The sequence below is a fragment of the Paenarthrobacter sp. A20 genome, assembly GCF_024168825.1.
In the GTDB taxonomy this organism is placed as follows: Bacteria; Actinomycetota; Actinomycetes; order Actinomycetales; family Micrococcaceae; genus Arthrobacter.
Window position 1 is genome coordinate 57,209 of record NZ_JALJWH010000003.1, and the last position, 56,293, is coordinate 113,501.

General features: G+C 63.0%; 54 protein-coding genes, 1 pseudogene and 1 riboswitch (1 of these 56 only partly in view). Of the genes and pseudogenes, 28 read left to right on the forward strand and 27 right to left on the reverse strand.

Annotation, left to right across the window (positions count from 1 at the left end; genetic code table 11):
- Positions 1-3,522: the 5' portion of a DUF4082 domain-containing protein gene (locus J3D46_RS24420; protein WP_231339890.1), read on the reverse strand. 1,386 nt of this gene lie to the left of the window's left edge; the window shows 3,522 of its 4,908 coding nt (coding positions 1-3,522); the start codon lies at positions 3,520-3,522; its stop codon lies off the left edge, out of view.
- Positions 3,523-4,039: 517 nt separating this feature from the next.
- Between J3D46_RS24420 and J3D46_RS24425 the strand changes: the two genes are divergently transcribed.
- The gene (locus J3D46_RS24425) at positions 4,040-4,489 is read left to right on the forward strand and encodes a hypothetical protein (RefSeq protein ID WP_253469860.1); all 450 of its coding nucleotides are present in this window, start codon (positions 4,040-4,042) and stop codon (positions 4,487-4,489) included.
- 74 nt (positions 4,490-4,563) lie between these two features.
- Here J3D46_RS24425 and J3D46_RS24430 read toward each other — a convergent pair whose 3' ends face one another.
- From J3D46_RS24430 to J3D46_RS24455, 6 genes are all read right to left on the reverse strand, one after another.
- On the reverse strand, positions 4,564-5,175 hold the full coding sequence (locus J3D46_RS24430) for a copper resistance CopC family protein (RefSeq protein ID WP_231339888.1): 612 nt from the start codon (positions 5,173-5,175) through the stop codon (positions 4,564-4,566).
- Between the two features lie 72 nt (positions 5,176-5,247).
- Positions 5,248-5,856 (reverse strand): hypothetical protein, encoded by a 609-nt coding sequence (locus J3D46_RS24435; RefSeq protein ID WP_231339887.1) that lies wholly within the window; start codon positions 5,854-5,856, stop codon positions 5,248-5,250.
- A gap of 95 nt (positions 5,857-5,951) precedes the next feature.
- Complete coding sequence (locus J3D46_RS24440; protein ID WP_231339886.1) at positions 5,952-6,647, reverse strand: thioredoxin domain-containing protein; 696 nt, start codon at positions 6,645-6,647, stop codon at positions 5,952-5,954.
- Positions 6,647-7,564 carry a cation diffusion facilitator family transporter gene (locus tag J3D46_RS24445; RefSeq protein ID WP_231339885.1) on the reverse strand — a complete coding sequence of 306 codons (918 nt, stop codon included), beginning with the start codon at positions 7,562-7,564 and terminating at the stop codon, positions 6,647-6,649. The genes J3D46_RS24440 and J3D46_RS24445 overlap by 1 nt, the downstream gene beginning before the upstream one ends.
- Positions 7,561-7,935 carry a helix-turn-helix transcriptional regulator gene (locus J3D46_RS24450; RefSeq protein ID WP_231339884.1) on the reverse strand — a complete coding sequence of 125 codons (375 nt, stop codon included), beginning with the start codon at positions 7,933-7,935 and terminating at the stop codon, positions 7,561-7,563. The genes J3D46_RS24445 and J3D46_RS24450 overlap by 4 nt, the downstream gene beginning before the upstream one ends.
- 70 nt (positions 7,936-8,005) lie before the next feature.
- Entirely contained in the window at positions 8,006-10,114 is a 2,109-nt protein-coding gene (locus J3D46_RS24455; protein ID WP_231339883.1) for a cytochrome c oxidase assembly protein, read from the reverse strand.
- 221 nt (positions 10,115-10,335) lie between these two features.
- Between J3D46_RS24455 and J3D46_RS24460 the strand changes: the two genes are divergently transcribed.
- From J3D46_RS24460 to J3D46_RS24480, 5 genes are all read left to right on the forward strand, one after another.
- On the forward strand, positions 10,336-10,758 hold the full coding sequence (locus tag J3D46_RS24460) for a helix-turn-helix transcriptional regulator (protein WP_269215627.1): 423 nt from the start codon (positions 10,336-10,338) through the stop codon (positions 10,756-10,758).
- 45 nt (positions 10,759-10,803) lie between these two features.
- On the forward strand, positions 10,804-11,772 hold the full coding sequence (locus J3D46_RS24465) for a cytochrome c oxidase assembly protein (RefSeq protein WP_231339882.1): 969 nt from the start codon (positions 10,804-10,806) through the stop codon (positions 11,770-11,772).
- The gene (locus J3D46_RS24470; protein ID WP_231339881.1) at positions 11,769-13,397 is read left to right on the forward strand and encodes a cytochrome c biogenesis protein ResB; all 1,629 of its coding nucleotides are present in this window, start codon (positions 11,769-11,771) and stop codon (positions 13,395-13,397) included. The genes J3D46_RS24465 and J3D46_RS24470 overlap by 4 nt, the downstream gene beginning before the upstream one ends.
- Positions 13,387-14,244: an SURF1 family protein gene (locus tag J3D46_RS24475; RefSeq protein ID WP_231339880.1), complete on the forward strand. Its 858-nt coding sequence runs from the start codon at positions 13,387-13,389 to the stop codon at positions 14,242-14,244. Before J3D46_RS24470 ends, J3D46_RS24475 begins: the two co-directional genes overlap by 11 nt.
- A 291-nt stretch (positions 14,245-14,535) precedes the next feature.
- A riboswitch (cyclic di-AMP (ydaO/yuaA leader) is annotated at positions 14,536-14,710 on the forward strand.
- Between the two features lie 3 nt (positions 14,711-14,713).
- Positions 14,714-15,526 carry a M23 family metallopeptidase gene (locus J3D46_RS24480; RefSeq protein ID WP_253469863.1) on the forward strand — a complete coding sequence of 271 codons (813 nt, stop codon included), beginning with the start codon at positions 14,714-14,716 and terminating at the stop codon, positions 15,524-15,526.
- A 28-nt stretch (positions 15,527-15,554) separates the two neighbouring features.
- Here the strand turns inward: J3D46_RS24480 and J3D46_RS24485 are convergent, their stop codons facing one another.
- The 6 genes from J3D46_RS24485 to J3D46_RS24510 all read right to left on the reverse strand — a co-directional run bounded on the left by J3D46_RS24485 (position 15,555) and on the right by J3D46_RS24510 (position 20,548).
- Positions 15,555-16,232, reverse strand: coding sequence for a vitamin K epoxide reductase family protein (locus tag J3D46_RS24485; protein ID WP_231339878.1), 678 nt, complete (start codon positions 16,230-16,232; stop codon positions 15,555-15,557).
- Positions 16,233-16,272: 40 nt separating this feature from the next.
- Positions 16,273-16,884 carry a TlpA disulfide reductase family protein gene (locus tag J3D46_RS24490; RefSeq protein WP_253469866.1) on the reverse strand — a complete coding sequence of 204 codons (612 nt, stop codon included), beginning with the start codon at positions 16,882-16,884 and terminating at the stop codon, positions 16,273-16,275.
- A 71-nt stretch (positions 16,885-16,955) separates the two neighbouring features.
- Positions 16,956-17,705 (reverse strand): cytochrome c biogenesis CcdA family protein, encoded by a 750-nt coding sequence (locus J3D46_RS24495; protein WP_231339876.1) that lies wholly within the window; start codon positions 17,703-17,705, stop codon positions 16,956-16,958.
- 4 nt (positions 17,706-17,709) lie between these two features.
- On the reverse strand, positions 17,710-18,201 hold the full coding sequence (lspA, locus tag J3D46_RS24500) for a signal peptidase II (protein WP_231339875.1): 492 nt from the start codon (positions 18,199-18,201) through the stop codon (positions 17,710-17,712).
- A complete protein-coding gene (locus tag J3D46_RS24505) occupies positions 18,198-20,153 on the reverse strand; it encodes a cation-translocating P-type ATPase (RefSeq protein ID WP_231339874.1) in 1,956 nt (651 codons plus the stop codon). Before J3D46_RS24505 ends, lspA begins: the two co-directional genes overlap by 4 nt.
- Positions 20,150-20,548: a helix-turn-helix transcriptional regulator gene (locus J3D46_RS24510; RefSeq protein ID WP_231339873.1), complete on the reverse strand. Its 399-nt coding sequence runs from the start codon at positions 20,546-20,548 to the stop codon at positions 20,150-20,152. The genes J3D46_RS24505 and J3D46_RS24510 overlap by 4 nt, the downstream gene beginning before the upstream one ends.
- A 555-nt stretch (positions 20,549-21,103) precedes the next feature.
- Between J3D46_RS24510 and J3D46_RS24515 the strand changes: the two genes are divergently transcribed.
- The gene (locus J3D46_RS24515; RefSeq protein WP_054809172.1) at positions 21,104-21,415 is read left to right on the forward strand and encodes a hypothetical protein; all 312 of its coding nucleotides are present in this window, start codon (positions 21,104-21,106) and stop codon (positions 21,413-21,415) included.
- A gap of 181 nt (positions 21,416-21,596) precedes the next feature.
- A complete protein-coding gene (locus J3D46_RS24520; RefSeq protein WP_253469869.1) occupies positions 21,597-22,319 on the forward strand; it encodes a metal-dependent transcriptional regulator in 723 nt (240 codons plus the stop codon).
- 27 nt (positions 22,320-22,346) lie between these two features.
- Here J3D46_RS24520 and J3D46_RS24525 read toward each other — a convergent pair whose 3' ends face one another.
- The 7 genes and pseudogenes from J3D46_RS24525 to J3D46_RS24555 all read right to left on the reverse strand — a co-directional run bounded on the left by J3D46_RS24525 (position 22,347) and on the right by J3D46_RS24555 (position 29,347).
- Complete coding sequence (locus tag J3D46_RS24525; protein WP_231339931.1) at positions 22,347-23,597, reverse strand: Nramp family divalent metal transporter; 1,251 nt, start codon at positions 23,595-23,597, stop codon at positions 22,347-22,349.
- Between the two features lie 386 nt (positions 23,598-23,983).
- Positions 23,984-24,359, reverse strand: a pseudogene (locus tag J3D46_RS24530) (four-helix bundle copper-binding protein); the annotation flags it as partial.
- Positions 24,360-24,499: 140 nt separating this feature from the next.
- Positions 24,500-25,378: a F510_1955 family glycosylhydrolase gene (locus J3D46_RS24535; protein WP_231339871.1), complete on the reverse strand. Its 879-nt coding sequence runs from the start codon at positions 25,376-25,378 to the stop codon at positions 24,500-24,502.
- Between the two features lie 87 nt (positions 25,379-25,465).
- Complete coding sequence (locus J3D46_RS24540; RefSeq protein WP_231339870.1) at positions 25,466-26,080, reverse strand: DUF305 domain-containing protein; 615 nt, start codon at positions 26,078-26,080, stop codon at positions 25,466-25,468.
- A gap of 160 nt (positions 26,081-26,240) precedes the next feature.
- Positions 26,241-26,723 carry a DUF6153 family protein gene (locus J3D46_RS24545; RefSeq protein ID WP_231339869.1) on the reverse strand — a complete coding sequence of 161 codons (483 nt, stop codon included), beginning with the start codon at positions 26,721-26,723 and terminating at the stop codon, positions 26,241-26,243.
- 99 nt (positions 26,724-26,822) lie between these two features.
- Positions 26,823-28,973 carry a copper-translocating P-type ATPase gene (locus J3D46_RS24550; RefSeq protein ID WP_231339868.1) on the reverse strand — a complete coding sequence of 717 codons (2,151 nt, stop codon included), beginning with the start codon at positions 28,971-28,973 and terminating at the stop codon, positions 26,823-26,825.
- A 65-nt stretch (positions 28,974-29,038) separates the two neighbouring features.
- Positions 29,039-29,347 carry a heavy-metal-associated domain-containing protein gene (locus tag J3D46_RS24555; protein WP_231339867.1) on the reverse strand — a complete coding sequence of 103 codons (309 nt, stop codon included), beginning with the start codon at positions 29,345-29,347 and terminating at the stop codon, positions 29,039-29,041.
- 210 nt (positions 29,348-29,557) lie between these two features.
- Between J3D46_RS24555 and J3D46_RS24560 the strand changes: the two genes are divergently transcribed.
- Positions 29,558-29,935, forward strand: coding sequence for a metalloregulator ArsR/SmtB family transcription factor (locus tag J3D46_RS24560; RefSeq protein ID WP_231339866.1), 378 nt, complete (start codon positions 29,558-29,560; stop codon positions 29,933-29,935).
- Positions 29,932-30,990, forward strand: a complete 1,059-nt coding sequence (locus tag J3D46_RS24565; RefSeq protein ID WP_231339865.1) for a cation diffusion facilitator family transporter — start codon at positions 29,932-29,934, stop codon at positions 30,988-30,990. The genes J3D46_RS24560 and J3D46_RS24565 overlap by 4 nt, the downstream gene beginning before the upstream one ends.
- Positions 30,991-31,676: 686 nt before the next feature.
- On the opposite strand, the gene J3D46_RS24570 is transcribed toward J3D46_RS24565, so the two are convergent.
- Positions 31,677-32,000, reverse strand: coding sequence for a hypothetical protein (locus J3D46_RS24570; protein ID WP_014923431.1), 324 nt, complete (start codon positions 31,998-32,000; stop codon positions 31,677-31,679).
- Positions 32,001-32,025: 25 nt separating this feature from the next.
- Positions 32,026-32,220 (reverse strand): hypothetical protein, encoded by a 195-nt coding sequence (locus J3D46_RS24575; protein ID WP_231339864.1) that lies wholly within the window; start codon positions 32,218-32,220, stop codon positions 32,026-32,028.
- Between the two features lie 679 nt (positions 32,221-32,899).
- Between J3D46_RS24575 and J3D46_RS24580 the strand changes: the two genes are divergently transcribed.
- Positions 32,900-33,979 (forward strand): IS110 family transposase, encoded by a 1,080-nt coding sequence (locus J3D46_RS24580; RefSeq protein WP_253470009.1) that lies wholly within the window; start codon positions 32,900-32,902, stop codon positions 33,977-33,979.
- Between the two features lie 1,238 nt (positions 33,980-35,217).
- Here the strand turns inward: J3D46_RS24580 and J3D46_RS24585 are convergent.
- The gene (locus J3D46_RS24585) at positions 35,218-35,484 is read right to left on the reverse strand and encodes a hypothetical protein (protein WP_054809165.1); all 267 of its coding nucleotides are present in this window, start codon (positions 35,482-35,484) and stop codon (positions 35,218-35,220) included.
- A 505-nt stretch (positions 35,485-35,989) separates the two neighbouring features.
- Between J3D46_RS24585 and J3D46_RS24590 the strand changes: the two genes are divergently transcribed.
- The 6 genes from J3D46_RS24590 to J3D46_RS24615 all read left to right on the forward strand — a co-directional run bounded on the left by J3D46_RS24590 (position 35,990) and on the right by J3D46_RS24615 (position 39,528).
- Positions 35,990-36,427, forward strand: a complete 438-nt coding sequence (locus J3D46_RS24590; RefSeq protein ID WP_231339863.1) for a hypothetical protein — start codon at positions 35,990-35,992, stop codon at positions 36,425-36,427.
- 71 nt (positions 36,428-36,498) lie between these two features.
- Positions 36,499-36,774, forward strand: a complete 276-nt coding sequence (locus tag J3D46_RS24595; RefSeq protein ID WP_231339862.1) for a hypothetical protein — start codon at positions 36,499-36,501, stop codon at positions 36,772-36,774.
- A 74-nt stretch (positions 36,775-36,848) separates the two neighbouring features.
- Positions 36,849-37,199 carry a hypothetical protein gene (locus J3D46_RS24600; protein ID WP_231339861.1) on the forward strand — a complete coding sequence of 117 codons (351 nt, stop codon included), beginning with the start codon at positions 36,849-36,851 and terminating at the stop codon, positions 37,197-37,199.
- A 584-nt stretch (positions 37,200-37,783) separates the two neighbouring features.
- The gene (locus tag J3D46_RS24605) at positions 37,784-38,134 is read left to right on the forward strand and encodes a hypothetical protein (RefSeq protein ID WP_054809016.1); all 351 of its coding nucleotides are present in this window, start codon (positions 37,784-37,786) and stop codon (positions 38,132-38,134) included.
- 78 nt (positions 38,135-38,212) lie between these two features.
- Entirely contained in the window at positions 38,213-39,196 is a 984-nt protein-coding gene (locus tag J3D46_RS24610; RefSeq protein ID WP_231339859.1) for a DUF4192 family protein, read from the forward strand.
- A gap of 182 nt (positions 39,197-39,378) precedes the next feature.
- Entirely contained in the window at positions 39,379-39,528 is a 150-nt protein-coding gene (locus J3D46_RS24615) for a hypothetical protein (RefSeq protein WP_231339858.1), read from the forward strand.
- A gap of 113 nt (positions 39,529-39,641) precedes the next feature.
- On the opposite strand, the gene J3D46_RS24620 is transcribed toward J3D46_RS24615, so the two are convergent.
- A complete protein-coding gene (locus J3D46_RS24620) occupies positions 39,642-39,842 on the reverse strand; it encodes a hypothetical protein (RefSeq protein ID WP_231339930.1) in 201 nt (66 codons plus the stop codon).
- 500 nt (positions 39,843-40,342) lie between these two features.
- Between J3D46_RS24620 and J3D46_RS24625 the strand changes: the two genes are divergently transcribed.
- On the forward strand, positions 40,343-41,701 hold the full coding sequence (locus J3D46_RS24625) for a ParB/RepB/Spo0J family partition protein (RefSeq protein ID WP_231339929.1): 1,359 nt from the start codon (positions 40,343-40,345) through the stop codon (positions 41,699-41,701).
- 274 nt (positions 41,702-41,975) lie between these two features.
- Positions 41,976-42,332 carry a hypothetical protein gene (locus J3D46_RS24630; RefSeq protein WP_231339928.1) on the forward strand — a complete coding sequence of 119 codons (357 nt, stop codon included), beginning with the start codon at positions 41,976-41,978 and terminating at the stop codon, positions 42,330-42,332.
- A 308-nt stretch (positions 42,333-42,640) separates the two neighbouring features.
- Here the strand turns inward: J3D46_RS24630 and J3D46_RS24635 are convergent, their stop codons facing one another.
- Positions 42,641-43,144: a hypothetical protein gene (locus tag J3D46_RS24635; protein ID WP_054809020.1), complete on the reverse strand. Its 504-nt coding sequence runs from the start codon at positions 43,142-43,144 to the stop codon at positions 42,641-42,643.
- Between the two features lie 246 nt (positions 43,145-43,390).
- Between J3D46_RS24635 and J3D46_RS24640 the strand changes: the two genes are divergently transcribed.
- From J3D46_RS24640 to J3D46_RS24670, 7 genes are all read left to right on the forward strand, one after another.
- The gene (locus J3D46_RS24640) at positions 43,391-43,657 is read left to right on the forward strand and encodes a glutaredoxin family protein (RefSeq protein ID WP_253469872.1); all 267 of its coding nucleotides are present in this window, start codon (positions 43,391-43,393) and stop codon (positions 43,655-43,657) included.
- 5 nt (positions 43,658-43,662) lie between these two features.
- On the forward strand, positions 43,663-44,517 hold the full coding sequence (locus J3D46_RS24645; protein WP_253469875.1) for a single-stranded DNA-binding protein: 855 nt from the start codon (positions 43,663-43,665) through the stop codon (positions 44,515-44,517).
- A gap of 73 nt (positions 44,518-44,590) precedes the next feature.
- Positions 44,591-45,043, forward strand: a complete 453-nt coding sequence (locus tag J3D46_RS24650) for a hypothetical protein (RefSeq protein ID WP_231339926.1) — start codon at positions 44,591-44,593, stop codon at positions 45,041-45,043.
- Complete coding sequence (locus J3D46_RS24655) at positions 45,027-45,287, forward strand: hypothetical protein (RefSeq protein WP_231339925.1); 261 nt, start codon at positions 45,027-45,029, stop codon at positions 45,285-45,287. The genes J3D46_RS24650 and J3D46_RS24655 overlap by 17 nt, the downstream gene beginning before the upstream one ends.
- Complete coding sequence (locus J3D46_RS24660; protein ID WP_253469877.1) at positions 45,284-45,874, forward strand: thermonuclease family protein; 591 nt, start codon at positions 45,284-45,286, stop codon at positions 45,872-45,874. Before J3D46_RS24655 ends, J3D46_RS24660 begins: the two co-directional genes overlap by 4 nt.
- 40 nt (positions 45,875-45,914) lie before the next feature.
- Complete coding sequence (locus J3D46_RS24665) at positions 45,915-46,175, forward strand: hypothetical protein (protein ID WP_054809024.1); 261 nt, start codon at positions 45,915-45,917, stop codon at positions 46,173-46,175.
- 13 nt (positions 46,176-46,188) lie between these two features.
- On the forward strand, positions 46,189-46,665 hold the full coding sequence (locus J3D46_RS24670) for a hypothetical protein (protein ID WP_253469880.1): 477 nt from the start codon (positions 46,189-46,191) through the stop codon (positions 46,663-46,665).
- Here J3D46_RS24670 and J3D46_RS24675 read toward each other — a convergent pair.
- Positions 46,609-47,043: a hypothetical protein gene (locus J3D46_RS24675; RefSeq protein ID WP_231339923.1), complete on the reverse strand. Its 435-nt coding sequence runs from the start codon at positions 47,041-47,043 to the stop codon at positions 46,609-46,611. The genes J3D46_RS24670 and J3D46_RS24675 overlap by 57 nt on opposite strands.
- A 403-nt stretch (positions 47,044-47,446) precedes the next feature.
- Here J3D46_RS24675 and mobF point away from each other — a divergent pair, with 403 nt between their 5' ends.
- Both mobF and J3D46_RS24685 read left to right on the forward strand, forming a co-directional pair.
- Positions 47,447-51,862, forward strand: a complete 4,416-nt coding sequence (gene mobF / locus J3D46_RS24680) for a MobF family relaxase (protein ID WP_253469883.1) — start codon at positions 47,447-47,449, stop codon at positions 51,860-51,862.
- Positions 51,863-52,543 carry a hypothetical protein gene (locus J3D46_RS24685; protein WP_253469886.1) on the forward strand — a complete coding sequence of 227 codons (681 nt, stop codon included), beginning with the start codon at positions 51,863-51,865 and terminating at the stop codon, positions 52,541-52,543.
- A gap of 41 nt (positions 52,544-52,584) precedes the next feature.
- On the opposite strand, the gene J3D46_RS24690 is transcribed toward J3D46_RS24685, so the two are convergent.
- Positions 52,585-55,995: an HNH endonuclease gene (locus tag J3D46_RS24690; protein ID WP_253469889.1), complete on the reverse strand. Its 3,411-nt coding sequence runs from the start codon at positions 55,993-55,995 to the stop codon at positions 52,585-52,587.
- Positions 55,996-56,293: the final 298 nt, after the last annotated feature.

Below are 56,293 nucleotides of genomic sequence, written 5' to 3' on the forward strand. Positions count from 1 at the left end.
GACGGTGGGCGATACGGAGTCCTGATACAGCGTGCAGGGGCACGTCCCGGGCGTCCTCGGGGCAGGGACTGTGGCAAACGTCCAGGAAGCGTTGCTCAGTGGTTGCCGGGACACAGCGGTTGCCGTGACGGTGGCTGTGTACGACGTCCCGGCCGCCAGCGGCGCCGCCGGGCTGAACGTGACCTTCCTCGTCTGAGGGTCGTAGCTGGTGGACCCGGGAACGGTTGTACCGGTAGCGGCTTTTACCGTCAGGTTGACGCTGGATGCCTCAGCCGGTTCGGACAGTACCGCACTGACCTGGCTGTCCAGCGGAACGCTGGACGCGCCCGGATGCGGGGACTGGCCCGTCGGGGTGAAGGCCGGTGGTGGGACCATCACGATGACATCGACCAGGTAGCTTGCTGTTGATCGTGATCCCGGAAAGTCGCCGCTGTACGTGTAGGCGCCCGCATCCGGGCCAGCCCGCAACGGACCAACGCTCATGCCCGAACCGAATCCATTGGCCGTAGCAGAATAGGCGCCGGTCAGTGACTTGTAGGACACGATGTAGTCCGTGTTCGCAGCCATCTGGACCGGTTGGCTGAACATCGCTGTCTGCCACCCCGAGGCGCTCTCATTGGTGAACGCCACCGTGGCCAGTTGCTGCCCGGCCGCCGTGTAGAGGGCACCGTTGTGGGTGCCGGTGTTTCCGGCCGATTTGTAGAAGCGCATGCCTACTACTTCACCGGCGGAAACGCTGGAGAACCGTACGCCCAGCGTCAAGGGAACGCCGTCCTGAATCTGAGCGATGCCCGGCGTGACGGAGTCGTCAAAGAGGCTGCACGGGCAAGATCCCGGAACGGGCACTGTTGCCCCTGTTGTGAATGCCCAGGTCCCGCCTGCTGTCACCGGACCACCGAGGGTGTCTGTTCCGGCGAGCGTTGCGGTGTACTGGGTGCTGAACGTCAGTGCGTTGTTCGGGGTGAAGGTTGCCCGCCGGGTGGGTGGATCGTATGCCGTCGTGCCGCTGACAGGGCCGTCGGGGGACTGCAGGGCAAGCTGGACGCTGGAGGCGGTGACGGGTTTGGAAAACACGGCACTGACCTTGGTGTCCACCGAAACGCTGGACGAGGACGGGAACGGCGTGTGCCCGGAGACCGTCATGGGGCTGCTGTCCACCGTGCTGAACAGGGCATCGGTGAAGTAGTTGCCGCCGTTATAGCTCGACGTCGGGAATCCGGATGAGGTGGTATAGACACCGGCCGGCTCGGCCCCGAAACCCCCGGCCACCTTCAACGGGGCGTCCGTGGCGCCAAAGCTCGCCCACTGGAAATTCTGGATCGAGTACCGGCCGTTCGGCGCCCAGTAGGACACCGTATACTTCTGGCCCGCTGCGACGGGAACGGCCTGGCTGAACAGCACGGACTGCCACCCGGAGGGGGTCTCGTTCGTGAACGTCGCCGTGGCCAGACGCTCCCCGGTGGAGCTCCACAGGGACCCGGTGTGGATACCGGTGTTGGCCGCGCTCTTGTAGAAGCGGACACCGGTGATGAACCCGTCCACCGACGGCGTGAAGCGCATCCCCATCTCGTACGCGCCGCCGTCGCCCGAGTCCGCGACAGCGGGAACGGTTTGACCGAAGACGCTGTAAGGGCCGCTGAGGGCCAGGTTCCTGGTGGCGGCCGCGCCGATGTTGGCGCTGTCATCAATGGCCCGGGCCTGGATGGTTGCCGTAGCCAGACCCTTCTGGATGTACGTGTACGTCCAGTTCTGCTTGCCTTGGGCGGGGTGCCACGTGGCGCCGCCGTCGGTGGAGACCTCGACGCCCGCCACAACACCGCCGGTGTCGGCCGCGGTTCCGGTGACGGTGATGCTGGTCCCGTGCGGCACGGTCGCCCCGTCGGCGGGGGCCGTGATCGCTGCGGTGGGCGCGGTCCTGTCCGTGCTCGGGACGGCGGCAACCAGCCCGGCGGCCCGGGTGGCGGGTTGGGCGCCCATGTCGGCCAAGAGGTTGACCTGGGCCTGCCGCATCCTCGGGTCGGCTGGTGCGCCGTCGCCGTCGTGCACCTCGTCCAGGCCCCAGGTCCACTGGACGCTGCCGGCAGAGAACACCAGCGCGCCGCTGGCGGCACGGTAAAGGGTCACATGATGGGTTGTGGTCCCGGGAAGGACGGTGTTGCCGAAGTCCTGAAGGTACTGGGGCACCTCCCCGACGGTGGTGGACAACCGGACCAGACCCGGTGGGCGGAACCCGTTGTCGAGGTCTTCGTCGGACTCATATCCGACCGTGTGCGGCGCCAGCGCCGCCGAGGAACCGGCCGGCAGCGAGGCCAGAGACGTGTTCCGCCACAGCCTGGTCTTGCCTTCCTGCGAATCGACGGTCACCGGCAAATCGGAGTAGTTGGACATGTAAATGGTTCCGGTCAGCCCGTTTTCGGGCAGCCCGCCGCCGTTGGCCTGGGCAGCGAAGCGCGGGTCACGCCAGGTGCCGGTCCATTCGGGGCTGGGGTCGATCTTTTCGTTGGCCCAGGTTTCCTTGTAGGAGGTCAGGGTCCGGCCAGCCGTACCGTCCACGGGGGAAGGCTCGAAGCGGGTGCGCCAGTACCCCTCATTACCTGAAAGGAACTGCAGGTTCACCCCGGCATCGCGGGCGGCGGTGATGTTCGCCCGTTGCTGGCCCGACCAGTATTCGTCATGCCCGACCGAGAGGAAGACCCTGTGGTTGAGCAACTGGGCCCCGCTCCGGTCGGTGTCGAGGCCGCTGATGTAGCTGACGTCATAGCCGTTCTGTTCCAGGAACCGCACCATCGGGTATTCGTTGGCGAAGAAGAAATCCCGGCCGTCCGGCCCGCCCCGGGTTGCCACCGGGCGGTTGTAGCTGACCTTGTACGCCCGGCCGTTCACGCCCTGATAAAAGTCCGAGCCCCCGTAGGAGTTATACGCCTGCCAGGACGGATCCGAAGTCTGGAAAACAACGTCCGAACGGCTGCCGTCAGCGCGCACAATGAAGGTGATGTGGCTTTGCCCGCCCGTGTCCGGCCTGGTCAGGAGCGCGACGTAGACACCGGAGACGGCCGTGGCCGGCACCTGCCACGTAGCCGACACCGCCCACGTGCCGCAGTCATACAATCCCGTGCTGAGGTCGTTCAGGCACTGGGGCTGGTTTTGGCGTAAGGCAGACGGGGTCACGTCGGCAACCTTGCGGGCACCGTCGCCGCCGTACCAGCCGGTGCGGTAGATCGCGATGGTGTAGCTGGGTGCGGGTGTGTCGATCTTGAAACGGACCGGCTGCCCGGCGTTGACGCTGATCTCGGTGGAGAACCCCTGGATGCTGTCATCGCCCGGGCCGGAAATGTCCCACTCCGAGGCCGGGTTGCCGGGCTTGGAGTTCTCGCACACCACCGGATTGACCACAGGATCACACGGACCTGCCGCGAAAGCCGCCGGAACCGTGAACGGAAGCAAAGCGGCAACCAGCATCAGGACCAAGGGCACGACCAAACGCTTCAGGACTGGCTGCGGGGTGGCTGAAGGACCGGACATAGGAACTCCTGGAGTGGACACGCCTGTTGCGAGATGAGGCCGCACTGTCCGCGCGGTCCCTGCTTGCCGCTCCCCAGCCAGGGTCAAACCAAGATCTTCAGTTATGAACACTCAGGTACTGTGCTTGGCTCGTCGTTCCGGAAGAACTGGACCGGATCCGACGTCAGAGCTAATCCAAGCCCAACGACGGATCATCGGAGCGAATCCGCCAAGTAACCCTTGGGACGCAGTGTAAAGGTCCGCCCGGCCGCCTCACAAGGCCTCCCCGAACAAACCCACACGCTGAGGTACTCCCAGGCCCGGCATCCGAGTCGAAACCGGCCATGACTCCACCCAACCATCGTCCTTTGCCACTCGCGGGGGAGCGAACCATCCGCGGGGCATTTCGTGCAGATCTTCCGGTTTTCTCGCTGCTGCCGCGACCCGGGGATCACCCGCCAGAACATATGAAAGTATGTTCATATATTGTTTTGCGGTTGAACCGCAGCACCCATTCTCTGAGGAGCCACGTAACCTGATGATTTCCCATACCGACTCGAGCCTGCCCGCGGCACCGGCGGAGGCCGCCAGGATGCCGATTGGAGCCCGTCGCCTCGTGCTCATCGGAGGGCTCTGCATTCCCGTAGGTCTGGTTGCCGGCCCGTACCTTTTCGGACTGCAGCTGGTGGCAGTTGCGGGGGCCGTCGCGGTGGCTGTGGCCTTGTCCTATCGGCGGGGGCCGGTATGGTTTTCCCGCTGGTCCTGGCTGGCAGCGGCAGCCGGTGCGCTCTGGGTGATCGCCACGGTCGGGTACTGGCTGAGCATCATGGCTGCCGTGGACGGTACCTCGGCGCCGTCCAGCCTACCGACGGTGTTGTTCTATGTAGGTTTGGCAGCCCTGGGAGTCATGGCTGTGGGTACCATCGCGGGCTGGATCTCACGCTTCCTGGCCGATCGGCACGCCCACGCCCCGGCCGCAGGGCAGTAGCACATCCGCCCCTGGGCCCGGGGATCAGTTCCCCGGAGCCCAGAGACGGGTGTCCTCAGATTTCGTGCGGTTCGCTAAGCTCCCGCGCCCTTATCCCTGCGCCTGCGGATGATGAAGAAGGCAGCGGCGACAACCGCAAGGATGGCCGCGGCAATGCCTACGGCTACGGGAGCGTTGCTGTCGTCGGGTTTGATCTGCTCCGGTGCCGTTTGGGCCGCCGGCGCAGGGGTGCTGGTGGCCGTTTCCGCGGCCGTGGTCGGCGCCGTCGATGGTGTGGCGGCAACGGCCTGGGCAGGATCCTGGACGGTGAAGGAGTAGTTGCCTTCGATGGGGTGCCCATCGGAGGAAACCGTGCGCCAGAGGACCTTGTAGACGCCATTGGCTCCTGCAGTGATGGCTGTGGAAATGGTCGGGCCCTCCACGGTGACCTTGCCGTCACTGAGGGTCTTGCCCGTCTCATCGGTGACGGTGATGACGCTCAGGTTCAGCTGCTCTGTGTCCAGAGGAGGCTCCGAGAGCGTCAGGGACACGCTGCCGGGGGCTGCGGTGACCGTGGTGTCCTTCGCCGGCACGGTGGATTCCAAGGCGTCGTGGGCCAGCGCCGGCGTGGCGGCGAAAGCCGGGATGAGGAAGGCAGCGGCGATAGCCAGCCGGAGGCGGAGGCGTCGGGGATTATGGGGTTTCATGATGGATTCTGCAATTCTGCTGGAGCTAAAAAAGGGGACCGGGCAGTGGCCGGGACGTCCTGAAACACATGCTCAGTACGTGCCGGCGAACGCGCACAGCGGAGGTCCCCGCACGGGCGGTCGGAGCAGAACCTTCCACCGCAGAGAGAGGGTCTCGGCCGCAATGAGCGGAACATAACGGCACCCCGGGATTGCAGACGGTTCAAGCGTTTCCACCAAGGGCCGCAGCCAGCCCGCCAAGGCCCACAGTGCGGATTCCCCCCGCGCCATCAGAACAGCGGTAACGAGAACCGCGGCCACGTGCATGCCGAGCATTCCGAGGCTGGCATCTGCGCTCAGGTGGTCATGCGGCGCCCCCGCGGCGACGCTTCCCGTGCCGCCGGGCAATCCACCGTGGTGGGCGACGGCGGGTGTGGGCGTCCCGGGTCCGGACAACGCCGAGAAGGCCAGGTGCAGCGTCGCCTGACCAATGCCAAGATATGCGGCCAGGGCGGGGGCCGTCATTTTCCGGCCCGCCAACATTACTGCCGACAGCGCAACGACAGCTGCCAGAGCGGTCATCACCGGAAAGGCCGGGAGTTCACCGCCGGCCAGGACATGCGCTGCGACCGCCAATGTCAGGACCGTCACCGCAACCGCAGTGGCTCTGGGGATGCGGAATGGTGCACGCGCAGAAGTCATCGCGCACCACTCCTTTCGGGGAAACTATTTGTTCTACGTTATGTAGAATGCCGATGTTGGGGCAATAATGCCCGGTACACCTGTGCTGCTGGCCTCTATTTTGCGGCGTCTGCGAGCAGCTGCCGGAATTGTTCTTCGGTTTGCAAGGTCAACATTTCGCCGTTGAGGAAGAACGTCGGAGTTCCCTTGACCCCGAGAGCGGTGCCGTCGGCGATGTCTTTCTTGATCCGTTCCTTGGTCTTGTCATCGGCCACGGCGGCGTCATAGGCTGCCAGGTCCAGTCCGAGATCCTGGGCGAAGGTGCGGAACAGCGGCGCCTGGGACTCGGTCTTCTCGCCCCACTGCGGCTGGGTTTCGAACATCTTGGCATACATTTGCTCGTATTTGCCCTGCTGGGCGGCGGCTTCCACAGCGAGGGCTGCGGTGGCTGAGTTACGGTGCGCCGGCAAGGGGAAGTAGCGGTTGACGAAGGTGATCCGGTCACCGAATTCCTTCTTCAGTTCCTCCACCAACGGCTGTGCGGCAAGGCACGCTTCGCATTCGAAGTCCAGGAATTCCACCAGCTGGGCTTTTTCCGTGGTTGGAGAGGTGACGCGGTGGCTGTCGTCGCGGACCAGTTGGGCTTCTGCGGCGGCAGCCGGCGTCTGGGCGGCCGGGGCGGGCTTGTTCAGCGTGAACACTGTGTACCAGATCACCCCGACGGCGACGAGGACGGCCAGCAGGACCCAGATGAAGACCCTGGCTTTCTTGGCGGTGTCCATGGGAGGGGGAGGGGTTTTGGTTTGTGTCATCAGTGGTGGATGCTTTCCTGGTCGCGGTGGGAGGCGGGTTCGATCTGGAAGGTGGAGTGTTCGACGCTGATGTCGAAGTGCTGGGCCACGCAGTCCTGCAGGTCCGCCAGAATGCTGGCGGCATGCCCGTCGGTCATGCAGTTGTCCTCGACGGTGACGTGGGCGGACAGGACCGGGGTTCCGGAGGCCACGAGGGAGGCATGAAGGTCGTGTACGTCGATGACGTGGGGCAGGGCCAGGATGTGCTCCCGCACCTTGGCCAGGTCCAGGCCTTTGGGCGTGGATTCCATGAGCACGTTCACGGTGTCGCGGAGAAGTTTGAGGGTGCGCGGGATGATCAGCACGCCGATCAGCAAGGACACCAGGGCGTCAGCCTGAAGCCATCCGGTCAGAGCAATGATGATGGCGGCGGCGATGACGGCGACGGACCCGAGGGCGTCGTTGAGGACCTCCAGGAAGGCTGCCTTCATGTTGAAGTTGTGGTTCCGCCCGGAGGCCAGGATTATCAGGCCGATGGCATTGCCGGCCAGACCGATGATGCCGAACCAGAGCATGGTGGATTCGCCGATTTCCGGGGGCTCGAAGAGCCGTCGGATGCCTTCGACGATGACGAAACCGCCGACAGCCAGCAGCAGCGCGGCCTGCCCGGCGGCGGCAATGATTTCGGCGCGCTTGTAACCCCAGGTGCGCTTCAGTGTGGCCGGTTTCAACGCCAGGGACGCGGCAATGAGGGCGATCAGCAGCCCGGCCGAGTCGGTGAACATGTGGCCGGCGTCGGCCAGCAGCGCCAGGCTGCCGGTCAGCGCGGAGCCGATGATCTCGGCAATCATCACCGTGAAGGTGATGGCAAAAACGGCGATGAGTTTGCCGCGCCGGGAGGTTGCCTCGGCGGCGTGGTCGTGCTCGTGACCGCTCATGAGTGGACCTCCAGAACGTCGGCGGAAACGGGGCCGGTGGTGGTGTCCTGGTCGCATTCGGGTTCGGCGCAGCCGCAGATGGTGTCCACGGTCAGGATGGTGCCCAGCAGGTCATCCAGCGCGTGGGCCAGTTTCGCGTCGGCGAGTTCGTAGCGGACCCGGCGCCCTGCCGGCTCCGCGGCGACCAGGCCGCAGTCCCGCAGGCAGGCCAGATGGTTGGAGAGGATCTGGCGGCTGACCCCGATGCTCTCAGCCAGATCCGAGGGGAACGCCGGACCGTCCTTGAGCTGCAGCAGGACCGCGGCCCTGGTCGGGTCCGCGAGGGCTTTCCCGAACCGGGCCAACACGTCAATCGTGGAAAGTATGCGCATACCCGTTATGTTACAGAATTTCTTGGATTCAGGAAGTTCTGTACTGATTCTTTTCCACGCTTTGCCCTGACTAGCCGTTGCTGTCATGGCCCCGGTTCCTGGTGTCGCGTTCCTCCAGTTGGGCGAGCATGGCATTGTAGGCGTCCAGGTCCGCATCGTTGGTGCGGATAGCCGCCCTGTCACTGCGCCGCATTTCGCGGGCGTCCGAACGTGACCACATGACGGCCACGCCAATGGCAATCAGCAAGGTCGGGACTTCGCCGATGCCCCAGGTAATCGCACCGGCCATCTGCTGGTCCTCCAAGGGCGGGGCGCCCCATTCACGGCCCAATTCGGTGAACCACTCGGGTTGGATCAGGGTGGTTGACCCCATCAGCGTGACGCCGAAGAAGGCGTGGAAGGCCATCGTGGCCAGCAGCAGCAGCAGCCGGAGCGGGTAGGGTGCGCGGCGCGGGACGGGGTCGGTGCCGATCATCGACAGGACGAACAGGTAGCCGGTAATCACGAAGTGGACCGTCATGAGTTCGTGCCCGACGTGCTCCCTAAGTGCGAAGCCGAAGGCGTCGGAGTAGTAGAACAGGACGATGGATCCGGCGAAATTGGCGGCGACGAACAAGGGGTGGGTCACGATGGCCGCCACCCGGGAATGGATCAGGGCCATGAGCCACTCGCGTGGTCCGCGGGACCCGTCGCGGCGGGGTGTCAGTGTCCGCAGTGCCAGGGTGACCGGGGCTCCGAGGACGAGGAAGACCGGAACGACCATGGTCAGGGCCATGTGGTCGAGCATGTGGGCGCTGAACAGGATCCGCCCATACACGGACGGCCCGCCCGAGGTGAAGAACACCAGCGCTGCCAGGCCCACGAGCCAGGCTACGCTGCGGATCCACGGCCAGCTGTCTCCGCGGCGGCGCAGACGCTGCGCCGCGCGCAGATAGAGGTACGCGGCGAACACGGCGAAGGCGATCCAGAGCCAGTCCGGCCGCCAGATGGTGAACCAGCGTTCGGGTGTCAGTTCCGGTGGCAGGAGGTATCCGGTGAGAATCTCCGCGGGCGTCAGGGCCGGCCGGATGTCTTCCCCGGCCGGTGGCGGGGTCCGGCTCAGGGCGGCGGCGAGCCCGCTGACGGCGCCCATGATCAGCAGTTCCACCACAATGAAGCGCCACAGCAACCGGTTGGCTTGGCCGGTCCGGTTCTTCACGCTGAGGGCGGGAATAAGCCTTTTCCGGTGCAGGTATCCGATGGCCCCCAAGGCGATGGCCGCCGTCGTCTTCGCGATGAGCAGAACCCCGTAGGGGGAGGCAATGCCGGCCGGCAGCTCGATGCGGATGGCGGCATTGATGATTCCCGAAGCCACGACGAGGACAAAGGCGAAGCCGGCCAGGGTGGAAAACCGTTTGAGGACTTCTGCGGTGTCTTTGCCGAAGGCCGTCCCGCCCACGGCCAGTGCGATCAGGCCGCCCAGCCATAGGCACACCCCGACCAGGTGCAGACCCAAGGAGTTGATGGCCTGCTCGTGATCGTTGCCGCCGGCGGCGTGGCCGATCAGCACCACCGGCACCAGACCGCCCACCGCGAGCAGGGCTGCGGCGGCCAGCCCGGCGCTGGAGCGCACGCCAAAGGTCAGGGTGGCAACGACCGCGGCGATGATGACGACCCACAGCCAGGCCGCGCCGTTGGGAAGCTCAGTGATGTAGGAGACGATCTGGGCCGCGAACTCGCGGCTGCCCGAAACCGGCACCCCGGCAATATCGGCGAAGCTGAACACCAGCACCGCCCCGGCCGAAAGAGTCCAGACCAGGCTCGCCACCGAGGCCAGCACCATGATCCGGCTGAACGCCGGATGCTCATCAGCGGCCGCGATCTCCGCCGCGGATAGGTCCGCCGTGCGGGACCCGGATCCGCGGCCCTTGCGGCCCCGCAGTACCGGCGGCACGATGAAGGCCGCGAAGAACAGGGCGCCGATGGTGGCCGCAGCTGCTACGTTCTGCACTGTCTGGGCCACGCCGTAGCCCCACCGGACCAAAGCGCCGGGATCCCGGGTTTCCGCCGGCAAGGTCCCCCTGCCGTAGGCCGTCGCCACCAGGACCACGATCACGGCGATCACGCCGGCCGCGGCCAGCCACCGCAATTTCGGCGAGGTGGTTGGGCTGCCGCTGGCAGCGGGGGCTTTCAAAGCCACAATGGTTCCTTAACGCTGGTCCCGTACCTGCCCCTCCATGGCCTGGGAGTCAGGCGGCGCCGATGCAGTCCGGCGCCATTCAAGATTATCTGTAGAGTTGTTCAGACGTTAATCGGTGGCCGACGGACACCTTCCGATCCAGGCAGTACGGCCTGGTCAGGCACGGACCGCACGTCAGAAGGCAAATGCGACGCATTAGCAGGTAGAGGTAGTCTTAATGAATGACCGGAACAGCACAGGCAACGCCGACGCCCAGCCAGCCGGGCAGCGACTGCGCCGTTCGGCTGGTCGATGCCGAAAAGGTCGAGGCCGTCCGGTCCCGAATGCCAGCGGACACGGACGTGACGGATCTCGCGGTGATTTTCGGGCTGCTCTCGGACCCGGGACGGGTCAGGATCCTCATCGCGCTGCTCGAAGGGGAGATGTGTGTGTGCGATTTGGCCGCCACCACAGGGTTGAGCGAATCCGGTGTTTCCCATGCGCTGCGCCTGCTGCGCGGCCCGCGGGTGGTGCAGGTCCGTCGGGCCGGCCGGATGGCCTACTATTCATTGGCCGACTCGCACGTGCGCATGCTGCTCGATCTAGGTCTCACGCACGTCGGACACGCCGGTCTGGACCGCCTGAAAATGGTCAGCAACAACTAACTTACGCCCCTGACCAGGCCGCCGTGGCCGGACGGGGTCACTGATATGGGTGAGCCTGGAGTAGAGGGCCCGGTATGGCTCCCCTCGTTGCCGCCTTCGCTGGGGGAGTATCTCGCACCGAACCTGCAGCCTGTTCCCCTGATCCCTGCCCTGACACTGCTGGCCGCGGTCCTCTACCTCGCCGGCGCGATCAGTCTCTGGCGGCAGGGCCGGCACTGGTCCCCGATACGCACCGCCTCGTTCCTGTTCGGCTGCCTGGCCATCATCGTCGTCATGGGAGCCGGAATTGAAGGGTACGGGCTGCGGATGTTCTCCATTTTCATGTTCCAGCAGCTGACCCTGATGATGGCTGTCCCGCCCCTGCTGGTCATAGGATCCCCCGGTACCTTGCTGCTGAGGGCGACCCCGCACAACCTGCTGGGCCGGCCGGTCCTAAAGCTTGCCCTCTGGGGCCTTCGGTCGCGTGCGGGCCGGTGGGCCATTCACCCGGCCTTCATGGTGCCGCTGTTCCTGCTCAGCTTCTACGGGGTCTATTTTTCCGGGCTCGCGGACCTGCTGCTGCCGAACTGGTATGGCCATGTGGGGCTGGAATTGTTGTTCCTGGCCGCGGGCATCCTCTTCACGGTGCCGCTGATTTCCGCTGACCCGCTGCCGAGCAGGCAGACACACTTCGGCCGGTTGTTGGACATCTTTGCCGAGATGCCGCTGCATGCCTTTTTCGGTGTCGTGATCATGATGGCCACCGCGCCCATGGTCAAGTTTTTCGCCGCGCCGCCGGAGAGCTGGAACGTGGACCCCATGCAGGACCAAGGACTGGCCGGCGGGCTGGCCTGGTCCTACGGGGAGCTGCCGGGAGTGCTGTTGTTGATGTTCATCCTGGTTCGCTGGCAACGGGACGAGGCCCGGGGCTGGGTCAAATCCGAACGCAAGGCTGCGGTAGCGGGGGACCCTGACCTGGACGCCTACAACGAATACCTGCAACAACTGGCCAACCGCCCGGTGCGCCGACGATGACATTACCTGACACTTCAACACCGGCCGCCGATCAGGCGCAGCACCCCGTATTGCCGGCATTGGGGCCCTGTGGGATGCTGCGCTGGGCCTGGCGGCAGCTGACCAGCATGCGAACGGCCCTGTTCCTGCTGCTCCTGCTCGCAGTGGCCGCCGTGCCGGGCTCGCTGTTCCCGCAACGATCAGCCAATCCCGCCCTCGTTACCCGGTACATCAAGGACAACCCGGCCTACGGGCCGGTCCTGGACGTGCTGCAGATGTTCGATGTCTACTCCTCCGTGTGGTTCTCAGCCATCTACATCCTGCTCTTCATCTCCCTGATCGGCTGTGTCGTTCCCAGGGCCCGCACCCACTACAAAGCCTTGCGCTCCCAGCCGCCACGTACCCCAAAACGGCTCTCCCGGCTGCCCGAGTATGGCACCTTGATCCTGCCCGCTGGGGACGGGATCACCGCGGCCGCCGCGATAGCGGACGCCGCGGACGTGCTGAGGAAGCGCGGCTACCGGGTCGAGGTCAGGGACCGGGATGGGCTGCGTCCCTCTCTGGGTGCCGAGCGTGGGTTTTTGAAGGAGGCCGGCAACCTGGTGTTCCACACCTCGCTGATCGGGGTGCTGGTGTGTGTGGCCATCGGCGGGATGTTCGGCTATCGGGGACAGAAGATCCTCATCGAAGGCGGCACTTTCGTCAATACCCTGGTCAGCTACGATGCCTTCACCCCGGGAATCAACTTCAACACCGCCTGGCTGGATCCTTTCGCCGTCACTTTGGAGAGCTTCGAGGTCCGTTTCGACAGGGAATCACGCCAGCAGTTCGGCCAGCCGATCGACTTCACCGCCGAGCTGAGCACCAAGGACGGAGCGGAGTCCCCGGCACGGGAACAGACCCTGAAAGTCAACGAACCAGTCTATTTCGGTGAAACCGGGGTGTTCTTGGTCGGCAACGGCTACGCCCCGGTCGTCACCGTCAAGGACGGCACCGGGAAAACCGCCTTCAGCGGTCCCGTGGTGTCCATCCCCAACGACGGGGTCTACACCTCTTCGGTGGTCCTCAAGGTCCCGGACGCCGCACCATCCCAGCTGGGCTTTGTCGGGTTCTTCCTGCCCTCGGCCATCAAGAACGACCAGGGCGTGTCCTACAGCTTCGACCCCGATCCCCTGAACCCGCAGCTGAGCCTGAACTCGTACTACGGGGACCTCGGGCTGGACACCGGAGCGCCGCAAAACGTGTACGTCCTGGACGTGGCCAAGCTGACCCAACTCAACGGCAGGGACCTTCCCGCCGGCGGCATCACGCTTCAACCCGGTGCAACGTACACGCTGCCCGAAGGCAAGGGAAGCATCAGCTTCGACGGGCTTAAACGCTACATCGGGGTGGATGTACGCAGTACCCCCGCCCAGGGCTGGGTGCTGGTATTTTCGCTGCTGGCCGTGGCAGGGCTCATGGTCTCCCTGTATGTGAACCGGCGCCGGGTATGGGTCCGCGCCGGCACCCACGTGGACGGCAGGACGATGGTCGAATACGGCCTTCTGGCCCGCGGAGAAGACCACCGCCTAGCCGCCGAGGCGACGGCGATCCGCGCACTGTTGGCACGGCAATGGCAGCTCCAGGAGGAACAGGATGGCGTATAGGTTCCTTCTGTCCTGGCGTTGGGCGGGTTGGCTGCTGCTGGCCGCATTATTCGCCGCGGCATGCATTGGGCTGGGGAACTGGCAGATGGAGCGCCGGAATCAGACCGTGACCGAAATCCGCAGGGTCCAGCAGAACTACGACAGAACCCCGGTGCCGTTCCAGGATGCCCGCGCCTCCTTTGACGTCGCCGACCCCGACGCGAAGTGGAGAACGGTTGTAGTGTCAGGGCGGTACCTTGCCGAGGACCAGAGAATCATCAGGAACCGACCCAACAATTCCGTTGCCGGATACGAGGTAGTGGTGCCGCTCCGGCTTGCTTCCGGTGAAACGATCGCAGTCAACCGGGGCTGGCTGCCGATCGGCAACACCCGGCCCGGGTACCCCGATGCCGTGCCCGCACCACCAGCGGGAGAAGTCTCGGCGGTCGTACGGATCAAACCCTCCGAGCCCGATCTGGGTCGTGACGCACCCGAGGGCCAGTTGGCCAGCATCGACCTGTCCTATTACGCGAGCCAGCTGGGGTACCCGTTGCTGGCAGGCAGCTACGGGGTCATGGCCTCGGAGTCCCCGCAGCCTGCCACAGTCCCGCAACCACTCGCCCCGCCGGCCGTCAAGGAAGGCTCGAACCTGTCCTACGCCCTGCAGTGGATCACCTTCGGCGTCTTGGCCTTCGTGGGTTTCGGGTACATGGCACGGCAGCAGGCCCGCATGCACCGTGAGGAACGGGACATGCCCGACGAATCCGCGGAGACCGCAAGCACCGCCCAGCAACCCCGTGCTCCCGCCCCGCGCAAACGCTCCCGCGTCGAGGAAGAAGACGCCCTGCTGGACTCGATGGGACTCTGACCAGGCACGGCAGGCCCGACGGGAGAGGGTGCCCCGGAACGGCTAGGGCATCCCCGGCCAGGCGGAGATCACCCGGTGTGCCGGGAACGATCCCATGGCCGGGATCGTTGACCCCTTAGCTGCAAATCTGAAGATACGGTCAAGCGTCTCAGAACAGCACCGAGCCGGGCGTCCCTGACCGAGGCCGACAACCCCTAAGTCACGAAATTGTAACGATGATGCTTTGCAGCTACTATTAATTCAGGTTTTTCTGTATTGAGACCCTTGATGCCCCGCGCTGGACCCCGCCGGGGGCATCAAACGACTATCCCTTTTTGACGGCGGGGGTGGAGGACCCAGAATCGGCAGCAAGCCTGCCTTGGGGTGAAGCCGTGATGTCGGTGGCCTGAAAGCCGCCGGGCACGGCCGGGCATTTTTCCTTGGCCCGAACCCGACAGCTAACTTCGCAGGCGAACCGAAAGGATCCCCCTTGCCTTCTGTACCCCCCCATGGCCGCCGCCGAAAACCAACCTCCGGATTCGCGCCCCGCACGGCCGTCTCGATGAAATCCCCCACTACCGGCCGTCACCGGCCCCTGCCAGAGGCAGAAGCGCGGGGGAGCCGGCGCAAACAGGTCACGGCCGCCGCTACGCTGAGCGTCGCCGCGCTGTTGACCGCAGCGCTCACTGCCGCCCATGCCGGGCCGGCCCCCACCAGCACAGCCCTCGCGGTGCAGGCATCGGGGACGGCAGCTGCCGGCGCGCCCGTCCAAGCCCCCGTGGGGGCTTCCATCAGTTATGAACGCCCGGCTGTCACCACACAGCAGGCACCGTTGCCGGTACCGGCCAAGACCCCCATAGCTGCTGCCGGCGCGGCCGCGCCGACGACCCCGGCGGCCTCCCCGGCCGCTGCCGCGGCCCGGTTGGGGGCGCCGCTGGCCAGCATGTCGGTCACTTCTCCGTTCGGTATCCGCACCAGCCCGATCTCGGGCACCGGGGAGCTGCACACCGGCCTGGACCTCGTGGCAGCCTGCCAGGTAGCGGTGTTCGCCGCCGGAGCCGGGACCGTCGTGGAGGCCGGATGGTCCCCCTACGGTGGCGGGAACAGGATTGTGGTGGACCACGGCAACGGCCTGAAGAGCACCTACAACCACCTCGCCGCCATCGAAACTTCCGTGGGCGCGACCGTAACCGCCGGCCAGCGGCTGGCCGCGGCCGGAACCACCGGCAACTCCACCGGATGCCACCTGCACTTCGAGGTACTCCTGAACGGGCAGACCGTGAACCCGCAGGGATGGATGTAAGCCTCGCCCATCGCCTTGGTTGTCAGGGTCAGAGTCCTGATGTGCCCAGGAAGACGTGGCTGAAGGCGAAGAAGATGGTTGCGGTAACAGCCACGTAGAGCAGCGCGGTAATGATCCAGCCAAATTCGCCGACAACGCGGGCCGCGCCGGCGGGTACTTTGATGACTCCATGGGTGATGTTCCGGGCCGTGACCCAGACGAACAGGGGAATCATTGCCGCCCAGACAATCATGCAGAAGGGGCAGAGGATGTGGATCGAGTACAGGGCCTGGGACCATAGCCACACGACGAAGGCAAACCCCAGCGTGACACCGGCCTGCAGCCCGGCCCAGTACCAGCGGGCGAAAGTTGCCCCGGAAAGCAGCGCCATGCCCGTGGTGATGATGACGGCGAACGCCACGATCCCGATGAACATGTTGGGGAATCCGAAAACGGAACTCTGCCAGGTCTGCATGACCTGGCCGCAGGAAATCCAGGGATTGACGTCGCAGACGGTTTTGTAGCCTGGGTCTTTGAGTACCTCGAGTTTCTCCAGGACCAGGGCGCCGGAGGCGAGCCAGCCGATGACGCCGGTGATGACCAGGAGCCAGCCAAAGGGCTTGTCGCGGGTCATGCGGGGAATATCCGGCCCAAGCTGGGCTGCGACTGAGGCAGCGCCAGGGTCTGAGGTGGTCACGTTCGCGGCGGATTTCGCGGTGCTGGTCATGGCAGAAGTCCTTTAGGTGGTCTGGTGGCGGGCTTGGTATTCATGATCCCGCAGCTGCGGTAGTGATCAGTGCCTTCAAGGTTCCTTTTTGCGAGATCCCCAGGATCCGGGCACTGACGCGCCCTTCAGTGTCCAGGACCAGGGTGGTGGGCACTGCACGGGGCGGGACGTACTCGGTCATGGCGAGGAGGATGCCGCCGTCGCTGTCATCGAAGCTGGGGTAGTCGACCTTGAAGGTCCGTTCGAAGGCTTCGGCCGTCGCGGCGTCGTCGCGGACGTTGACGCCGTAGAACAAGACGCCTTGGTCTTTGAATTCGGTATGCAGGGCGGCCAAGTCCGGGGCCTCCGCCCGGCACGGAGCGCAGGCCGCGTACCAGAAATTGAGGACCACGACCTTGCCCGCCCAGTCCCGGGCAGCAACCTTCTCCCCACTGAACAGCCGGCCCTCCAGAGACACCCGGGCACCGCGTGAGGCGGGCGGGTATTCGTTGACCGACCCGTCGCCGGCGATGTAGTTTTTGTCGTCTCCGGCCTTGGCCTGCTGGGCCAGATCGTCCGGGGCTGCACAGCCGGCGAGGGCAAGTACTGCCGCGCCCATGCCCAGGATGGTGCGGCGGCCGGGGCGCCGCAGCGGTCCTGGTTGGTTGATCATGCTCTCAGTCCTTGCTTGTTGTGTCTGTGTGCGGGGTTGCGGTGGCTAGATGTACTGCCCGGGCAGTACAGCTAGACGGGCATCAGGAACGTCCCTGCCAGGTTCTGCAGCTGGTAGATCCATTGCACCCAGACCCCGGTAACCATCAGGATGCCCAGGAGGATGAGCATGACGGCGCCGCCGATGTTGACCGCCCGAATGTGCTTGCGGACCACGGTCAGGACCTTTGAGACCCAGTTCAGGCCCAGGGCCACAAGAACGAAGGGGATGCCCAGCCCCAGGCAATAGATGAAGGCCAGCAGTGCCCCGCGCCAGGCGCTGCCCGCGGTGACGCTCAGGCTCAGCACGGCGCTGAGTGTCGGGCCCATGCAGGGGGTCCATCCGAGACCGAAGACGATACCCAGAAGTGGGGCGCCGGAGAGTCCGCCGCGTCCTGGACTCTGGAATTTCCGGGTTTGCTGGAGCCAGGAGAACCGTCCGAGCAGGACCAGGCCCATGATGATGACCACCACGCCCAGTCCCCTCATGAGCGGGTCCTGCCAGCGGATCAGCCAGGAGCCGATGGCTCCGAAAGCAGCCCCGTAGAGGGTGAAGACGGCGCCGAAACCCAGGATGAACAGTGCCACCCCCGAGAGGACGCGCCGCCTGTTCCGCGGCTGCGTTGGGTCGGTGAGCCCTGAGACGAAGCCCAGGTAGCCGGGAACCAGCGGCAGGATGCACGGAGAGAGGAACGACACCAGACCTGCTGCGGCGGCCAGGGGCAGCGCCAGGATCAGGGCCCCGGAGGTCACCGTCGAGGCAAAGTATTCACCAATGTCCAACGATTCAGTCCTCGTCCTTGCGCGCGGCGGGGAAGAGTATTGTGCCCAGAATCAGCAGGCCCACTCCGCCGACGACGAACACGTCAGCCAGGTTGAAGGTCGGGAACCATCCGGTATGCAGGTAGTCAACAACCCCTGCCCCGTCCATCCGGTCCACGAGGTTACCCAGGGCGCCACCGAGAAGGAAAACAGCGCCGGCGCGGGAAAGCCTGCCGAACCGGGGGACCGCACGGAACAGGAATACCGCCAGCGCTGCGACGATCACTGCCGTCGCAACGACCACCACCCATGGGGGCAAGGTCGCGCCGAGGCTTAACGCCACACCGGTGTTATAGCCGAGCTTGAGGTTGAACAGACCGAAGTCCAGTACCCTGCCATCACCTATTGTCTCGACCACAACGGTCTTGACCAGCAGGTCAACCGCCGCCAAGGCGAGGGCGCCGAGCCCGAGGACGGCCCGTCCTGTCCGCGGCCGTCGGGTGCTCGTGGCACTCATGCGGAAACCCGGGAAGTGTCCGACAATACCGGTGTGGGATTTCCCGTCCGCGATGCCTTGATGCGGCCGGCGCGGACGCCATTGCCGATCACCACGATTTCGGCCAGTTCGTGGATCAGAACAACCGCGGCCAAGCCGAGGATCCCGAACAGTGCCAGCGGGATCAGGACCGCGATCAAAAGAAGTGACAAGCCCACGTTCTGCAGCATGATGGACCGGGTCCTGCGGGCGTGGTCCAACACCTGCGGCAGGTGGTTCAGGTCCTCGCCCATCAGGGCGATGTCCGCGGTTTCGATCGCGACATCGGTGCCCATGGCCCCCATCGCTATTCCGGTGTCGGCGGTGGCCAGCGCCGGAGCGTCGTTGACGCCGTCACCGACCATGGCAGTGGGCTGGTGGGACTTCAGGGTCCGGATGATCTCGGCCTTGTCTTCCGGACGAAGGTCGGCATGGACCTCGCTGATGCCGGCTGCATCACCCAAGGCCGCGGCGGTGATCGCGTTGTCCCCGGTGAGCATGGCTGTGGTGTACCCGGAGGCGCTAAGCCGGGCAATAACGTCCCGGGCTTCGGGACGAAGCTCGTCGCGGACTGCCACGGCACCGATGACCTCGCCGGCAGATTCGATGAGGACAGCGGTGGCGCCGGCTTTTTGCATTCTTTCCACGTCTGCGGCCAGCGGGCCGGGGTTGATCCAGCCGGGGCGACCCAACCGAACGATCCTGCGCTCGAATCGGCCTTCCAGTCCGGCACCTGGCACGGTGTCGACGTCGGTCACCTCGGCTCGTGTGGGGGAAGCGGCGAGGATGGCGCGGGCGAGGGGGTGTTCGCTGCGGGCTTCCAGCCCGGCTGCGAGGGCGAGGACCTCTTCGCGGTCCGCGGTGCCGGCAGTAGAGACATCTATGACTTCTGGCTTGTTCCGGGTCAGGGTGCCGGTCTTGTCCAGGGCGATGGTGCGGATCTTGCCGAGGGTTTCGAGGGCGCCGCCGCCCTTGATGAGCACACCGATACGGCTGGCCGCGCCGACGGAGGCGACGACGGTGACAGGGACGGAGATCGCCAGCGCGCACGGGGATGCGGCCACAAGGACGACAAGGGCGCGTTCAAACCACAGCAGTGGTTCTCCCACGATGAGACCGAAGGCAATGATCAGTGCCGCGGCGATCAGGATGCCGGGGACAAGTTTCTTTGCGATGTTGTCCGCCAGACGCTGACCGGGGCCCTTGCGGGACTGTTCGGCCTCGACGATGTGCACGATCCTGGCCAACGAGTTGTTCTCTGCCGTGCTGGTGACTTCGACTTCCAGCGGTCCGGTGCCATTAATGGACCCAGCGTAGACTTCGCTGCCGGGTCCTGCCTCGACGGGCACGGATTCGCCGGTCAGTGCCGAGGTGTCCAGAGAGGTACGGCCGGTGATGATCTGACCGTCGGTGGCCAGCCGTTCGCCCGGACGAACGATCATCCGGTCTCCGGGAACGAGCTCACCGGGGTCGACAGTGACCTCGGCCCCGCCGCGCAGGACGGTTGCTTCGGCCGGAACCAAGTCCAACAGGGACCGCAGACCGCGCCGGGTTTTGGCCAGCGAGTATTCCTCCAGACCTTCGGAAATTGAGTAGAGGAAAGCGAGCATCGCCGCTTCCTCGAATTCGCCCAGCGCTACCGCGCCGGCGGCGGCGATCGTCATCAGTGTGCCGACGCCGATCTTGCCCTTGACCAGGCGACGAAGGGTGGAAGGAACGAAAGTCCATGCCGCGACCAGCAGCGCCCCGATTTCCAGTACAAGGCGCAACCAGTCCGGCCCACCCGTCAGTGAAAGGATCCACGCGGCCAGGAGCAGCACACCAGCGATCGCTGCAGCCCTGATCTCTTTGATCTGCCAGAACCCAAGCGCTTCCTCCGCTTCCTCTGCCGCGGTTTCTGGCTTGTCGTCACTGCAGCCGCAGGCGTCACTCATCGAGTGTTCTCCTTCATCAGTTCTACGTTAGCCAGCACGACGCTGGTGCTTCCGTTGCCATAGTTCGGGCAGAGGCTGACCGCGTTGCCGGTCGCGGCAAGCAGGACCTCGGCCTGAGCGAGCATGTCCATCAGTTCCGGACGTGATAGCGAGTAGTACACACTGCGGCCCTGGGCGCGGCCTTCCACGAGGCCACAGTCCCGCAAACACGCCACATGCGCCGAGACCGTCGACTGTGCCAGACCCAACTCCCCAGTGAGGTCACCGACTCGAACCTCCCCGCCGGCCATCCGCTTCACAATGGCCAACCGTGTGGGATCACCGAGGGAATGAAACAAAGCGGCGGCAGGGTCAAGCTCCCCACAATCACCTGAACTAGCAGCATCAATCGTCATATGGCGATGATAGCGTACATTTCCGCTGCTACCGGATCATGGCACCGAGAGCGCCGCACCAAAACAAATCCGTCATGCGGCACCGCGGTTTAGCCTCTCCGAGTCCCAAGAGGAAGGCTGAGAGTGAGGACTGGTTGACTGTGGCTCCGATAAGGGCACCGGCGATGGCCGGACCCCGCGATCAGACCGAGCCCGCGAGCCAGCCAATGCGTGTCCTTGGCCAGCTGTGACGATGGTCAGGCCTTCGGTGGTGTTGTGGATCGCGAAGTCCCCAATCGGGGTGGCACCGGGCGCCGGGGAGCCGACAGCGTAGGCTGATCCGATGCCAGGGCCTTCGTCGGGGTTATGCAGGCCGAGGCCGATGGCGATGAGCAAAGCCAACGTGCTGGGCGGCAAGGCGCTGGGCTACCGGTGCTGCTGAGGTCCTGGTGCCGGCGCATCCATACATCGGCGCCTTCGGGGACAAGTTCTGCGATGAGGGCGGAGAGGAAGCCACCAGTGAGGGTGGTCCTGACTTGTCCGCTGGTTGACGATCCGGCGGTAGACAATGAACTCATGAGGATTGAACTACTCCACATCGATGAATGTCCCAATACCGCTGAAACCCAGGAGCGCCTGGAAGCAGCCCTGAGGATCCTGGGACGTAGCGACCTTCTCGTGCATATGCGGCAACTGAGCTCCGCCTCGGAGACTACGGACACGGAATTCGCCGGTTCTCCAACCATCACCGTCGATGGCAACGATATATTCCCGACCGGCGCTGTCGCTAACGACCTCGCGTGCAGGGTATACGCCACGCCAAATGGACTTGCGGGCCTGCCGACCCTCAACCAAGTTACCGAAGCCCTGAAAACCCATGGACTCTGACACTTCCGGCACATGCTCCTGCTGCGGTAGGACGATGGCCCGAAAAAAGCTTCATGCCTTGGGCGCAGGCACGGCATACATCTGCCGACGCTGCGGCTTGTGGGTTGCCCTACGACTTACTCCGGATCCTTCAGACTCAAACTGACCTTCACGGAAAGGCTTGACCATAGGAAAGGTACATATGGGCGGCAGCAACGGAGCATCTGGCCAAGCAAAAACGCCGAAGGCGACGGACCTGACGGCCGTCGCCCAGGACTACCTGAAGTTGATTTGGTCCGCGCGGGAATGGTCCGACGAAGCGGTCACGGTGGGCCTTGTCGCGGAGCGACTCGGAGTCAGCGCCTCCACCGCCTCTGAAGGCATCCGCAAATACACGGCGCAGGGGTTGCTGACGCACGCCCGCTACGGCGGAGTGGGACTCACTCCAACGGGGGAGGAATACGCGCTGGAGATGGTCCGCAGGCACCGGCTCCTGGAGACTTTCCTCGTAGAAAACCTCGGCTACCGCTGGGACGAAGTCCATCATGAGGCTGAAGTGCTCGAACACGCAGTTTCGGATAGATTCATCGCCAGGATCGATGCGCTCCTTGGTCACCCACGCCACGACCCGCACGGCGATCCGATCCCATTACCGGGCGAACATCTGGACCGGTCCGACGCGGTGCCGTTGAGCGCGGTGCAGCCCGGGGATGCGGTGATCATTCGGCGGGTGTCGGATGAGAGTGCCGAGATGCTCCGCTACTTCGCCGGACATGGCCTCACCCCGGGCACGCAACTCATCGTCGGTGAACGCAAGGCCTTCGCCGCCGGTATACCTGTTCGTCTCGCTGGCTCCGGGAAAGACGTCGCCCTTGGTGGCCAGGCGGCAGCGGCCCTCTGGGTAGTACCCGTGGCCCAAGGTTAGGATGGGCCCGGCTTCCGGGTCCGGGTCTCAGGATTGGCCGCTGAGGGTGAGCGTGATGAGGACGATGTTGAGACCGACGATCAAGGTGGCGCTGGTCCAGCCGGCGATCTTCAGGGCTTTGCCATCGGTGTGGATGCCCATCACGTCACGTTTGCCGGTGAGCCGGATCAGCGGGATCAGGGCGAAGGGGATGCCGAAGCTGAGCAGCACTTGGCTCAGTACCAGGGCCAGGGTCGGTTCGATGCCTGCCCCCAGAATTATCAGCGCCGGTATGAGTGTAATGACCCGCCGGGTCAGCAACGGGATCCGGACCTTCAAGAGTCCGCCCATGATCGTCGCGCCGGCGTAGCAACCGACCGAGGTTGAGGCCAACCCTGATGCCAGCAGTCCGATGGCGAAGATGACGCCGATGGCTGGTCCCAGTGCCGAGGTCACTGCTGCGTGGGCTCCGTCGATGGTGTCGGTTCCCTCGATGCCGCGCAGGCTGGACGCGGCCAGCAGCAGCATTGAAATGTTCACCACACCAGCGAGCAGCAGAGCGCCGACGACGTCGAAACGGGTGGCCCGGATCAGGCGCGTCCGCACGACCGGATCCTCGGAGAACCCATGCCGGTCCCGTGCCAGGGCCGAGTGCAGGTAAATCGCGTGCGGCATGACAGTGGCTCCGAGCATGCTCGCCGCCAGCAGGACCGTGTCGGTGCCCTCGAAACGAGGAACCAAACCGCCCAGGGCGGCTCCGCCGTCAGGGGGATTGACGAACAAACCGGACATGAACCCGACAGCAATGATTCCAAGGAGCACCAGAATCGCGTACTCAAAGGAACGCTGGCCCCGGTGGGACTGCAGCGCCAGGAGCAGCATGGAAGCCACGCCAATGATGACTCCGCCGGCCAGCAACGGAAGGCCAAACAAGAGGTTCAGGGCGACGGCGCCGCCGATCACCTCGGCCATGTCCGTGGCGCCAGCGACGATTTCCGCCTGCACCCAGTACAGCCGTCGCCGCTTCGTCCCGAGCCTTTTGCCCAGGATCTCGGGAAGGCTCATCCCCGTGGCCAGGCCCAGCTTCGCCGATTGGTACTGCACCAACACAGCCATGGCGTTGGCCACCACCAAGACCCACACCAGCAGATACCCGTAGTTCGCACCAGCTGTGAGGTTCGCCGCTACATTGCCGGGGTCCACATAAGCGATCGCAGCAACGAAGGCCGGACCCAGCAGCAGGAGCCGGGACCACACCTTCCGGGGCGCAGGGCGGGTATCAAGAGCGGGTGCAGCCATCATCAGTCCTCATCATCGGGGCGTTCTGATACGAGAATAGAGGAAGTTAGGCATACCGAAAAGTAGTTATTAGGGGAGCCGATAAAAACAGGTTTTAGTTGTCGGCGATGTGGAAACCTGCCGGGGCTTCGACACCCGGCGGGTCGTACTCCGGCGGGCTTCTTGGGCCGCGGGCTCTCGGAGTTCTTCGGCCCGTATCGGGTTGCGCAGCGAGGTTTGTAGACGGCCGGCACGGTCGCTGGCAGCAGCACAACGAGGGACCTGCCGGTGTGACGCAGGCCGGGGCATGCGCTTGCGGGTCATGACAGGGTCCGGCGCGATCCACGCCAGCGGGTCGATGGTGGTCGTGCAGGATAGGCAGGGGGTCGGCGCAGTAACGTCGAAATGAGGGTGGCCAGAAGCGCCGGGCAGGCGTTTTCACAGCGGGGCAAGGCCTCGGCGCAGAGTGGTCGTGCATCCCGGCGTGATGTTCGCATTCTTCGGCGCAGACCCTGCAGGCGGTCCGGCAGCTTCGAGCAGGGACCGGACGATACCGGTATTGGTAGCTGTTTGGCGGTTGATGATGGTCCCGGTCGTTTGGCAGATATCGGCGCAATCGAGGTCTGTGCGGATGCAGGCCGCGAGATCGGCGACCATGTCCTCACCAAGGCACGCGTCTGCGCAGGCGCTGCACGCTTGGGCGCATTCCAAGCTGGCGGCGATACATTCCGCGAGTTTCTCGCTGTCCGTCCCGACAGCGGCTTTTGGGTGGGAACGGATCATCGCGCGGATGTGGTCATGGCCAGCTTCTGTTGTCGGTGGTGTGATGGCCGGCCGACCCGCCATCACACCCACCCTAGCCCCGGCATCTAGGGCACAAGAGAGGCCTACCTGGCCTCTCTTGCCTTGGCAGAACTGAGGCCTCAGGCGGCGTCAGCGGGGCGGTAGCTCGTGCCGCCGTCGGTGGAGACGACGATCCCTTCAGGGGTGGCGGCCCAGATCCAGGGGTTCCCGTCGGCGCCTTTGAGGGCCGCTATGGCCAGGACTTCGCCGTCGATGCGTCCCTTCTTCGTCCAGGTCGCGCCGGCGTCGGCCGAATAGTAGGTGGTCCCGTCGGGTGCAACACCTGCCGCTTCCTCCGGGGCGGCGAAGGCGGCGTACTGGATCACCGGACCAGTCTGGAGGAGCTTCCAGGTGGCTCCACCGTCGGTGGAGCGCTGGATTCCCTCTGTGGTGGTACCCAGCACGGTGTCGCTGTCGGTGTGCCCGGCCAGGCTTGCCGGGGCGAACATCGCCGCCACGGTGTTCCAGGTTGTCCCGTCAGGGCTGCTTCGCAGTTGCCCGTCGAAGGCGATGATCCCGGATTTGCTGGTGGTCAGGGCGTGGAAGTCGGATTCACCCTGCCGTGAGAGTTTCTCCCAGGTCTGTCCTCCGTCCGTGGATTTGATCAGCCCGAGGGGGTTGGGCAGGTCAGAGCCCGGGCCGGGGTGCCCGGAGGCGTAGAAGATGCCGTCCTTCCCTGCGGTGAAACCCATCAGGTCGTTGGTGCCGCCGATCTTGCTGGCAGGCTGTTTCGTGACGTCGAACAGCCCGTCATGGGTGGCCAGCAGTATCTGGCTGGTGTCGTCGTTAACGCTCAAACCGTGGACATGGCCGCTGGGCAGGGCCTTGTCGCTCAGTTCGATGGACGGAGCCGTCGAGGACGGGGGGCTGGCCGGGGTGCAGGCGGACAGGGCGAGGAGCACCGCGGCGCCGGCCGCGAGGGCTCCGGTGCGCGTACGTGTGGAAGTGAGAGATTGCATGGGAGAGCTCCAGGTTGAGTCAGAAGGGTACGCGGAAGCCCCGGGCCTCCCGTCAGGGGGAGAGGCCCGGGACCACGCAGGGTTTGTTTAGAGAGCGGCCAGCAGCGTCTGCATTTCTTTGATCTCCGCTTCCTGGGCGCTCACAATGTCCTTGCTGAGCTGGACAGCCTCGGCATCCCTGCCGTCCGTGGTTTCTGTCCTGGCCATCGTCACTGCACCTTGATGGTGGGCGATCATCTGCGTCAGGAAAAGTTTCGCGGCCTCGACGCCTTGGGCGGTGTCGAGCTTGGTCATGTCCTCGGCGCCCATCATGCCGTTCATGCTGTGCCCGGAGGCCATCTGCGTCGGCTCACCCCAACTCTTCAACCAGCCGGTCATCTTCTCGATCTCCGGGCCCTGTGCCTCCTTGATACGAGTGGCCAGTGCCGTGACCTCGGCGGGGATGTCCTGCTTCTTGAGGATCATGTCGCTCATCTCCACGGCCTGTGCGTGGTGCGGGATCATCATCTGGGCGAACATCACGTCAGCGGAGTTATGGTCCGCCGCCGCGGCCGGGCTTGAGGCGCTGGAGGAGCTGCCGTGGTCCATTCCCGGCATGGACGTTGCGGAGGAACCGGAACCGCCGGATGCGCCGCAGCCGGCAAGGGCAAGCGCTGCGGCGACGGCTGTCACGGCAACAGGCAAGAACGTCTTCGTATTCATGAAATCAGGTCCTTCATAAAGAATTTAGGGGCGCAAAGACGCCCGGAATTAAAGGTGGTGGGTGCATCAGCTACGGAGCGGTCATCCCTGAAAGGGGCTGACGGGCGCCAGGAAGGTCACGGCCGGGCCGGGCCGGGCCGTGCCCGGGCGGACGGGACGGCTACGTTCTGCTGATGGACAACTCACCCGGCGAAGGACTGCCGGGACGGTAGGACCAGGGGGCGCGATCGGTGATGGTTGAGGCCGCGGACTGCCTTGTGATGGAGGTCGTTTCAGTGGGCGCCGGTGCTGCCAGGCCCCCGGTCGCGACCGTGGGTGTGCAGGCGGTGTTCATCGAGTGCTGGCTTGAGCAGTTCCCGGAGCAGGAGCATTGGGCAAAGGAGGCTGCAGGGGACAGTTCCTGCGATGCATGCTCCGTCGATGGGGCCAGATGAGCGCCGTGGCCGGATGCTTTGCTTCCGGAGGCGGGCAGAGTCTGCCCGGCACTCTCCGGCAGGCCCGTGGAAACCGTCGCGCTTGAGTGTTCCGAATGGGTGCCGGTCATGACGTGCATGCCCAGGATTCCGGTGATGATGGCAAGGACAGCGGTCAGAAGTGCTGTCGTGAGCAGGGCGGAACCGGCGATGGTGCGGTGCGTGACCATCCTGGTCCTCCTCCCTGGGTACTGGTTGTTTCTAGGCTACCGGCACCAACGCCTGGTCCTCGTGGGACTGGTGCGTCGGTGCCGGTGGCACCACTTAGGTCAACGAACCTCGGAGGGGTTCAGTTTCACCCGGCGAAGCAGCTGGGCGTTGAGGGCGACCACGATTGTGGAAACCGACATCAGCACCGCCCCGGCCGCGGGGGACAGCACGATCCCGGCGAATGCCAGGACGCCGGCGGCCAGCGGGACGGCGATGACGTTGTACCCGGTGGCCCATACGAGGTTTTGCCACATTTTGGTGTAGCTCGCCCGGGACAGATCCACCATGGACAACACCGCCCGGGGGTCGTTGCCGGCCAGGATCACCCCCGCCGATTCCATGGCCACGTCAGTGCCGGCGCCGATGGCGATGCCGACTTCTGCCCGGGCCAGTGCCGGGGAGTCATTAACCCCGTCCCCGACCATGGCCACTTTCAGGCCACGGGCCTGCAGCTGGGCGACCTGCTTGTCCTTGTCCGCCGGGAGCACTTCAGCGAAGACCTCATCAATGTTCAGTTCCGTACCCACGGCCGTCGCAACCTGAGACGCGTCGCCGGTGATCATGGCAACTTTGATGCCCCTGCTCTGCAGCGCCGCCACGGCCTGCCGGGATTCCGGACGGATCGCGTCCTCAAGACTGACCGCACCCAATATCCTCTCCCCGTCGATGACGTGCAGCACGGCCGCGCCACGGCCCATCCATTCACGGGTTGAAGCGGCCAATGCCTCAGGTTCGGTGAGTCCCAGTTCGCGCAGCAGTGCCGGGCCGCCGACCTGGACAACGCGTCCATCGACCGTGGCGCGCACGCCCCGTCCGGTCAGGGAGGAGAAGCCCGTCGCATGTGGCAGAACCAGGTCTTTGCCCCGGGCAGCCCGGACGATGGCCCGCGCCACGGGGTGTTCGCTGTCGGACTCCACTGCCGCTGCCAGGGCCAGCAGCTCATCCTTGGAACCCTCATCGATAGTGGCCGTGTTCCTGACCTCGGGTTCGCCCTTGGTCAAAGTGCCGGTCTTGTCGAACAGAACGACGTCGATGGTGCGCATCCGCTCGAGGGCGATGCGGCTCTTGATCAGAACCCCGGCCTTGGCGGCCTGCTCAGTGGAGATCGCTATCACCAGTGGAATTGCCAGGCCCAGAGCGTGCGGGCAGGCGATCACGAGCACAGTCACGGTGCGCGTCACCGCTTCAGGCAGGCTTCCGAGCAGGATCCACGCGATGAACGTGATGACACCGGCGATGGTGGCGAAGTAGAACAGGAACGCTGCTGCCCGGTCCGCGAGGGCCTGGGCCTTGGAGGAGGAAGCCTGCGCTTCGGCAACCAACCGCTGAATGCCGGCCAACGCCGTGTCATCCCCAACGGCACTGACCGTGACCCGGACGGTGTTATCGGTGGCTACGGTTCCGGCCACCACCTGCTCACCCACGGAGCGGAGCACCGTCTTGGATTCACCGGTGATCATGGATTCATCGAACTCGGCCCGCCCATCAACAATGGTGCCGTCGGCGGGCATCCGGGCCCCGGACCGGACAAGGACGACGTCCCCGATCTTCAGTTCGGACACCGGGACGGTTTCCACACCACCATCGCTGACGCGTTCGGCCTCATCCGGGAGCAGTGCCGCCAAGGCATCCAAAGCCCCTTGTGCGGAGCCGAGGGCCCGCATCTCGATCCAGTGTCCAAGCAGCATGATCGCCACCAGCAGAGCCAGTTCCCACCAGAAGTCCAGATCGAAGTTCCCGATCCGCAAGCTGGTCGCCCAGGACGCGACGAACGCGACGGAAATGGCCATACTGATCAGCAGCATCATGCCCGGCTGCCGGTTCTTCAGTTCATTGACGCCGCCCTTGAGGAACGGCATGCCCCCGTAGAGGAAGATCACCGTTCCCAGAACGGGTGGGATCCAGGCCGAGCCCGGGAATTCGGGTGGCATGAACCCCACCAGATGCCCGAACATCGGGCTGAAATACACGACAGGGATCGACAAGGCCAGGGTCAGCCAGAACCGGTCCTTGAACATAGCGGTGCTGTGCCCGGCATGCTGGCCATGACTGTGCACCGCGTGATCGCCCCCGGCGTCATGCCCGGCGGGGTGGGCGTGGTGCCCATGTTCAGTCATTGCTGTCCCGTCGGCCTGCGGCGGGGCGGTTGCCTCCAGGTCAGCTTCGCTGACCGGTGAAGGGCGGTGATGGTGATGGTCGTGCTCTGTCATGACGAGCTCCTCCAGGTATGGCTGCGGCTTCGCAAGGAGCGGCGCAGGCCATGTGTGGGTTCGAACTAGTTGGTCAGGCTGTATCCAGCCGACGTGACGGCGTCCCGGATGGCCGTACGTGTGGCTGATCCGGAAACGATCAAGCGGGAAACTCCGCCGGGGACCAGTTCAACGGTTGCTGCGTCGACGCCGTCCACGGCGTTGACTGCTTTTTCAACGCTGGCTTTGCAGCCGCCGCAGGTCAGGCCTTCCAGGGAGTACCCGACACCGGCCGGGCTTTGTTCGAGGGTCTGGCTCGCTTCGGTGGAGCAGCACCCGCAGGCCGACGAGGAGGCGGAAGTGAGGGGCAGTTCGGTACGTGATGGTGTTTGCATGTCAGGTCCATTCAGTGCAGAAGATGCGATGGCGCTGTGGTTGAACGGTTGTAAAGAGGAACCCAAGGGCCTTCCGCGACATACCACTCACTGACAACACCATCAATATACCCCCAGGGGGTATCTAGCGCAAGCGTGATTCACGCCGGCTGCGGGGCAGTGCGAGAAGGTGAGTTGATCCTTCCCGGTGCTTTCTGCAATTATCTGCGTATGAATGCAGATAAGCAGGAGTGCGTGTTATCCCCGGACAGCGACTACGTTGAGCTGGCCGTGGAGGTCTTTTCGATGCTCGCGGACGCAACCCGCGTCCGGCTTATTCTTGCTCTCCGTCACGGCGAGCTGCCTGTGAACGCCTTGGCCGAAAAGACCGGCAAATCCGCAGCAGGAGTATCTCAGCATCTGGCCAAGATGCGTCTTGCCCGGCTGGTCACGACGAGGCAGGAAGGCACCAAGGTCTACTACCGGTTGCAGGACGGGCATGCCTGGGAGCTCGTCGCCGCCGCAATCCATCAGGCCGAGCACACTCTCGGCACCGCACCCCATCACCGCCTCCGCCCCCACACCGACCAGGAAGCGTCAGGACAATGAGCGACCACGCCCACAGCCACCCCGAGAAAGACCACGACCATCATGGACACGGACACCGCGTCGATGGGCACTACGGCGGAGTCCGCGCTTGGATAACGCACCTTTTCACCCCTCATTCCCACGATCCAGCCGATTCCACGGACAAGGTGCTGGAATCCAGCCAACAAGGAATCAGGGCAGTCAAGATCTCCTTGGTCGGGTTGGGAGCGACAGCACTGTTCCAGCTAGTCATCGTCCTGATCAGCGGCTCGGTAGCGCTTCTGGCCGACACCGTCCACAACTTTTCCGATGCGCTCACCGCTGTGCCGCTGTGGATCGCTTTCCTGCTTGGCCGCCGCGCCGCGACCAAAACCTACACCTACGGCTACGGCAAAGCCGAAGACCTGGCCGGACTCTTCATCGTGGCCATGATCGCGCTGTCCGCGATCGTCGCAGCGGTCGAATCCATCCGCCGCTTCGTCGAACCCCAGCCGGTGCAAAACCTGGGCTGGGTCCTCGCCGCCGGCGTTGTGGGCTTCCTCGGTAACGAAATAGTGGCCATCTACCGGATCCGCGTCGGGAGGGCCATCGGATCCGCAGCCCTGGTCGCAGACGGCGTCCACGCCCGCACAGACGGATTCACTTCCCTCGCTGTCGTCGCAGGAGTCATTGGCATATGGCTCGGATTCCCCCTGGCGGACCCCATCATCGGGCTACTCATATCAGCGGCCATCGCCGTCCTTCTCTGGGGGACCGCCCGCGACATCGGCCGCAGGCTCATGGACGGCGTCGATCCGACCCTGACAGCGAAACTTACCGCTGCGCTGGAGGAACAAGGCCACGCAGAAGCTACACCACGGCTACGCTGGTCCGGCCATGCTCTGCACGCAGAAGTGAGCGTACCCGTGAACCAGACCGTCGCAAGCACGACCGAACTGGCCCGGCAAGCCGCAGATATCGAACAGACCGTCCGCGCCGCCCTGCCCAACGTCGGACAGGTCACGGTCGTACCCGGCTACAGGGCACACGACGATCAAGACGAGAGCACCCACGCGCTTTCGAACCGGAACGAATGAGCCTCACGTCATGGACGGCTACGTAATGCTCTGCTTCCTGTCAGGACTCGCGTCCTTGACCGCAATAACATGGCACGTCCGCGCCAGGAGACAACGCCTCCTTAGCCGGCTGCAAGAGAGAAACCGGCAATGGTCGGCCCGCTTCCGGGAGGACGCCGTAAACTCTCACGATTAGGGCACCTCCTCCGCGATCACAGAGTCGAGACCGGCAGAGAAACCGGACCCGGCACAGTTCCAAATGCCCCCCAGCTCAGCAATTCATGCTGACAGTGTGCCAAACCCGGGTGAAATTCAGCTTTGAACCAGAAGAACTGGGCCACCACGTTTCCGAGAACTAACTTTGCCAACAGCTAAAGCCATCTTCACTCTGGCGGCATGACCAGCTCTGACCAGTCGGGGGACTGGGCCGGAACGGAACACACGAAGCCCGAGCGGCTCAGTTTCGAGCAGCCTGCCCCGACGGTTTAACCCCGTGGGCCTGTCAATATCCAGTGAATGTAGCCGTCCCATTTGGGTTCGGCCCAGATCCCGCCCGGGAGGGCATTGGGTCCGGGGAACGTTCTGACGAGTTTCGCCAGGGCAACAGCAACCGGTGGTTGCAGGGCCCGCGGGATGGACTCGCTCATGGAATCTCACTCTGTTCATGCCGGCCACCTGTGCGGCCAACTCTTAGGAGTGGCGCAGAGTTACCACGTCACCGGTTGCTCAACAGAGAAACGCACTGGGGACTCGCCTTTGACCAGGTTCGCTGGTTCAGGGCTCATGACGGACATGGTGATCTGATCGATGAAGTCTTCGATATCCGCTTCGGGAGCACCCTCGCGGGGTTCCATGGGGCCGGGGCGGCCAACTTCGAATCCGGTGATCTCTTCGTTCTCGTCCTTGCATACCAGCAGGGTCTCTTGAACTTCGTTCGCGAAGCCCTCGGCCGTCTCCTGATCCGTGAAGCCCTGGATCTCCAACTCGGCCGTCTTGTCGTCTTTCTGGACGTTCACTTTGAAACCAAGCATGTTGCTCCTTTGAGTGTTGCTGCGTCTAGTAGCCCTGCTGGACCGGCCGTCGCATGATCTGAACTGTGCTCCCGAGGCAGACCGCGCCGGAAGCGATCAGGATTACGGCGGAGGCGACGAGATACCACGTGCCGCCGGTGGTCAGGGCGCAGTAGAGGCCGTATACAAGGAAACCAGTCCCCAAAAGCGCCCAGATCAGCGCTGCTTTCTTCTTGTTCATGGCCCCAGCCTAAAGGACCAGGACCAGAACGGGCGTTCGCTGCGCTTCGGACTGTAAAAGCCTTTCTTTGCCTTACATGTGGCTGGGTTGTTCTCCGTACAAGGCCACTGATCGTAGCCGTCCGGGGGCCCGACCCGTCAACCCACGCAACCGGGCAATCCCACGCGGTCGCTGCGCTCCCTTATTTCGCGGGATTCCCCGGTCACTCTTCGGGGTTGACTGCCCACCCTCGACCGGCTGCGTCAGTGGGGGCCTCGCACGGCGGGGCAGGAAGGAGGTGGCTACATGAGCATCGACGAAGCGATCAAGCTCGCGACTTCGGTCGTGAGCTTGATGACAGCTGTCATCGCTCTACTCTCCATGCGGAACGCGCGCTTAAAGAGCTGTGAGGATTGCCATGGCTGGTCTGGGACTAGCTGGCAGAGTAGGTCCTGGCCGTTCCGCCCCTCGTCGTGACTCATTAAAGAGCTGGCCCTTCACTGGTGCCCTCCGTTTGACCTGTCCGGCGAGGAGCGGGCGGCCGGGTCCTGCCCGGCCCACCCGGTAACTTGATTAGAAGGTTGTCCGCCCTGTTTGGGCGTGACTCATCACAGTGCTGTTCCGAGGTGACCTCTTCCCGGACTGGTTCCGGCCGACTGCGGCCCGACCACGCCCGTTAGAGAGGAAGATGTCAAACACTATGCCGGTCGTCGCGCATTCATATCCATATGTCATAGGCGTCGATACGCACGCCAAGAACCACGTATACGCCGTTGTTTCCACGGCAACGGGCCAACTGCTGGAGATCAGGGACTTTCCCACAACAAGCGCCGGCATCAGCCGGGCCATCGCCTGGGTGGCTCGTCGAACCGAAGCAGACCTCGCCGCGTTGTGGGTAATTGAGGGTGCCGGCTCCTACGGCGCCATTCTCGCCGGTGCCGTAGGAGCCGCTGGCTATGAGGTCGTGGAGGCGCCGCGGATGGACGCGCGCGGGCGTCGTGGATTAGGCAAGTCAGACCCATTGGACGCTCACAGAATTGCTGCGGCTGTGCTTCCCTTGGAGGAACATCGGCTGCGCAGACCACGACTGAATGAAGGAGTCCGAGCAGCATTGCGGGTACTCGTCGCTGCCAGGCAATCCATGGCCACCGACCGCACCCGATCAGTAAACGCACTAACGGCCTTGCTCCGGTCCTTTGACCTTGGCATGGATGCCCGAAAGGCCATAGTGAGCACTCAAATTGACGAGGTTTCCCGGTGGCGTTCCCGCGAAGAACCTCTTGCGCTTTCCACTGCGCGATCTGAAGCGGTTCGGCTGGCTCGACGCATCAACGAGCTTGATGCCGACATCAAAACTAACAGCCGCCAGATCACCGATCTTATTGAGATCAGTGAAGCAGCCCCGCTTCTGCGGGAAAAGGGCATCGGTCCCGTAACAGCAGCAGTCTGTCTTACGGCTTGGTCTCACCATGGCCGCCTACGTTCGGAGGCGGCGTTTGCCTCCCTGGCGGGCGTCAACCCAATACCGGCATCATCCGGAAACACGGTCAGGCACAGGCTCAATCGCGGTGGTGACAGAAGCCTGAACAAAGCCCTGCATATGGTAGCGATGAGCAGAATGGCCTTCGATCCGGAAACAATGAAATACGCCGAGAAGCGCCAATCCGAAGGACGAACAAAAAAGGAGATCCGCCGGTGTGTGAAGCGCTATCTTGCACGACGGATCTACAGAACTCTCAACGCGTCGAACCTGCTCGCTGGCCAAGCGGGACAACTGTAGAGAGGCGTTACTATAGGACGTTATGACAGGGCAGACTCTCGCAAAGCCCTGCCGTAGGTGGCGGGATCGTTTCGAGTTGCGGCCGAAACTGCAAGGTGACGGCGGGTAACTCGTCTTGCGAAATATCCCCTGTACGGCAGCACGATAATGGTGTCCAGGCCGCTCTCCCACGCGGGGATCAGGTCAGATAGGCTCCCGCGCTCCGCACCGCTCGGAGGAATCTCGCTTAGACTGGCATGCCAATTATTGAAAGCATCGCCATCCAGGCCGTCCCAGCCATACTCTGTGGTCCAAAGCGGAGGTATGAGCGGATGCAGTTCCTGCCCCGGCCGCGATACTTGCCGTATGAGCTCCGGGGTGGGGTGCTTCATCCTGTCGGGCTCTTGGATTTTGTACCAGTCCCATGCCCGATCCCATGCGATCCGCCACCGATCAGCCCACTCTTCGCTGCTGGCAGACACTGGCATTTCGGATGCCCCTGGGTCAGGTGCTGGAGTGATTGCTGGAATGTCGACGTCCGGCGCAATGAACCAGGCATGCCGGACGAACAGTAAGAGATTTAGCGATAAGGGATGATCATCTACTGAGATCACCATGTCATGAGGCCAGGGATTCCCTGGTATCAGCGTGTTCCACTGCATCTCCTGCTCCCCCCGGTTCAGCCGCGGCCGGGCGACCCCGACGCGTTCAGCATCGCACCGACTTCACAACTTGTAAACGGAGCATCTTCGGTGCGGGCAGACGCTCAAGATGTGCGGCTCCGGTGCCCCCTCACAACCCAACACTGGAACCGCGTCGAGCTGTAACACGGTGGAACGTTCTATGCGGCGCTTCCGAGGAAGAAAAAAGAGAGCCGTCGATGTGAAGCGCTATCTCACACGACGGATCTACAGAACTCTGGATGGTTGAACTGCGCGCTAGCGAAGCTTGACAACTATAGAAGGGTCAAACGCTCCCGAGCTGCAACTCGGAAGCGTAAGCGTAAAGCAAGGAAGTAGGTGTAGCTACGAAACCCGGTGGTCGTGACCGCAAGGTTGCGGCCACCGGCTCCTTCTCAGACTAGGTCCTACTCAACGATAAGGAAACCCTCATGGCTCCACTGACCATCGTGAACTTCGTTCTCTCGCTCACAGCACTGGGAGCGGCGATCCTGGCGTACCGCGCCATCTCCAAGGTCCCCAAGGGAGACGGGAACTAGACCGGATCTCGGGGGCGGGTCTGCCATACAGCGGCCCGCCCTACCGGGCCGGGTTGTCCTTCGGGCCGTCAGCTGTGTCGTTCATGATGTGCCCGATCGTGGCAGCGATCTGCCGTACTGCCTCAGGGTCTTCGGCCCACGAGCGCCCGGTGCGGCTGCAGGCACGGAACGAGGTCACCTTGGACTCATCGACCGTCTGCCGCAGATCCGCCCAGGCCGCCTCCAGCTCAGCCGACTTCCTGGCCGGTGCAGCCGCGGAAGGCCCGACTATTTTGCGGCGCCTGTTCAGAATGTTTCGCAGTCCCATTTGCCACCTACTTCTGACATAAGTGTCCCGCCTGGGATTGGGGGAAACCAGGCGGGACATGTTCACCGTATCAACCCAGTCTGACAAGAGTCAGGGGAGGAGCATGCTCGTGGGGCTCGCACCCTTTGGGCGTCCACTGCGCTTCGCTCCGTGGCCGGCTGTTGGGCCCGGTCCCGACGTCGCAGAGCTCCGCCGTGCCCGGTCCTGTTGTGTCTACGACGTTTTTTGGCTGCTGTCCTTCGGATTCTATGTGTCCGCTGCACCCCGTCTAGCCCCTCCGCAGGCTCCGGGGCCTGCGGTGCAGGAAATGTCCCTCCGGCGCTCCTGCGTCGCTTATTTCCTCCGGGAATTTCCCACACCTTGCCCAAGGGTAGACAGGCCTCCGTCGGCCACAGCTCCGCAAGCTTCGCCAGCAGCCAAAAAACAACGGGGGAGAGGGGAAGCTGGCCGGTCACCTTTGGTCGCCCCACCCACCACCTTTCTCGGCAAAAGAAGGAGCAACACCATGAACGCAATCAGCGTCCAGACGATCACCACAGAGGACACCGGCGAAACCATCCACGACGTGCCCTTACTCGTGGATTACCACATGAACGACGGCTACGACTGGATGGACGTCATCTCAGAACACGGCTGGGCCGTGATCCCCAGCTGGGGATGCGACGGCTGGGACCTCGGCCAGTGGCCCTACGTCATGGTTGCCGGAACCCGCACCGCCGACGCGACCGGAAACCTGTTCGGCATGGCTACCTACTGCGAGGGCGACGTGAAAACGACGTTCTACCGGACCAAGGCCCGTTTCTGGGACGCAATCACCGAAGAGGCTTTTTCCCACTGGAAGAACGGGCAAGCCCAAGGCCCAGCAGACCTGCCCGAAGCCGCTGCAGAGCTTCCCAGCCGCTACCGCATCCCGCCCACGTTCCAACCAGCAGCCGCCGCCTAAGCCCTTCCACTCCTTGCCGGGCGGACCCCCACCACCCGGCAAGGCACCAAACCAGCAAAGGACCAAGAACAATGACCGAAAACCGCGCCATCGCCAACAGCCCGGCCCAAGCCGTGGTCTTCCTCGAAACCCTCGCCGCAATCGTGGAGAAGTCTCCGGTCGCCTACAGCACCGACGGAGCCGAAGACCTCGCCGCCCACATACGCGGCATGGCTGCAGCCGTCACCACCGAGGCCAATGTGAACCCCGGCGAGCTGACCACCACCCGGCAATACGCGGCACTGGACTGGCACAACGAAGCTGTGGCCGTCCTGTTCGCCGCAGAACACCGCCCCACGTTCCTCTAGCAGGAACTGAGAACCGATGTACTGCCCGGCCAGAGCCGGGCAGTACATCCCCACCACTTCAAAGGAGCCAGCACATGAGCAACGCCACCACAGCCCCCAAAGGCATCACCGCCCTGATCTACCGCGACGCACTGGGCACGGACTTCTCCAATCAGGGCATTTCCGCCCGCGTCATGGGGGTAACCGTCATCGGCGAGGGCATCGACCCCGTTTTCGAAGCCACCGAGGAACGGCCCGCCGTCCGGCTCGTCAAAAACGACAGCTTCCACCGCGAAACCGTGACCCACGCCGAGCCAGTCGCCCCAGACGACGAACCCGCCCCGTGGTACATGTTCGGCGGCACGTTCATCTTCAGCAGCGACTCACGATTCCGACGCGCAGCCGGACAGTACGGAGCCATCCCGCTCCACGACCGCCGCGAGTAGCCCGGAGGGTGGCCGGTCTTTCGGGGCCGGTCACGGCGGGCGGTCCGCCGCAGGTGGCTGGCCCAGGTGGGTGGTTGCCGGCGACGGACCGCCAATCCCGCAACGGGCCGGTTGTTGGTCACCTGGTGCGTGCGGCAAACCCGGGCGGGGATTGCCCTGGGCGGATCCGCGGGAGCCAGGGGAGAAGCATGCTCGCAGGGCTCGCACCCCTTTCGGGCGTCCACTCCGCTTCGCTCCGTGGCCGGCAGTTGGGTGCTGCCGGTCCGTCGCAGAGCTCCTGCCCGTCAACACCTGTTTGTCTACGACGTTTTCTGGTTGCTGTCCTCCGGATTGTAGGCGTCCACTCCACCCCGTCTAGCCCCTCCAAAAGCAGTCGGGGCCCGCGGCACTGGAATTCTTCGACGGCGCTCCGCTTATTTCCTTTCGAAGATTTCCAGCACCTTGCCCTGCGGGTAGACAGGGCTCCGCTGGCCGCCGAGCAAGCAAGCTTGCCAGCAACCAAAAAACAACGGGGGGAGAGGGGAGCTGGCCGGTCACCATTGGTCGCCCCACCCACCACCTTTCTCGGCAAAAGAAGGAGCAACATGTTGAACCACCTGATCGCGCTGTACATCCCGGGGCGGCTGAGCGAAAGCGTCACTGTCCACAGCGTTGACGCCCGGCACACAAGCCTTCAGATCATCGTCGGCGGCGGACTGGAATGCATCGCCCGAGGCGACTGGCAGGTCTACCTGAACGCGGAAACGCAAACCACCGGAGCCTCAAACGTCCGTGCGGTGCAGCTGCTCCACGAAACCGGCCTTGACCTGCCGGTAACCGGGAACGCCGTGTTCCTGGGCAGGGCAGGACTGAACCACGACAATGACGTGCCGGACTACCTCATCCGCAGGGCCGAAGTGCTGTTCGATACCCGCCTGATCCAGTCAGCGGCCTAGCCGCCCACGGTGGCCGGGAACCCGACGTTCCCGGCCACCCCAACCACTCACTTTCTCGGCAAAAGAAGGACACACATCATGACTGAAAAACTCACCCTCACCAGCCCCGCTGACCTGCTGGCCTACGTCCCGCACCTGCTCGGAGGAACCCCCACAGAATCCTTCGTCGTGCTCACGGCCACCGCCGGAGCCCTTGGCGCCACGCTGCGCGTGGACGCCCCCATGGACGCGGCCCCGCTGGATTTCGCCCAAACGGTGACCAGCCTCGCGGCACAGGACGAGAACGCCACGGCCTGCTACCTCATCGTCTACACCGACGAAACCAGCACCGATGCCCGTTTCCCCTACGCCGCGCACGTCGCGGCCCTGGGCAACGAACTGGCCACGGCACGGATGCCCGTCCGCAAGGTCTACCTCGTCACCAGCACCCACTGGGCCGCTTACGGCAGCATGGAGCGGAACCCGCTGGAGCAGATCAAGGACAGCAACGCCAACGCCACCCTGACCTTCATGGGAAGCGCCCCGACCGTGGACATCTACAACCCGGCATTGCTGGGCAAATGGGTCGAACCGGTTCAGGTGCCCGTCCGCACGGAGGAATCCGTAGAGGAAGCACGGCGCGAATGGGTAACCGCACTGGACGCCGACGGCATGCCGGACCATGAGACCGCACGGAAACTGGCGGCATGGTTCCAAGACAACTACATCAGGGACTTCCTCATGGCCGACACCATCACCACGAACAACGGCGTCATCATTGACATCATTTTGGGCAAGTTCAACGGCCGTCCCGACTGGAAGCGCGTTGACCACGCCGAAACCATTGCGTTCGAACTGATGAAGGCCGTCCCCGAGGGCCAGCGCGCACCCATGCTGACCCTCATGGGATGGCTGCAATGGCTCAAAGGATATGGAAAGCACGCAGAGCGCTACCTGAAACTGGCCGTCGAGGACGTGCACGGTTACCGGTTTGCAGAACAGCTGTACGACCTGATTGGCAGCGTCTACATCGCAGAAGTCGCCAAGAACCAAGAAACCGCCTATAAGCGCCCCACCAGCTAACCGGTCAGGCCGGGCAGGATCAGCAACGGTCCTGCCCGGCCGCTCAGTAGCGGGGCGGCCTCCTCCGCTGGCGCTCCCCCGGCCGCCATAGCGCTGGCGCGGGCGCAGCAGCAACCCAGCCAACGCAAAGGATCCACGGCTACAGTGAACTTCAACGAGAACACTGCACCAGGAGATCCAACATGGGAACCGAATACATCCTGACTGAGGACGACAAACCAACACCAGAGGCGAGCTTCCTCGAAGACGTCATCGAGCTGCAGCTGCTCACCGCCAATGAATCCTTGGGAGCGGTGGACTTCACTCACCCCCAGGAACACCACGACTTCTAGCGCACCCCCTGCAGCAACGACGCTGCACCACAGATTTCCTTTTTGCCGAGGAACAATGAAGAGCCGGCCCCACCAGGGTGCCGGCTCTTCTGCCTTTACAGGAACAGCCGCACTCAGCGGAGATGGAACCGGAACCCAATGCCGTAGTAAACGGCACGGGCCCAGGCCTGCAACGTGGATTCGGCCATCGTCAGGTTGATCGCCTTGGCCTCGCTCCTGGCCGCCGCAACGATTTCAGACAGCGGCTGATCCTCCAACGCTTCAACCCTCGCCGTCATCCGGGAGAGTTCCAGCCTGATGCTTTCAGTATTCATGGCAACGTCCTTCACTTCAGATCTACGTGACCTGGTGAACGTAAGGCCGAATTTCAAACCAGTGGGGGACGGGTACCCGTGTTGCTGACTCAGCAGCGTGCTCGTGGGGCTCGCACCCTTTTGGGCGTCCACTGCGCTTCGCTCCGTGGCCGGCTGTTGGGCCCGGTCCCGACGTCGCAGAGCTCCGCCGTGCCCGGTCCTGTTGTGTCTACGACGTTTTTTGGCTGCTGTCCTTCGGATTCTATGTGTCCGCTCCACCCCGTCTAGCCCCTCCGCAGGCTCCGGGGCCTGCGGTGCAGGAAATGTCCCTCCGGCGCTCCTGCGTCGCTTATTTCCTCCGGGAATTCCCCACACCTTGCCCAAGGGTAGACAGGCCTCCGTCGGCCACAGCTCCGCAAGCTTCGCCAGCAGCCAAAAAACAACGGGGGAGAGGGGAAGCTGGCCGGTCACCTTTGGTCGCCCCACCCACCACCTTTCTCGGCAAAAGAAGGAGCAACACCATGAACGCAGCACCCACGCTGGAAATGATCGACCCCACCACCTTGACCGTTGACATCAACGTCCGGAAGGACGCCGCTTTGACTGCTGAGTTTGTTGCCAGCATCAAGGAACACGGCGTGATGGAGCCGGTGATCGCCCACCGCAAGGACGACGGGACCGTGCACGTGCTGATGGGTCAGCGCCGTACGCTCGCGGCTGTGAAGGCAGGTCGAGACAGCATCCCCGTGATGATCATCGAGTCGCCGGAAGAGGCTGAGCGGATCGTCTCGCAGATGGTGGAGAACATCCACCGCGCAGCGATGACCCAAGGGGACGAAGCGGACGGTTACCACCAGCTGTCTCTTCTGGGCATTTCTGCCGCTGAGATCGCCACGAGGACCAAACGGCCCAAACCCGCCGTTGAAGGAGCTTTGAAGGCAAAAGCATCCGCCGCCGGAACCGCCGCCCTGGGCAAGGGGCACACCATCGAGGAAGCCCTCGTGATGGCCGAATTTGAAGGGGACGAGGAAGCCACCGCCGAACTGGAATCGGTCGTTGCAGACGAACCGGATCAGCTGCTTCACGTCGCCCAGCAACTCCGGGACGCACGCGCTCATGCTGCTGCCCTTGCAGCTTTCACCGCTGAGCTGGAAGCAACCGAAACGACCATCGTTGAAAAGCCCAGCTACCACGACGACGAAACGGCCCGTGTCAGCTCCTTGAAACGCGCAGACGGAGAACACGCCACCGAAGAAGACGCCAACGCCGTTTACATCGAGCAGGACTACAAGGGCGAATGCTCCACCGTGCCGGTGATCGTCGGATGGAAGAAGCTCGGCTTCAAAGACCGTTACAGCTTCTCCTCATCGGCCCAGACAGGTCCGATGACCGAGGAACAGAAGGCCGAACGGAAAACCTTGATCGCCAACAACAAAGCCATGGAATCAGCCACCACCGTGCGCCGGGAGTTCGTCAAAACCCTGCTGACGAAGAAGCAGGCACCGAAGGGCTGGCAGTACTTCACCGTCCACGCCATCACCCACCACACCGAAGTCGCCCGTAGCTACGACGGAGAAGTAGCCGCCGTGATGGTCAGCGCGAAGATCGACGGGCAGAAGTCATGGGCATGGAACCCGCTGAAGGACCACGTGGCAGAGTCCCCGGCCCGACCCGAGTTCTCTCTGATCGCTCTCGTCTGCGCCGGATATGAGAGCACCATCGCCAAGGACTCGTGGCGGAGACCGTCCCAGACACACCGGGACTACCTGAACCAGCTCGTCACATGGGGATACACCCCGAGCGAGGTTGAACAGATCATCATCGACAGCGGCAAACCAGCAGAAGAAGACACCGCCGAGGAAAGCACCGAAGCGGCCTAAGACCCCTTGCCGGGCGGAACCCCCACCGCCCGGCAAGGCACCCGGCCACTCACCACGACAGGGCCGGGAACCTCCCAAACGTCGGGCGGTCCGCCGCCTAGGGCGAACCACAGCAGCCAATCACCAGCGGCGGACCGCCATTCAACGCCACCAGGCACACGCCCACCAAGATGCCGCGGCCCGCCAGGGACCCGGCTACTCCATCGACTCACCACCGAGGTTTTGTCGGAGGCCCCAGCTACGCTCAACCCAAGGCACCCGAACAGGAGTCACCATGACCAAGCCACCCGTCCCTGACAATCCCATCACCGACTTCATGAACAGCGACTTCACCGTCGCCTTCGACTGGTCGCTGTTGGCAATGATGCTGATCAGCACCGCGCTAGTCGCCGTCTACGTCGGCGCCGCGATGTTGATCCGAGGAAACAACTCGCCAACATCCAGGTCACCCAAGGGGACGGATCTCGCCTTCGGCCTCGCCATCGCGACGCCCCTCGCAGGCCTCCTTGTCCTGGGCCGCAGCGGACTCGGATCGGGACTAATCATTGGAGGATTCGCTCTGGTCATCGGCCTAACCCTTTGGGGGACTGACCGCGGCACTCGAAGCGAAACCAGCCAGGCACCACAATGAGGATCCGCTAGACTGAACACAGATTTCCTTTTTGCCGAGAGGAACAAAGCAGGACCGGCCCGCGCCGGTCCTGCTTTGTTTAACCCTCAAACCAGGCACCATCCCCATGGGGCAAGACAACCGCCGCCGACCCACCACCCCCAGCGGAACAGGTCTTTTCAGCCGGGACCACACATTGGGGCACCCGCAATCACCCGACCCAGGCACAGGAACCCAACGCTCGGGGCAGCTGCCAAAGAAGCCGGGGGAGAAACACCGGACTACTACCCGCGACACCAAACCCGCCAACCGTAGGATGTTCCGAGTTGCTAGTGTCCGCCACGACCTCGCACGATCGCCCGGACGCGTTGTTTGGTCAGGCCCACCAATTCGCCTATCCGATCAAAGGTCCACCCTTTGGCCGGTGACAGGCCCTCGTTGTTCCTGGGCTCCGCAAGCGAGGACATGGCGTTGCGCCGGATCTGTAACGCAAGGCCCAAACGGTGTTCGATGACCCGACTCACCACGTCTGCCAGGACCAAGAGCCTCGCCTCTTCAACAGTGTCGCTGTTTCGCCTCAACTCTGGATCGTTGCCCAGCCTCCGTTCCAGCTTCAGGAGGTAATACGGATCCTGCACCGCGGCAGCCAGATGTTCCGGCTTCCATCCATGCACAGCAAGACGCTCCGCCAGCACCGGTGACTGGGACCAGTAAATGAGATCCCGCCACAGCGGCTTGTCCTCCTCCGGAATGGCAGACGAACGCCACCGCTCATCCCAGTCCTGGACTGGATCGCCCACTTTCGCAACCGGGTACTGTTCCAGCTCGGACATGATGAATCCCCCTACTCGTGACCACCGGGACAATCAGCCCCTTCAAAGACAATAGCTGTTGTCAAACGAAAAGACAATACCTATTGTCAAGCAGCCGGGATGGTTCATCGTACATACCAAAACTAGGAAGAAAGAGCCTAGAATCCAAGGTAAAAGACTTTTTATTCGAGTGGATAAAAGCTAGAATAGAGGTAGCAAGTCAGCCAGACGAACCTAACTAAACTGATACGAAACGCAGGACTGAAAATGACTTCCTCAATCACCGATTACACGGTTTACACCAAGCCCGGTTGCCCGAACTGCGACCGCACCATGGAGTACTTCGACTCCAAAGGCATCACCTACACGCCCGTGGACATCACCGAAGTACCCGCAGCGCTGGAATACATCACCCAGGAGCTGGGCTACTCCCAGGCACCCGTCATCGTGAACAACTCCGATGACCAAGACCACTGGTCCGGTCTCCGCCGGGACAAGCTCGTCCAAGCGGCCATGAGCTACAAGGCAGCGTGAGGGCCGTGACTAACCCGCACCCGGTGGATGGGTTCAAGATCAGCCCGCGGGTCCCGTTGGAGGTGGACCTGTTCCGGGAAACCAACCCCAGCGGCAGGATCTACCCCGATGCCAAGGAGGAACCTTTCGCCGGCTACTACGGCATCCCCCTCAGTGTTGAGGATGACCGGTATCTTGCCGCCATCAGTAGGGCACCGATAGGGGCCGGCGGTCTCTGGGACGAGTACACCGCAGACCAGCACCAGCCCAATGACCTCACCCACGATGAACCGGGTGGGACTGAACCTCAGAACGAAACCAGCACGCACACCGAGAACACCAACAGCGCACGAGGAAAAGGAACCATCATGGCCGGCGAAACCACGATTACTGTCATTGGAAACCTGACATCAGACCCCGAGCTGCGTTTTACTCCGAGTGGTTCGGCGGTGGCGAATTTTACGATCGCTTCAACGCCCAGGACCTTCGATCGTCAGTCTAACGAGTGGAAGGATGGGGAGACACTTTTCCTCCGTGCCAGTGTGTGGCGTGAAGCGGCCGAGAACGTCGCCGAGTCCCTGACCAAGGGCATGCGCGTCATCGTTTCGGGCCGGTTGAAGTCCCGGTCTTACGAGACCAAAGAGGGCGAAAGGCGCACCGTGATTGAACTCGAGGTAGACGAGATCGGCCCCTCACTGCGTTACGCAAATGCGAAAGTGAACCGTACGCAGCGCAGCAACCAAGGCAGTGGAAACGGCGGAGGTTTCGGGAACCAGCCGAGCACCGAGCAGCCTGTCCAGCAGGGCGACCCATGGGCGGCGAACACGCAAGCCAAGGCAGGCTCCTGGGGCAACGGCCCCGACTCCGAACCACCGTTCTAAACCCGTCTGGTGTCCGGGGCCGGCCATTACCCGGCCCCGGCATCCATCCATCCATCAAGCACAGGACCTGAATATGACCCATGCAGAGGACCTTCGTCGTTGGGCGAAAGGTACGTACACAACCGAAGCGGCCACTGAGTTGCTGTTACGGGCTTTCAACGGACGTTTCGCAGAGCCAGAGTGCCCTTGGATCCACCCCCGGTCTGCACGCAAGGGCGCGGCCGACATCGCGTGGATCGATTTCGGTGCGCTGGCTGACCACGCTCAAAGAGGAGCCTTTTCCGGGGGAGAGGAACGCTTCCTCCTCCTGGCCGCATCCCTGGGCGGCGAAGTGCACCTCAACCTCGCTCACGTTCTGGCCGGAATGGATCGCGCCCGGACTGACCTTATTTTGGCGGCAGTGTCACACGCGACCGGCAGCCACGATCATCCCGGAATCACCGTGGGCGCGGACGGCACGCCCAGTTTCTCCGGGCTACCGACAACGCTGTACCCGTGGCCTGGTGACGATGACCAGGCCCACTGAGAAGAAGGGGCCCTACTTCACTGAAGAGGACCTGCGGCAGATCCGCGCAGCGGTCCAAGCCGTCGGGAAGCTCGAGGGGTATGTGTCCATTTCGGACTTCGTTGAAGCAGCTGCACGCCGGGAACTGCGACGGCTGCAGCGCAAGTACAACGACGGCCGGAAATGGCCGGGTGTTGAAGCCGGCGAACTCCGTCCAGGACGACGCACCCGCGCCGAAACAGCAGCAAGGGAGGACCACCCATGACCAGCACCCGATACAGGGGCCGGCTCCTGCACGGTAGCGTCTTGGCTGTTCTTGCCCTGACCGGTTGCACGTCCCAGGACGGACCGCAGATCGTTCCCGCCGGAAGCCAGGCGCCACTGCAGGAAGTACCTTGTACTGCGACGGGCACGGCCGAGCGGCCGCAGGCACTTCAAGTCACGGCCAGCGGCCCGTACGCCGTGGAAAAGGTGGTCGATGGGGACACGATCCGGATCAGCTGCAACGGCACCAACACCCGCGTGAGGCTTGTTGGCATCAACGCACCGGAGAGCGTCAAGGAAGACGCACCGGTGGAGTGCGGCGGACCGGAAGCATCCACCTACCTGCACTCACTCCTGGACGGGCAACAGGTCTTCCTCTCAGCGGATCCCGCCCAAGGGGTCCGCGACAAGTACGACAGGATTCTTGCCTACGTCTGGACAACCGACGGTACCCTGATCAACCGCACGATTCTTGAACAAGGTCACGCCGAGGCGACCGGCTACGGCAAATCTTTCGCCTACAGCGAGGACTTCACCGCGGCCGCCGATCAAGCCAGAAAGAGCAAGGCGGGGAGATGGAACTGTTGAGACCGCTGTTCACACATCAACCAATCGTTAGGGGCACACCGTGGCCGTCGTTCTGATCTTCTTCGCAGCGTTCGCCGCGGTCGCCCTGGGCGGCTGGATCATCTACGCACTCACCCACCCGGTAGCCGCCGGCCAGGGCATTCTCATCTTCCTCTGCAAGGCCGCCGGTGTCATCGCGTTGATCACCGCCGTCGTTTCCTGGTTCGGTCAGAGCTTGCTTCAGGCCGTGCCACCGGCCCTGTTCATGGTCGCCTTCTTCTTCGCCGCGAACCGGCTCGAACGCCGCTGGCGCCGCTGGTGATCCAGTCGTGTCCATGACGCGGGACGAGGCCCGCTTCTGGTCCAAGGTCATCAAAGGCCCGTGGGAGAATGACTGCTGGCTCTGGACCGGGGCGGTCGCCGATGACGGTTACGGCCGGTACTGGATCAAGACCGCCAAGGGGCAGCAAGCCGTCCGACCACAGCGCTTCGCTCATCTGCTGCTGACCGGTGAACAACTGGACCCAGATACCAAGCTTCTACATTCATGCGATATCCCGATCTGTGTCCGCGCGACGGGCGGACCTGACAGTCACCTGCTTCCTGGCACACAGGCAGAGAACCTGATTGACCGGACACAAAAGAGACGCCACGCCAACGCCCATTCGTGGCGTTGGCGTGGCGTCGGCCGCGCGAACTTCGCCGCTCAGTCGCGGCAGCTCCGTGATGCGCTCAAAGAGCACGGATGGGATGAATCAGTGATCCGACCCCTCATGTCCGGACACGACCCCGACGCCCCCACTCTCTTCTGAATCCTGAGTCTCGGCAGGCGCAGCTTCGGAGCCGGCCTTGGCCTTCTTCGGTGTGGCTACGTCGATACTGCGGACGTAGGAAACGCTGACGTCCAGGAGCTCAGCGATGCCCTGCCTGGTCTCACCGGTGGCCAGCATCTTCCGGACGGTTTCCTTCGCGTCGTCAACGGCGGCCGCCGCGTTCTTCTTCGCCGTGGCGATCAGTTCCGCTGCCTGCCGTTCGGCTTCCTCAACGCCTGCCTCGGCCATCATCGTGGCGGCGTGGTAGTCGGTGGCCAGCGACTGAAGCGTCGCTTCGCGTTCGCGCCGTTTCGCGGCCAACTCCTCAGTCTTCCGACGTGCCTGAACGATCATCGTATTGCGTGTCTTTCCAGCCATCACGGCCCCCTTTGGTGTGGTCGGTTTTCTGTCTCCGATCCCCATTCTTGCAGAAGGCCCTCGGGCAACCGGAAACCTAACGGTTACAAGCCCATACGTGTTCGTTCCGGACGGACCGGCGGGACCGGCGGGGACGGTCTGTGGGCGCTGGCAGGGGTTAGACACAACTTGCCCTGGGCATGCATGAAACCTCTGTTTGTTGTCGAGCTGTGTATAACCCCTGCCAGCGAGTATCAACAATCAAAGCTGCCGCTTTTCATATGGATACCCGCATCAGAATGATGGACTCAATCCGACGTTTTTCGAACCGATACTCGCTAGCTCGCATCAAGCTCAGAACGCCAAATTCAGTCACACCTCTTGCATTTCGAATAAATGAGGCCGATTCCGTTAGAATCGGGTCATGATGTCGCTGCACGTTCTCAGTGCTGGCACCGGTTACCTGTACTACACACGGGAGACCGCCAGCGGTGATGAGCTGCGCGCAGGCGATCGCCAATTGGGCGACTACTACACCGTCCAGGGCCTTCCACCGGGTCAGTGGCTTGGACGCGGAGCCGAAGCGCTGGGCGTCTCCGGGAGCGTTACCGAAGCCCAAATGGCCAACCTCTTTGGGCAGGGCCGGCACCCGGAATACGAAGCCATCCTCGCGGCGAAGCTCGCTGACGGTCTGCCCGCAAAAGCGGCTGAGAAGGCCGCCCAGGCGGAGGCGAAACTGGGACGCCGCTACTACGACTACGGACCCAAGGACAACGCCCTGGCACAGGCCATCAGTGTTCGTGAGAGCGACTTCGAACGCATGCAGGGCCGCAAACCCACAGCAGCCGAACGGCACCGCATACGGGCCACCGCAGGGGCTGTCATGTTCCGTGAAGGACACGGACGCCCGCCCGCTTCCAAGGAAGAACTTGGCAAGTACATCACCGCACAGCTGCGACCCCAGCAAAGTGCTGTGGCCGGTTACGACCTGACCTTCACCCCCGTGAAAAGCATCTCCGTACTGTGGGCTCTCGGCGACGGTGACACCCGTCGACTTGTCGAAGAAGCCCACCAAGCAGCGCTCAAGCAGTCCGTTGAGTATCTGGAAACCCACGCCCTGGCCACCCGGTTGGGCACCAACGGCATCGCCCAAACCTCAGTCAAAGGCGGACTGACAGCAACGGCATTCCGACACCACGACTCCCGCCTGGGAGATCCGAACCTGCACACCCACCTTGTGGTCTCCAACAAGGTCCAGGACATTCAGGGGAACTGGAAGACCATCGACGGCAAGCTGCTTCACCGTTCCGCCGTGGCCGTCTCTGAGCACTACAACACCCAGATCCAGGCCTACCTTGAAGAACACGGTGTGGAGTTCGAAGCCCGCACCGTCAACGGCTCCAAGCAAGCGGTCATGGAGGTAGCCTCCGTCCCACGCGAGCTGAACGCACTCTTCTCCAAGCGCAGTGCAGGCATCCGTTCAAGCCTGGCCGAACTACGCCAGGCGTACGAAGAACAGCACGGCCACAGCCCCGACCAAGCCGCCCTGATCAAACTCGCACAAGCCGCGACGTTGGACACCCGGCCCGACAAAGAGAAGCCCAAGACCCTAGCCGAGCAGGCCAAAGCATGGCGGCAGGAAGCCGTATCCCTGTTCACGGAGAAGGATCTGAAACGCATCACCGGTACCCGTTCGCGGACACTCCGCCCCGCTGTCACTGAGATTGATATTGACGCAACAGCGCGTCAGGTCGTCGCGGCCGTCTCGGACAAGCGCTCCACCTGGACGGCGCAGAACGTCATGGCAGAAGCCAACCGTTGGGCCCGCGAATACTCCGTTGAACACGGCCCGGTCCCGGCAGGCACCGTGGAACAAGTTGTCTCCCACAGCCTCAGCACCGTCTCCGTTCGCATCACCCCGGACCAGGTTCACGGTCGGTTCGAAGCACTCACCCGGAACGCCGGCACCGCTGACTTCAACCACCGCACAGATACCCGGTACACCTCCACGAAGATCCTCGAAGACGAAAACCTGCTGCTGCGCGCCGGTAAGAAGGACGTCATCCCGGCAGCATCCATGCAGGACTTCGACGCCGCCGTGGACGCCTACAACCTCGCCGTGGCCACCGGGGAAAAGTCACACCCGCTGGACGCCGGACAGATCGAACTGGCACGCGAGTTCGCCACCTCATCGAAACTCCTCAGTGTCGGCATCGGAGCTGCCGGTACCGGCAAATCCAGTTCCATGGGCTTGGTCCGGGCCGCCATCACCCACGCCGGCGGCAGGGTCATCGGCCTTGCCCCATCGGCTGTGGCAGCTTCGAACCTGGGCGAACAACTTGGCATCACCGCGGCGACGACGGACAAGTTCCTACTCAGCCCCAACGAGGCTTTCAAGGTCACTCCCGGCACCCTCGTGATCGTTGATGAAGCCGGTATGCAGGGCACCGGCAAACTCGCCGACGTCGTGCGGGCAGTGGAAGCCGGCGGCGGACTCGTCCGCCTAATCGGTGATGACCGGCAGCTCTCCGCCGTCCAGGCCGGCGGCGCCCTGCGGTTCCTGATCAACGAAGTTGGCGCAACTGAACTGGAGACCATTCACCGGTTCCACAGCCCCGAAGAAGCAGAAGCCTCCCTGCTTCTTCGCACGCCCACCGATCACGAAGCCGACCCGTTCGCTTGGTATAAGGACAACGGACGGGTCCAGGCTGGAAGCATCGAAACCGTCGAAGGTTTGGCTTTCGGATTGTGGCAGGGCCGCCTGAACCAAGGCGACGCCGCGGTGATGATGGCACCGACCAACGAAAGCTCCCAGCGCCTGTCCGAACGTGCCCAGGCCTACCGGATCGAGACCGGTGAAGTCGCCGGCACCGGAACCTCCGTGCAGCTGCGCGACGGCTCCCACGCGTGGGCCGGGGACCACGTAGTGACCCGCCTGAACGACTCCCAAATGAAGGTCAAGCGCGGCCGCGACGTCGTCAAGAACGGCGACCTCTGGACCGTCGAACAAGCCCACGAGGACGGGTCCCTCTCAGTAAGTCACCTCGAGCACGGTGGGACGATTCGGCTGCCCGCCGAGTACGTCTCAGAGCACGTCCACCTTGGCTACGCCCTGACCACCCACCGCGCCCAGGGCATGACCAAGGATGCCGGTATCCCGATCCTTGATGCCTCCACCACGCGTGAGAACGCCTACGTCGCCGCAACCCGTGGCCGGGATGAGAACGTGCTGTTCGTCGCCGTCGAGGAAGGCCAAGACCGCGACAGTGTTCTGGCCGCTATCGCCGGGAACCACAGCCAGGACTCCTCCGCACACGAGGCCATGGCCACCGAATACGAACGCATCAACTCGCCACTGACCCTGGCCGATCAATACCGCTACGTCAACGACGAAGCCAACACCCTGCACATGGCCGCCATGGCACGGGAGATCCTTGGACCGGACGCAGAGAAGTTCATCGTCGCTGAGTCCTGGGGAGCGGTGGCGACGCACCTGGCGAAGGCCGAACACGGCGGCTGGGACACTGCCGGGTTGCTGCGCACCGCAGCTGGTGAACGCGATTTCGAGACCGCTGATGACCTTTCCGCCGTGCTCGCCTGGCGCGTGGAAAAGATCGTGGACAAAGCCCCCGAGCTGATCGCCCAAGCAGGGGAACGGCCCCTGCAGGGACTCACCGACGAGCAGCTGGCCACGCTCCGTGCAGAAGCCGAGGCCGGTGCCCACGCCGCACATGAAGCGGCTGCAGCCCATGGCCCACAGCCAGCTGACCACTGGACCAACCGCCGGCACGGCAAGCTCACCGACGCCGAGCTTGAACGCCGGATTTTCACCACTCGGTTCACCGCACGGGAAACCTCGTCCATCAACGACCCGGCACAGGCCCGCCGCGCCCACCAGCAGCTGCGCGCGCTCCAGGACGAACACCGGATCCGCAACCAGCAGCTCAAAGAATCCAAACGTGCGGCAGAAACCGCCGAACGCGGCGGCCACAGCGTGTACGGGCCGAACCCCGCTGCCGGTGCCAACACCCAGCGCGCATGGGGTCACGAAACGATCGCTGCCCGTGCCCGGGCTGAGGAACGCCTCCGCACCCTCACACCACGCCCCCTCGCCGCGGTGCAGGCACCGGACCGGTTGCCCGAATGGCTTGCCCCTGCACGCGCGGCAACAAGCCCATACCTGCCCCAGCCATGGAAGGAAGAACTCGCAGCCCGCCGCGAAGTCCTCGCCGCAAGGTTCGACGAACGCGGCCACCTCCTGGCGGCCACACCACCGGAATGGGCACAGAAACTCGGTCCCGTCCCGGCCCGCCCCGACGCCGCCCAGCAATGGCGCGACACCGCTGCAAGCATCGAAATGTTCCGCGCCCGCTACAACGTTCCCGAAACGGAGGCCACACCAGTGCCAGAACGGTTCAGAAACGAAGAGATCGGCCAACAACTCCACGACCAGACAGTGACCGTCTCCAAGCGCTCACACGCCCTGCCCGAACACACCACCGACCAGGACCGGACGCTTGATGCACTGGCGGCGGTCGAGCGCAGCAAGGACACTCACGCCGCCGAGTCGCCCGCGCAGCGCGCAACCGAGGCAGACCGGAAAGCCAACGCCCAGGAGCCGACGGCCATCACCCCGCCTCAGACGGAGAAGCCACGCCTGATGAGCAAGATGGAACGGATGATCGCGGAACGGCAGGCCAAGCAGGCAGCCGAGCAGAAGCCGGTTGAGAAGGCGCCGGAGAGCGAAGCGCAGCGTCAAGCGAGACTCGCGGCAGAACGGGCCGTTCGGGAGCAACAAAGAACCAACGACGGGCTGCGCGGCCCCGGATTGGGCATTTAGATGAACCTGTTCGCTCAAATCCAGTCCATTGCCAATGTCGAGCCCGCTGTTACAGCGCCGTCGGTCACAGACTGGGCACAGACAATAGTGACTATCGTCGGAATCATCATTGCGGCCTGGGTGGCAGTTCGCGTGGCAGCGAGGCAGCATGACAGGCAAGTGCTCCATCAAACCAGAAAAGACGTTGCTGACGCCCTTGTGGTACTCGAAGACTTGAAGCAGGAATTTTTCAATGTCAAGACGCTTGCGGAGCTCTCAGGCGACCAGCCAGTTGATTCGCAGACCTTGAGTGAGTCCATGAAGAACATCGTAGGAGGAGTTGGTAAATTGGAATCAGCTGTGCGCCTTCTCCAGCTCACTGCACCACAGCTCATTTTCTCGAATGCCAAGAACGTCCGCCATGAGGCTCTTAAGTTAAAGAACCTAACCATGCGTACCCTCAGCGCCCATCTAAGAGTCCACCTCCTGCAGTCACAAGGCGTAGTTGAGCCGCTTGGCCCTGTAACATCTGAATCTGCCTACACCCGACAGGCAGCTGCCCTGGATGACGCAGAGTCGAGGTTGGTGGTAGCAACGATGGACTACGAGATGTTCACATCTCCAACACAGCAACTGCGAATCCGTTTCAACTCACTGTGGTTGCGTATAGAGAGATTCGCGCGCCGGCGCATGAGCTCTTAGCGGTGAGATGATCTTCGGAATGTGGCGCATTAGAGGCCGGCCTAGGACTTGAACCAGGAAGCGGAGGTGGCAATCTCTGCCAGTGACTTCGTTTGTTCCGCAGCTTTGGCTCCCAATTTGTCGGCAGCCATTTGCACGATATCTGCTGGCCAGCTGTGAGGCTCCTCCAGAATTGATTTCGCTGAACCGAGGGTTATTGCTGCGAATCTTGTGGGGTCCAGCCAGCCCTCCGCTCGAAGTGCATGCCGGGTTTCTCTGAACGTTTCCACGCGAAGCTTCTTAGCTGGCTCCGCAGCGGAAAGTACGACGATGACTTCGTTCGTTCCAGCCTCAAATACGTCGTGGAGTTTAGGTTCCAAATGACGGCGTATCCGAGTCCGCGTGGAATCGTTAGAGATGATCCATACAAGCCAGAGCATTCTCCCAGACAGGTCCACAGTCTGAAGCCGCAGCGCTTCTTGCAGATCACGGATGCGAAGCCGGTAGGAGGTTGAGTCTCTTTTCAGTGCCCGTTCCAAGCTTCGATACATCTTTTCGCTGAACTGTGCCACCACATCGTTCAGTATCTCGGCTATATCAACGATGACCTGGGGCTTGGCAATTTCGAGCACAGCGACTGTCGCGAGCATCAGTTCAGTTGGATCTGAGGTGGATGCGAAGTAGTGCTGCCACCAGTGAGCATCTGATTTATGTTCCCGGTAATTGCTCTCCGCCTGCAAAGCCACAAGCAGATGCTCGTTTTGTAGACGCGTTCTGACTGCGAGCAGGTCGAGTGTTGCTGGCGTCATCGAAAGGACCCGCCGAAGTATCCAACCGTATCCCCATGCATCGGCGATGCAGCCCAAATAAGGCGCCCAGTCGTCAGGGTGAATAGAACCTTCGGGCGGGAGTCTAAGCTCGGCAGTTAGCCGTTGAATGCTTTCTGTTGTCTGAGACTTCGCTGCATAGATGTCCCTCGGCGTTTGCGGCGTGCGCCTTTTGTAGGGCCCCGTAAGCATGTCTTCAGCCAGGGCTGCAAGGGCCTCAACCTCAGTCGTAACCGCCCTGACTTTGACTGTTTCGGCGGCCCCTAGGTTAAGGCTATGAACTGCCGCTTCAACGATTTTCTCCTCGTTGCCGTCGTATATGCCTTCGACCAGGGTGTCCATCGCCCATCTTTGTGGATCACTATCCGCCTTCAGGAGTGCTGCAATGCGGGATCCTTGTTCTTCCGAAAGACCCTGAAGCGACTGAAGGTCAGCTGCCGATGAGAGCCACTGCGAGTCAGCCTGGTAGTTTTCCCACCACCATTGGCTCACCTGATCATCCGAGATTGCATGCGCACGCAGCATGGTTGCAACGATGGCGCGCATCGTGGGGTCGATTTCCGTGCTGAGACGGGATTTGAGGTGAGCCACGGCCTGAGAACGTCCTGCTTGGTGTCCCAACACTAGCGGGCTTCCGGACGAATCCAAAAAGCCGTCGTGGGCGAGGGTGACGCCGGGGCCTTCGAGGATGAAATCAACAATTTCGCGGAGCTCGCCGCTGCCCAGGTCATCACAGATTCGGTCGTTTAGAGTTGCTGCGGCCATCACTCGGACCAACGGATGCGGTGCGCTTAGCTTGCTGGCGGTATTGAAATTGCCCATTAGCCCGCGGATTTCACCATGAGCGAGCAAACCCATGAGGAACCTACAAACATTCATCCAGTAAGGACGGACCAGAAGTGCGTTCAGCCCATCGTCGCGAGAGTTGCCGGTCCCTTTAGGGGTGAGATTCTGGAATAGGTGCACTGCTGCAAAGTATTCTCGCAAAGACTGCACTTCAAATTCGAAGGCATCGTTGCGTTCCACAAGGCATAACACTCGGTCTGTAATAGCCGAGTAGATGTCCTCTGCCAGAGCTTGTTCTTCTTCATTACCGCTGAGATAGTTGCGCAGAAGATCGCGTAGATCTGCTCTTGTAATTGACCCGGAGCTTTTACCTTCTTCGGCTCTCGTCTGGAGATACCACCCCAAGTAGGCGTGTGTCTTTTCAAGAACCCGCCGTTGTTGGCGAAGCAGCGGTTCCTTCTCCTGGGTCTGCTCGCGGTCGAGAAAGGTCTTGAGATATTCGGTGTAAAGGTCTGTGCGTTGCTGTGGAAGGAGTTGTCGTCGATGGAGCAGGTGTAGGAGTATTGCCAGCTGCATTGGGTAGGCCGCGAGTTCATTGACGTGAGGAAGATGCTGACTGTCCATGAAGACTGTTTGCAACCTAGCTGCAGTGGCCGCATGAAGACCTGATACATCGCACCACCGATTGAAGTACTGCATACGGAGTCCGGGCGTCAGCCGCTGCAGGTGGAGTAGCGGGAACCTACCGGACGAGGTTAGCGTCTGCAGCGAGGATCCCGGGCGCGTAGCTACGAGGATTACAAGATCAGACGCGTCGGAATGCAAACGTCCATGCATTTGAACAATTTCATCAATGACTTTGAGCCGCGCAGGGACGCTTGCAACCTCATCGAGTCCGTCCAAAGCCAAGAGCACGGGTTCTGTGGCCAGAAGCGAAACCAGGTCATCTGCGGTAAATTTATGCGCCCCGATGTGTTCGGAAATGTCCTCTATGAGGTATGTCTCAATACTGCGCCGGCCTCTAGGCGCATTTTCGCGTTTGTTTTTTCCCTTTTTCCCGGCGGCTCGTTGGACATTCTTGTCGGCCCACTGTGCGTACTTGCGTAAGTCGATTTTGATGGGAAATCTTATGGTCTCTGTCGTGGCGGGGGAGTCCGTCTGGTAGTCCGTCTTTCCAAGACGTCGCGCTCTGTGAAACTGACACACATACTGCAACAGTGTTGATTTTCCCTGGCCCGGTCCGCCAACTAAGACGGCATTACCCGCCCAATCCGGATGAAGAAGTACTTGCGTAGCGCCAGCGATCGCGAGCCCAGTCGTCCGTTCCAGTTCGGCTGTGTCGCCTGGAGTAGTGAAGGAAATCTGCTGAACCAAATTTGCCAGCTCAGTGCCATCGCGGCGACAACCCACAGGCACATCGACAAACATGGAATCAACCGAAGGTCCCTCGAGGTTGACTTGGTGGAACTGGACTGAACCTTCCGCCACGTACCGGTCGCCTAAGTAGGCACGAAGAGGCGCTTCGATAGATGCACGCCTACTTTGGTTCTTCTCGTGCAGGTCTTTCATTCGCACGAGAAAGTCGACCGTATAACCGGAGCCGCCACCGGCGTCGATCATCGAATGGTGATTAGGACACAAAAGTACGAGATTGTTGTAACCATTGACATCTTCATAGGTCGGATCGAATCGTGGCCCACCCGCACTTCGTGCGCGAATGTGTGCCTCTTGGCCAAGGACCTTTTGCGCTTGGCCACCAGTTTCTAAGTTCTCGTAGTCCACTGTCAGGGCTTGCAGACATCCGTTGAATGCGCATTGATTATGAGCGCGAGACCACAAGGTCTTGCTTGCGCTGCTCAATACCAACTTCTCTCCCCTTGGTTGACTTCACATAATTGTCCCAGACAAACGGATAGGTCACGGGAACGCAAGGCGTGGGACGACACACGAGCAGCGCGCGCAAGTGTTTTGTTACTCGTTCGACCGTCCGTTTTCGGGGCCGATGTCCCGGCCTTATGGACTCCAGCCAGCCAAAGGCTCGGATATCGCGCGCCGAGAACGAACGAACGAACGTAAAGGAGGCGACACAAGCGCTAGCGGATCTGCAGCCATAAATCAACCGATTTTAGTGGCGTCCCTGCGGATTGAATGTGGGCGT

Excerpts from the sequence above, each read along its gene's own strand:
- J3D46_RS24555 (WP_231339867.1), bottom strand. The coding sequence starts at position 29,347 with ATGCAAACACCATCACGTACCGAACTGCCCCTCACTTCCGCCTCCTCG.
- J3D46_RS24670 (WP_253469880.1), top strand. The coding sequence starts at position 46,189 with ATGACGCGGGACGAGGCCCGCTTCTGGTCCAAGGTCATCAAAGGCCCG.
- J3D46_RS24620 (WP_231339930.1), bottom strand. The coding sequence starts at position 39,842 with ATGAATACTGAAAGCATCAGGCTGGAACTCTCCCGGATGACGGCGAGG.
- J3D46_RS24475 (WP_231339880.1), top strand. The coding sequence starts at position 13,387 with ATGGCGTATAGGTTCCTTCTGTCCTGGCGTTGGGCGGGTTGGCTGCTG.
- J3D46_RS24510 (WP_231339873.1), bottom strand. The coding sequence starts at position 20,548 with ATGACGATTGATGCTGCTAGTTCAGGTGATTGTGGGGAGCTTGACCCT.
- J3D46_RS24525 (WP_231339931.1), bottom strand. The coding sequence starts at position 23,597 with ATGGCTGCACCCGCTCTTGATACCCGCCCTGCGCCCCGGAAGGTGTGG.
- J3D46_RS24565 (WP_231339865.1), top strand. The coding sequence starts at position 29,932 with ATGAGCGACCACGCCCACAGCCACCCCGAGAAAGACCACGACCATCAT.
- J3D46_RS24675 (WP_231339923.1), bottom strand. The coding sequence starts at position 47,043 with ATGGCTGGAAAGACACGCAATACGATGATCGTTCAGGCACGTCGGAAG.
- J3D46_RS24580 (WP_253470009.1), top strand. The coding sequence starts at position 32,900 with ATGCCGGTCGTCGCGCATTCATATCCATATGTCATAGGCGTCGATACG.
- J3D46_RS24625 (WP_231339929.1), top strand. The coding sequence starts at position 40,343 with ATGAACGCAGCACCCACGCTGGAAATGATCGACCCCACCACCTTGACC.
- J3D46_RS24650 (WP_231339926.1), top strand. The coding sequence starts at position 44,591 with ATGACCCATGCAGAGGACCTTCGTCGTTGGGCGAAAGGTACGTACACA.
- J3D46_RS24600 (WP_231339861.1), top strand. The coding sequence starts at position 36,849 with ATGAGCAACGCCACCACAGCCCCCAAAGGCATCACCGCCCTGATCTAC.
- J3D46_RS24520 (WP_253469869.1), top strand. The coding sequence starts at position 21,597 with ATGGGCGGCAGCAACGGAGCATCTGGCCAAGCAAAAACGCCGAAGGCG.
- J3D46_RS24485 (WP_231339878.1), bottom strand. The coding sequence starts at position 16,232 with ATGACCAGCACCGCGAAATCCGCCGCGAACGTGACCACCTCAGACCCT.
- J3D46_RS24630 (WP_231339928.1), top strand. The coding sequence starts at position 41,976 with ATGACCAAGCCACCCGTCCCTGACAATCCCATCACCGACTTCATGAAC.
- lspA (WP_231339875.1), bottom strand. The coding sequence starts at position 18,201 with ATGAGTGCCACGAGCACCCGACGGCCGCGGACAGGACGGGCCGTCCTC.
- J3D46_RS24535 (WP_231339871.1), bottom strand. The coding sequence starts at position 25,378 with ATGCAATCTCTCACTTCCACACGTACGCGCACCGGAGCCCTCGCGGCC.
- J3D46_RS24490 (WP_253469866.1), bottom strand. The coding sequence starts at position 16,884 with ATGATCAACCAACCAGGACCGCTGCGGCGCCCCGGCCGCCGCACCATC.
- J3D46_RS24575 (WP_231339864.1), bottom strand. The coding sequence starts at position 32,220 with ATGAACAAGAAGAAAGCAGCGCTGATCTGGGCGCTTTTGGGGACTGGT.
- J3D46_RS24440 (WP_231339886.1), bottom strand. The coding sequence starts at position 6,647 with ATGACACAAACCAAAACCCCTCCCCCTCCCATGGACACCGCCAAGAAA.
- J3D46_RS24445 (WP_231339885.1), bottom strand. The coding sequence starts at position 7,564 with ATGAGCGGTCACGAGCACGACCACGCCGCCGAGGCAACCTCCCGGCGC.
- J3D46_RS24425 (WP_253469860.1), top strand. The coding sequence starts at position 4,040 with ATGATTTCCCATACCGACTCGAGCCTGCCCGCGGCACCGGCGGAGGCC.
- J3D46_RS24465 (WP_231339882.1), top strand. The coding sequence starts at position 10,804 with ATGGGTGAGCCTGGAGTAGAGGGCCCGGTATGGCTCCCCTCGTTGCCG.
- J3D46_RS24655 (WP_231339925.1), top strand. The coding sequence starts at position 45,027 with ATGACCAGGCCCACTGAGAAGAAGGGGCCCTACTTCACTGAAGAGGAC.
- J3D46_RS24635 (WP_054809020.1), bottom strand. The coding sequence starts at position 43,144 with ATGTCCGAGCTGGAACAGTACCCGGTTGCGAAAGTGGGCGATCCAGTC.
- J3D46_RS24660 (WP_253469877.1), top strand. The coding sequence starts at position 45,284 with ATGACCAGCACCCGATACAGGGGCCGGCTCCTGCACGGTAGCGTCTTG.
- J3D46_RS24540 (WP_231339870.1), bottom strand. The coding sequence starts at position 26,080 with ATGAATACGAAGACGTTCTTGCCTGTTGCCGTGACAGCCGTCGCCGCA.
- mobF (WP_253469883.1), top strand. The coding sequence starts at position 47,447 with ATGATGTCGCTGCACGTTCTCAGTGCTGGCACCGGTTACCTGTACTAC.
- J3D46_RS24585 (WP_054809165.1), bottom strand. The coding sequence starts at position 35,484 with ATGGGACTGCGAAACATTCTGAACAGGCGCCGCAAAATAGTCGGGCCT.
- J3D46_RS24470 (WP_231339881.1), top strand. The coding sequence starts at position 11,769 with ATGACATTACCTGACACTTCAACACCGGCCGCCGATCAGGCGCAGCAC.
- J3D46_RS24605 (WP_054809016.1), top strand. The coding sequence starts at position 37,784 with ATGTTGAACCACCTGATCGCGCTGTACATCCCGGGGCGGCTGAGCGAA.
- J3D46_RS24610 (WP_231339859.1), top strand. The coding sequence starts at position 38,213 with ATGACTGAAAAACTCACCCTCACCAGCCCCGCTGACCTGCTGGCCTAC.
- J3D46_RS24590 (WP_231339863.1), top strand. The coding sequence starts at position 35,990 with ATGAACGCAATCAGCGTCCAGACGATCACCACAGAGGACACCGGCGAA.
- J3D46_RS24550 (WP_231339868.1), bottom strand. The coding sequence starts at position 28,973 with ATGACAGAGCACGACCATCACCATCACCGCCCTTCACCGGTCAGCGAA.
- J3D46_RS24435 (WP_231339887.1), bottom strand. The coding sequence starts at position 5,856 with ATGACTTCTGCGCGTGCACCATTCCGCATCCCCAGAGCCACTGCGGTT.
- J3D46_RS24545 (WP_231339869.1), bottom strand. The coding sequence starts at position 26,723 with ATGGTCACGCACCGCACCATCGCCGGTTCCGCCCTGCTCACGACAGCA.
- J3D46_RS24685 (WP_253469886.1), top strand. The coding sequence starts at position 51,863 with ATGAACCTGTTCGCTCAAATCCAGTCCATTGCCAATGTCGAGCCCGCT.
- J3D46_RS24560 (WP_231339866.1), top strand. The coding sequence starts at position 29,558 with ATGAATGCAGATAAGCAGGAGTGCGTGTTATCCCCGGACAGCGACTAC.
- J3D46_RS24615 (WP_231339858.1), top strand. The coding sequence starts at position 39,379 with ATGGGAACCGAATACATCCTGACTGAGGACGACAAACCAACACCAGAG.
- J3D46_RS24640 (WP_253469872.1), top strand. The coding sequence starts at position 43,391 with ATGACTTCCTCAATCACCGATTACACGGTTTACACCAAGCCCGGTTGC.
- J3D46_RS24430 (WP_231339888.1), bottom strand. The coding sequence starts at position 5,175 with ATGAAACCCCATAATCCCCGACGCCTCCGCCTCCGGCTGGCTATCGCC.
- J3D46_RS24570 (WP_014923431.1), bottom strand. The coding sequence starts at position 32,000 with ATGCTTGGTTTCAAAGTGAACGTCCAGAAAGACGACAAGACGGCCGAG.
- J3D46_RS24595 (WP_231339862.1), top strand. The coding sequence starts at position 36,499 with ATGACCGAAAACCGCGCCATCGCCAACAGCCCGGCCCAAGCCGTGGTC.
- J3D46_RS24460 (WP_269215627.1), top strand. The coding sequence starts at position 10,336 with ATGACCGGAACAGCACAGGCAACGCCGACGCCCAGCCAGCCGGGCAGC.
- J3D46_RS24450 (WP_231339884.1), bottom strand. The coding sequence starts at position 7,935 with ATGCGCATACTTTCCACGATTGACGTGTTGGCCCGGTTCGGGAAAGCC.
- J3D46_RS24505 (WP_231339874.1), bottom strand. The coding sequence starts at position 20,153 with ATGAGTGACGCCTGCGGCTGCAGTGACGACAAGCCAGAAACCGCGGCA.
- J3D46_RS24515 (WP_054809172.1), top strand. The coding sequence starts at position 21,104 with ATGAGGATTGAACTACTCCACATCGATGAATGTCCCAATACCGCTGAA.